Origin of the sequence: Paracoccus laeviglucosivorans, from assembly GCF_900182695.1 — a bacterium.
Classification (GTDB): domain Bacteria; phylum Pseudomonadota; class Alphaproteobacteria; order Rhodobacterales; family Rhodobacteraceae; genus Paracoccus; species Paracoccus laeviglucosivorans.
Genome location: NZ_FXTK01000002.1, coordinates 283,280 through 340,950, shown reverse-complemented (window position 1 = coordinate 340,950; position 57,671 = coordinate 283,280). Strand labels below are relative to the sequence as shown.

The window sequence follows — 57,671 nt, the reverse complement described above, 5'->3', positions numbered from 1 at the left end:
GAGGAACGCAAGAAGGCGCTGGACATGGCGGGCCCCCTTTATCGCATGACCGATTGCGTGATCGCGGGCAAGAAAGCCGAAACCAAGCCCACTTGGCAGGACTACAACACGCCCGACAGCACGTTTGCCATGGTGACCGGCACGGCACAGACGAACTTCCTGAAAACCGACGTGCCCGAAGCCAAGATCATGACCCTGAAGGAAATGAGCGAGTCGGTCATGGCCGTGCAATCGGGCCGCGCCGATTACCTGCTGCAGGAACTGCCGATCTGCCTGCAGACCTTCTCGACTGCGCCGCAGGTCTTCTCGGGCTACACCGTTCCCACGCCGCCCGCAGGCATCCCCGCCGCCGCAGGTCTGCGCAAGGATGGCGACGGTCGTCTGCGCGACTTCATCCAGAAATGGGGCGAGGAAAAGCGGGCCGACCAGTCGATCGCCCCGCTGCTGATCGAAGGCTTCAAGGCCGCCGGAATGGACACCACCAAGATCCCCGAAGGCATCGAATTCTGATCCATCGGAACAAATCAAATGGAAAGGCGCCGGTTTTTCCGGCGCCTTTTTCGTTTCAGCCCGCCTTGCGGTCCAGAAACTTCTGCATCTGGGCCTGCGTCTCGCCTGCCTCAAACGCCTTGCGGTGGATCTGGCGGGCCAGCTCGAACGTCTCGTCAAAGCCTGCCTGCGTCGCGGCGCAGATGCGCTGCTTGTTGAAGGCATAGGCCAGCTTGGGCTTCGCGGCCAGTTCGCGGGCGAATTCCAGCGCGCGCGCCATGACCTGATCCTGCGGCACGATCTGGTTGATCAGGCCCAGACGGTGGCATTCCTCGGCCTCAAGGATGCGGCCGGTTTGCACCAGATCGATGGCGCGGGTCAGGCCCAGCATCTCGCGCAGGATCCAGAAGCCCGTGGCGCTGGCAATGCCCTGATTGATCTCGGGCTGGCCCATGCGCGACCCGGAATGCCCGATGCGGAAATCGGCCAGCAACGAGACCTGGAAGGCCGAGCCCGCCGCAATGCCATTCAGCGCCGCGACAAAGGGTTTTTCGAAACGGCGAATGGCGTTGTAAAGCGTGCGCCATTCCTCGATCCACAATTCGGCGCGGTCGGCGTCGAAGCTTTTGCCTTCGTTCAGGTCTTGCCCGGCGCAGAACGCACGGTCGCCGGCGCCGGTCAGCACCACCGCCTCGACCTGCGGGTTCTTCGAGGCGCGCAGGATCGCCGTCACCAGATCGTCGCGCATGGGCTTGTCCCAGGCGTTCAGCTTGGCGGGCTTGTTCAGCGTGATGACAAGCACGCTGCCTTCCATCTTTTCAAGGATGTGGTCGGTCATTTCAGTCTCCTCTCAGGTGCGGATCCAGTCGCCCGCGGGCGTGGCATCAAGCGTGTGCTTCATGATCCGCTGGCTTGGTGTGCGCTCGAACGCGGGGATAAAGGCGATGTGGCGGGGCAGTTGGTGCGGGGCCAGACGGGTGCGCAGCCAGTCGAAAATCTCGGCGCCATTGGCGTCGATGCCGGGGGCAAGCTGGATGAACAGCTTGATGTCGGCCTCACCGATCTCGGCTTTGACGGGGATCACGGCGCAGGCGGCGACGGCGGAATGCTGTTCGACGACATGCTCGACCTCCCAGGCGGATACATTTTCGCCGCGCACGCGGATGGTGTCCTTCAGCCGGCCATGAAAGCGGACGCGGCCATCGGCGTCCATTTCGCCCTGATCGCCGGTATGTAGGCGACCGTTGCGCAGCGTTTCGCGCGTGGCGGATTCGGAATTCAGATAGCCGGTGAACAGTGCCGCAGCGCCCTTGCCGATCGGAGCCACCACGATCTCGCCGCGTGTGCCGCGCGGAACCTCGTGGCCTTCGGGATCAAGTATCCGCACGTCGAACCAAGGCAGCGCGCGGCCGACATAGCCGGGCAGTCCTTCATCGTTGATCGTCGTCAGGCTCGAGGCCTCGGTCATGCCATAGCCCTCGACCATGCGCACGCCGAAGCGTTCCGAAAACGCGGCCCAGACATCCGCCGTGCAGCCCCCGCCCCATGCGACGGTGACGGGATGGTCGCGGTCGCGCGGGCTGGGCGGCTGCTTCAGCAGCATCTGCAGGATGCCGCCCAGATGATGGATGCGCGTCGCCCCGCAGGCCCGGACCTGATCCCAGAACCCCGAGGCGGTGAAGCGTTGCGTCAAGGCCAGCGTCACGTCACGGATCAGGGGCAGCACGATCAGTTGCGCGCCGCCGATATGGTGGAACGGCTCCCAGACATACAGCACTGCGCCGGGTTCGGACTGGCTGGAACGTGCGGCGGCCTCGGCGGAAAAGCGCATCATCGCATGGGTCACCGGAACCGATTTCGGCCGCCCGGTGGTACCCGAGGTGAAGCTGATCATCAGGATGTCGCTGGGCAGCACATCAACCAGCGGCAGGGGATGATCGGAACCCAGCACTGCGTCCAGCCCGCCTTCCCCGCGCTGGATCACTGCCAGATCGGGATGTCCTGCCTGTGCCACGACCTCGGCCAGCGCCGTTTCGGCCAGCACAAGCTGTACGCCTGCTTCGGCAAAGATATAGTCCAGATTGGCGGGCATCAGCCGCGTGCCGACCGGAACCCAGATCGCACCCAGACGTGCGACGGCCAGAACGGCGCAGATATAGTCGCTATGCGTCTCCATCATGCAAGCGACGCGATCACCCTTGCCGATGCCGCGTTCTGCAAGACCCGCCGCCAACCGGTCCGCACGGCGCAGAATATCGGCCAGCCGATGCGTGATCAGCCCTTCATGCGCGAATTCCGTTGCGAACACACGATCCGGTTTCTCTTTGGCGCATTGCGCCATAAGATGCAGGAAACCGTCACCTTCCCAATCAAACACCCGAAACTCTCCGTGTTTTGAGTTTTTTTATCGCAATGCGATAACAGTTATTGACATTAGAATGAGATGGACTAGAATTGTCAATGAGCAGCCGTGCAACAGGTAGGCGATGACGGAAGAAAAAGATGACCCGCTTATGGTGCGGGCGGTCGAGAAGGCGTTTCGCATTCTTGGCACATTCGATGCGGCCAATCCGCGCCAGACCCTGACGCAGCTTGCGGACCGGACCGGGCTGGACCGATCCGCCACGCAGCGTTTCACGCATACCCTGTCTAAGCTGGGCTATCTGCGCAAAGACCACCGCAGCAAGGCGTATGAGCTGACGCCAAAGGCGCTGAACATGGCCTATCAATACACTCGCTCCAGCCCGCTTGTGCTGCGCGCGCATCCCTATCTGTCGCACCTGAACCGCACGACCGAGGAGACGATCTCTCTGACGGTTCTGGACGATACCGAGATCATCTATCTTTCGCGCTATCTGTCGCCCAACGTGCTGGATACCGACGTCATCATCGGCAGCCGCCTTCCCGCCTTTTGCACGGCAGGCGGTCTTGCCCTGCTGTCGCTGATGGATGACACGAAGGTCCAGGAGGTTCTGGACCGTTCGGACCTGCGCGCATTCACCGGCAAGACGGTCTATCAGCCGGACGCAATCTGGGACCGCATCCGTCAGGTGCGTGATCGTGGCTTTTCGCTGGTCGAGGAGCAGATCTATTCCGGTGACATCTCGATCGCGGCACCCATCATCTCGCCCGACGGGCAGTTGATCGCAGCCGTCAGCCTGGGGGCGTCGCGGTTTCGCTATAACGAAGATACGCTGATCCAGCGTTTCGCGCCCACGCTGATCGCGGCGGCGCGGTCGATGTCGCAGGCGATCCCTGCCTAAGCACAAAAAGGCGCCGCAATCCGGCGCCTTTTTCGATCATGCCAAGGCTTTGGCAATCAGTCCCAAGGGATGCCTTGCCTTGCTTTCAGACAGCCGCTCGATCTGGCAGCGGCAGGAAAAGCCGGTTGCCGCGACAGCGGTTGCGTCGCCGACATGCTTGCGCCAGGACAGGTCGAACAGCTTTTTCGACACCGGCTGATGGCGCTGCTGGTGCCCGAACAACCCGGCCATGCCGCAGCAGCCCGTCGCGGGCGTTTCGACCGGGATCGACAGCGCGGCAAAGACCTGCGCCCATTCCGCCGCCGCCGCCGGGCGGGCGCTGGATTCCGTGCAATGCATCATCAGGCGCACCGGATCGGCGTTGCGTGCGGCGGGCAGCGCCTCGGTCAGCAAAAACTCCTGCGGCAGAAGAACCTTGGGCGGGTTCAGCCCGGCCTTGGGATAATCCTGCCGCAACTGCAGGACAAAGGCCGGGTCCATGCCGATCAGCGGACGACCCGTCGCCGTCGCCGCATCCAGCAGCCGGACCAGTTTTGCAGACATCGCGGCAAAGCCCGCCCGATCGCCCATCGTCTGCGCCGCCTTGCCCGCCGGGCGCATCTGCAGCACGCGGGGGTGATAGCCAAGCGCCTGGAACCCCGCGATCATGTCGCGCTGCAATTCAGCATCAAACAGCGCGGTGAACCAGTCCTGCACCAATATGACCGTGCGATCAGGCAATGCCCGCGCCAGATCGCATGCGCGCAGGCGATAACGGCGCGGCAGGCGCGTGGCCAGCCGGTCGGGCATATCGACCGCATGCATGGCCCGCGCCGCGATCCGTGCCACCAGCGGCCAGACCGGCGCGATTACCGGCGCCAGCGCAACCGTCAACGGGCTAAGACGTTCCGCCATCAGCGTCAGCCGGTCCGCAAATGGCCGCGCGTGACGCCCGAAGTAATCCGCGTAAAACGCACCGCGCATCGTCGGAATATCCACCTGCACCGGACAGGTCGAGGCGCAGGCCTTGCACCCCAGACAGCCGTCCAGCACGCCCAGCAGGTCGGCCTCAAGCGCCGGATCGCGGCTTTTGTGCCATTCGCGCAGCGCATCGGCCCGGCCCTTGGGGCTGTGGCGCAGGTCCGCCGTCGCCTTGAATGACGGGCACATCGGGGTCTTTTCGGAATAGCTTAGGCATTGCGCATTGCCGTTGCAGCGAAAGGCGCGGGTCAGCGCGTCACCCTCGGGCGCGTTGAAGGGCCGGAAGGGGGTGGTGGCAATCCCCATGATGTCGTCGCGTGGGCTGACCAGCTTGCCGGGATTGAAGCGACCCTGCGGGTCGAAGGCCGCCTTGACGCCTTGCAGCGCGGCGTAAGCCTCGGCTCCGATCCATTCGCGCAAATAGGCACCGCGCACGCCCTTGCCATGTTCGCCCCAAAAGATGCCGTCATGCTTCCGCGTCAGCGCGAAAACCGCATCCGAGACCGAGACCAGCTTTTCGCGATCCGCATCCGCGTCGATGTTCAGCGCCGGGCGGATATGCAGGCAGCCCACATCGACATGGCCATAGATGCCGAAGCCAAGCCCATGCGCGGTCAGGACGGCCAGAAATTCATCGACGAAGGCGGGCAGGTTTTCGGGCGGGACGACGCAATCCTCGACAAATGCCACCGGGCGGGCCGGGCCGTCCACCTTGCCCAAAAGCCCGACACCGGCGGAACGAATGGCCCATAATTCACGGATCTCGGCCAGATCGGCTGCGGCGTGGATCGCGCCCGCGCCGGGAAGGGTCGCCACGATGTCGCGGGCCTGTTCGACACGCGCGGCCAGCAGCGCCGGATCGTCGCCGTTGAATTCCACGAAGACATAGGCGATGCGCTGTCCCGGCACCACCTGCAAGGCGGGCGGCAGGCGTGTCAGGATGCCCGCCTGTTCGGCCAGCGCCTGCACACGTTCGTCCATCACCTCGACCGCCGTGGGCTCGGCGGCCAGCAGCGGCGTCGCGGCTGCCAGTGCATTGGCGAAGCTGTCGAAACCCACAACCAGCAGGCGCTTTTCGGCCTCGATCCGGCGCAGCTTGACGCGGATGCGGCTGATCAGGCCCAGCGTGCCCTCGGCCCCCAGAAACAGCCGCCACCATTCGAAGGCGCCCGCGTCCGGGCAGGCCCGCTCCAGATCATAGCCGGTGAACCGGCGGTTCAGGCGCGGGGTGTTGGCGATGAAGGCATCGCGCCCCTGACGGGCTGCGGCTTCTGCCGCCGCAAGCGTGCCCCGCGCCCAATCCGGCACCGGCCCAAGGCTGGACAGCAGCCCGCCCGGCAGCGCGATTTCCAGCCCAAGGATATTGTCGCTGGTCTTGCCATAGATCCGCGACCCCTTGCCCGAGGCATCGGTGCTGACCATGCCCCCGATCGTGCAGCGGGTCGAGGTCGAGGTTTCGGGCGCAAAGAACCAGCCCAAGGGCCGCAGGCGTTCGTTCAGGTCGTCCAGCACCATACCCGGTTCGACCTCGGCCCAGCCCGCCTCTGCATCGACTGCCAGCAGACGGTGCATGTGGCGGCGCGTATCGACGATGATGCCCCGGTTCAGGCTTTGCCCGTTGGTCCCGGTGCCGCCACCCCGCGCGGTCACTTGCAGGGCGGCGAATTCGGGACGGTCCAGCAATGCGGCCAACAGCGCCATATCGGCGGCATCCATCGGTGCCAAGATCAGGTCTGGCGTGATCTGATAGACCGAATTGTCGGTGGACATCGCAGCGCGCAGCGCACGGTCCGTCTCGATCCCGCCACGAAAACCCTCGGCACGAAGCGCGTCCGAGAATCTGTCCCAAGCACCGATCGCCTTCATCGCTGGTTCCAAGATCATTCCGCAGCGCGCAAGGTGGCGCAGGCGGCGGCTATGCGGGACAGGGCCTCGGCCAGTTCCGCCTCGCTGGTCGCATATGAGATGCGGAAATAGGGCGAAAGCCCGAATGCCGAACCCGGCACCATCGCCACATCTGCGCTTTCCAAAAGCCAGGCACAGAAGTCTCGGTCGCTGTCGATCCGCCGCCCTTCGGGGGTGACGCGGCCCAGCAGCCCCTCGCAACTGGCAAAGGTGTAGAACGCGCCTTCGGGGCGGCGGCAGAAGATGCCATCGATCTGGTTCAGCGCGTCCACCACCATGTCGCGGCGCTTCTGAAAGCTGGCGCGGCGCGGGATTAGCACGTCCTGCGGCCCGTCCAGCGCAGCAATCGCCGCCGCCTGCGTGACCGATGACGGGCAGGACGTGGACTGGCTTTGCACCACAGCCATGCCCGCGATCAGCGCAGCCGGTCCCCCGGCATAGCCCAGCCGCCAGCCGGTCATCGCATAGGCTTTACTGACCCCGTTCACCGTCAGGCAACGGTCCTTGAGCGACGGGTCCAGCGCCAGCGGCGTGACGAAACGGAAATCGTCATAGACGATATGTTCATACATGTCATCGACCATCAGCCAGACATGCGGGTGGCGGTGCAGCACCTCGATCAGCGGCAGATAGTCCTGCGCGGAATAGGCGCTGCCCGTCGGGTTCGAGGGCGAATTGATCAGCAGCCAGCGCGTGCGCGGCGTGATCGCGGCTTCCAGCGCAGCGGCGGACAGGCGAAAGCCGTCCTCGCCCGGACAGGGCACGGCGACCGGCACGCCCTCGGCGATGCGCACGATGTCGAAATAGCTGGTCCAGCAGGGCGTCGGGATGATGACCTCGTCGCCTGCGTCCAGCGTAGCCATCATCGCATTGTAAAGGATCTGCTTGGCACCTGCCGCAGCCGTCACCTCGTTGGCGGCAAATTCCAGCCCGTTCTCGCGCCGGAACTTGTCGCGGATCGCCCGCTTCATCTCGGGCGAGCCGTCAAGGTTGGTGTATTTCGTCTGACCCTGCCGGATCGCTTCGATGGCGGCGTCCTTGATGTGATCGGGGGTGTCGAAATCGGGTTCGCCAGTGCCAAGGATGATGACCGGAAAACCTTCGCGTTTCATCGCATTGGCGCGTGCGGTAATCGTCAGGATCTCGGACACGCCGAGATCCCCGATCCGCCCCGCAGGGCAGTAAGTGCTGTCCATTCCCGCCCCTTAGATGTCGAAGACGACGCCCTGCGCCAAAGGCAGCGCGCGGGAATAGTTGATGGTGTTGGTCGCGCGGCGCATGTAGCCCTTCCACGCGTCCGAGCCGCTTTCGCGCCCGCCGCCGGTTTCCTTTTCACCGCCGAAAGCGCCGCCGATCTCGGCGCCCGAAGTGCCGATATTGACGTTGGCGATGCCGCAATCCGAACCTGCGGCGGACAGGAACATTTCCGCCTCGCGCAGGTCCAGCGTGAAGATCGACGACGACAGGCCCGCGCCCACGGCATTGTGCTGTTCGATCACCTCGGCGAAATCGGTGAAGCGCATGACGTAAAGGATCGGGGCGAAGGTTTCCTCGGCCACCGGGCCGGTCTGGCTGGGCATCTCGATCAGGGCGGGCTTGACGTAATAGGCGGCTTCCGGCGCCACATCCGCCACGCGTGCGCCACCATGGACGGTGCCGCCCGCAGCTTTCGCCGCCTCGATCGCCGCCTGCATCGCGTCATAGGCCATGCGGTCGACCAGCGGACCGACCAGCGCCTGCGTCGTCAGCGGGTTGCCGACCGAGACCGAGCCGTAGGCCTTGATCAGGCGCGGCACGAGCTGGTCATAGACGCTGTCATGCACGAACAGACGGCGCATGGTGGTGCAGCGCTGCCCAGCCGTTCCCATCGCACCAAAGGCAATTGCCCGCAGCGCCATGTCCAGATCGGCCGAGGGGCAGACGATGCCCGCATTATTGCCGCCCAGTTCAAGGATCGAACGGCCGAAGCGCGCAGCGACCTTGGGGCCAACCTGCTGCCCCATCCGGGTGGAGCCGGTGGCCGACACCAGCGCAACGCGCGGATCATCGACCAGCGCCTCGCCGGTTTCGCGGCCGCCGATGATGACCTGCGACAGGTTGGCGGGCGCCTCGCCAAAGCGCTTGATCGCGCGATCAAGGATCGCCTGGCTGGCCAGCGCGGTCAGCGGCGTCTTTTCCGAAGGCTTCCAGACCACCGGGTTGCCGCAGACCAGCGCCAGCGCGGTATTCCACGACCAGACCGCGACCGGGAAGTTGAAGGCCGAGATGACGCCGACGACGCCCAGCGGGTGCCATTGTTCCATCATGCGGTGGCCGGGGCGTTCGGTGGCGATGGTCAGGCCGTAAAGCTGGCGCGACAGGCCGACGGCGAAATCGCAGATGTCGATCATCTCCTGCACCTCGCCCGCGCCTTCGGAAGGCGACTTGCCCGCCTCGATCGACACCAGCTTGCCCAGATCGGCCTTGGCCGCGCGCAGTTCCTCACCCAGCAGGCGCACCAGCTCACCGCGACGGGGGGCGGGGACGTCGCGCCATGCGCGGAAGGCATCCGAGGCGCGGGTGATGGCGTCCGTCACCGCAGCCGCGTCCTGCTGCGGCAGTTGTGCCGTGCGCTCGCCCGTCACGGGCGAGAAGCTTTCCAGCGTGCCGCCGGTGTAAAGCGCCGGATCAACGCCCAGACGGGCCAGAACGTCGCTGCAATCCTGTGCGATGGAATAGGTCATGGGTCTTCCTTTCTTATGCGTTGGCGCGGCCAAGCGCGCGCAGGCTGGCCGTCAGCGAGGTCTGTTCGATACCGGCGTAATGGGCGAATTCGTCCAGCACGGCAGCGCCCAGATCGGCCTCGAATTTCAATTGGTTGGGGCTGGCCGCAAAATCCTGCACCGCGCCGTCGCCAAGGTTGGACTGGAAGATGCCCGCGGCGGAAACCGGCAGGAAATCTTCGTAAACGATAGGGTCGCAGCGCAGCACGCCTGCGGCCAGCAGCGCCTCGGGGTCGTCGCTGTCGGCCTGCCCCAAGCTGGTCGGGGTCCATTCGAAATAGCCCAGACCTTCGGCCCGGATTTGCGCCCAGTCATCGGGGAAATCGGCAAAGACCTCCTCAAGCACCGCGACATATTCGGCCGCGTTCGAGCCGTTGGCGGCAGGCGTGATCCGCGCCCGCACCCGGTCCAGAAGCTGGTCATACAGCGCCCGGCCTTTGGGGGTCAGCGCGATGCCGCGTGCCTCGATCTCGCCGAAGCGGGCGGTGTGGGAACCGGCGACCGATGCGTCGCCCGGAAAAGTCACGCTTTCCTGCAACGCCTTGAACGAGGTCTGGCGCAGAAGGATCGGGCATTTGCGGCGCGGCGGGCCTTCGATCACGGCCTTGGGGGCGATGCCATGCGCGGGCATCCGGTCCTGCACGGCGTCGATGTCCAGGACGCGCGGCGTCAGGTGGTTGATATGCGGCCCCTTGAAGGACACCACATCGGCAATCAGCCGGTGCGCGTCATGCAGCCGGTGATACAGATCGGCCGAAACCAGCGCATCGGAATGCCAGCGGAACGTCTCGATGGCTTCTTCAACGAAATGCGCGGCATCCGCTTCGTCCAGCCCACCTTCTGCCTCGGCCTTGGCGATCAGGTCCAGACAAGCAGGGGTATAGATCTGGCGCGCGGCCAGAATGCCCGCCGCCTCGTCGCGCAGCGCCTGATCCGAGATCAGGTCCAGCCGCAAAAGCGAGGTGAAAACCCGGAACGGATTGCGGCGCAGCGCGGCTTCGCCCACCGGGCGGAAGGCGGTGGAATGGACCGGGACGCCCGCTTCCGACAGGTCGTAATAGCCCACCGGGAACATGCCCATCACCGAAAACAGCCGCCGCATGGTCGCCAGTTCTTCCGCAGTGCCAAGCCGGATCGCGCCGTGGCGTTCCTCGGATATGCGGTCAAGCTGGTCGATCTGCGACAGCGACTGCGCCAGTTCGGTATCATCGGCCAGCACTTCGGCATTCACCTGCGCCACCAGCGTCAGCAGCGTGCCATAAGCGGGGACTTCGTTGCGATACATCGCCGACATGGCGGCGGAAAAGCGGGCGCGGATCAGGTCCGGCGCGATTTTTGCGGTGCTGGTCATGGGTCTGCCCTGCTGGTCTTATTGTCCTGTTGATCCTGATAGCGTATCGACACGGCGATGAAACGCGATGTTTCGGACTAAGTTGATACGGATTTGGAATGAAGTTAAGCCGCAGCCTTGTCCCCGACCTGTCCGCCCTGCAAACCTTCGAGGCAGCGGCCCGCCATGGCAGCTTTACCCGCGCCGCGGTCGAGCTGAACCTGACGCAAAGCGCCGTCAGCCGCCAGATCAAGGATCTTGAGGCGCAGCTTGGCGTCGCGCTTTTCGAACGTGTCCGCCAGCGGGTGGTGCTGTCCAGCGCGGGGCTGCGCCTTTTGCCCGATGTCGAACAGCTTATCGCGCAGATCGAGGCGCTGACCCTGCGCGCCGCAGGGTCGCGCGATGTCAGCGGGCACTTGACTATCGCGACGCTGCCGACCTTTGGCAGCCGTTGGCTGATGCCGCGCCTGCCGGATTTTCTGGCCCGGCATCCCGGCGTGCAGGCGACGGTGGTGGCCCGCGCCCGCCCCTTCGATCTGGCCGAGGCGGGGGTGGACATCGCCATCCATTACGGCAAGCCGGTCTGGCCCGGTGCCACCTGCGCCTATCTTTGCAGTGAAACGCTGGTTCCGGTGGCGGCGCCCGCGCTGGCCGATATGCCGCTTGGCCCCGACATGCCGCTGCTGCATATGGAATCGCGCCCGATGCTTTGGGCGGAATGGCTGGCCGCAAATGGGTCCGAGACGCTGCAAGGCTTTCGCGGCCACCGCTTCGATCAATTCACCCTATTGATCGAGGCTGCGCTGGCGGGACTGGGCGCAGGTCTGATCCCAACCTATCTGATCGAGCGGGAGTTGCAGCAAGGTCGCCTGCGTATCCTGCGCGACACGCCCCTGACCACCGATGCGGCATACTATGTCGTCCTGCCCGAAGATCACGTCTCGGACCCGCTGTGCAACGCCTTCAGCGACTGGATCTGTGCGCAGGTGGGCTGAATGCGACCGGACGCCCGGTTTTCAGTATGGCAGGCCCACGTAATTCTCGGCCAGATCGCGACGCGCGGTTTCCGATTGCGCCAGATGGGCCAGCGTCGCGCGGCGCATCTGTTCGGCAAAGGCGTCCTCGCCGTCAAAGCGGTGCAGCATTGTCGTCATCTGCCAGGAAAAACGCATGGCCTTCCAGATGCGCTGCAATGCGCGTCCGGAATAGGCGTCGATGGCGTCCTGCTGCCCGGTGGTCAGCGCCTGTATCAGCGCCTGATGCAGATAGAACACGTCCGACACGGCAAGGTTCAGCCCCTTGGCCCCGGTCGGCGGCACGATATGCGCGGCGTCCCCCACAAGGAACAACCGGCCCCAGCGCAGCGGTTCCGACACAAAGCTGCGCAGTGGCGCGATGGATTTCTCGATCGAGCGGCCAGTCACCAGCCGCGCTGCCGCCTCGGACGGCAGGCGGCGGCTGAATTCTGCCCAAAACCGCGCATCGGACCAATCCTCGGGCCGATCGGTCAGGGGCACCTGCACATAGTAACGCACCAGCGCCTGATTGCGCATGGATGCCAGCGCAAACCCGTGGGGCGAATTGGCATAGATCAGTTCATCATGCACCGGCGGCGTCTGCGACAGGATGCCCAGCCAGCCAAAGGGATAGACCCGCTCGAATTCCCGGCGCTTTGCTTCGGGGATGGTCTTGCGGCTGACGCCGTGAAATCCGTCGCAGCCCGCGACATAGGCACAGGTCAGGCGCTTGCGTTCGCCGCCCAGCGTGTATTCGACGACCGCCAGCGGCTGGTCCAGATCGTTGATCGTCACATCCTGCACGCCATGGATGACGCGCGTGCCCATCGCGTCCTGCGCGGCGTAAAGATCCTGCGTCACCTCGGTCTGGCCATAGACCATGACGCGTTTGCCCGTCAGTTCGCGAAAGTCGATATGCACCATCAGGTCCGCATCGGTCATATAACAGCCATCATGCGGATATCCTTCGGCGTCCATGCGCGCGCCGACGCCCGCCTCGCGCAGCAGTTCGACCGTGCCCCATTCAAGAATGCCCGCGCGGATGCGTGACAGAACATGGTCGCGGCTGGACCTTTCAAGCACGACGGTGGCGATGCCCGCGCGGTTCAGCAGCTGCGACAAAAGCAGCCCAGATGGCCCGCCCCCGATGATGACGACCTGAGTATCCATGGGCTCCTTCCCTTGCTCCTCGGGGTGGAACCTAGCGGTTGCACGGCTTCGGATGAATGGACGGGCGGTGCAAAGACTTGTATCAATCGTGCATGACCGCATATGGCACGATCCCCGTCTTCAACCTGTTCGGAGAGACTTCGGACTTTCCCGATGTGGTGCATTGCGAACGGATCTGGGACCGCGCAAGGCTGCATGACTGGCTGATTGCCCCGCATCGGCATCGCGACATGGCGCAGGTGCTGTTCATGGAGCAGGGTCAGGCCGCCGTCAGCGTGGATGGCGAGACGCTTGCCCTGACCGACAATAGGTTCGTGTTCCTGCCGCCGCTGGTCGTGCATGGCTTCCGCTTTCGGCAAGGGGCCGAGGGACTGGTGCTGTCGTTTCCCCGCAATGTGCTGGCGGGTCTGCGCGCCAGCTCGGACGAGTTGGACCAGCGCCTTTCACGCCCTTTCAGCGGCGCGGGAGATGAGAGGCTGACCGTGCTGACCCGGATGTTTGCCGAAACATTCGCCTTACATAGCGGCTATCGTCTGCAAATGCTGGTGGCACTGTCGCACGCGATCCTGACCACCATATCCGAAATTGACCGCGCGGGGGCCGCAGATCACATCGACGCTGTGCCGCAGCGAATGCGCGACTTTCAGGCGCTGATCCTGCGGAACATGGCGGCCCGCTGGCGACCGGGCGATTATGCCAGCGCCATGTCGATCACCACGGGCCACCTGAACCGCATCTGCCACGCCTATGCGGGGCAATCCGCGTCGCGCCATATCGAAGCGCAAGTGATGACCGAGGCGCGGCGCCTGCTGGCCTTTACCCAGCTTCCGGTGGCCGAGGTCGCCTATCGGCTGGGCTTTGACGATCCGGCACATTTCTCGCGCAGGTTCCGGCTGGCCTGCGCGCGCACGCCATCAGGCTATCGCGCGCAGTTCCACCAGCCCTAGTCCAGATCGGGATGCCGCAGGACCAGATCCTGGCGCCGTTCGGTCAGCCGCTCGATTTCCAGATCGATGGCCAGGATGCGATGCTCGATGCTGCGGAAATTTTCGTGCAGCAGCTGCATGGCCTCATCGTCGCTTGACGCCTTGGGCGCATCGCCGCGCAGGGGGCGGCAGGCGGTTTCGGGGATGTTGAACGCCGTGATCAGCCCCACCACACCCGTCAGCATCAGATAATAGGCGGGCATCATCAGGTTCTGCGTCGTTTCGACCATCCACGCGACGATGGTGGGGGTCAGGCCCGCCACAATGACCGCGAGATTGAACGAACAGGCCAGCGCGCTATAGCGGATACGGGTCGGAAACAACGCAGGCAGGGTCGAGGCCATGGTTCCGATCAGGCAGCTCAGCATCAATGCCAGCAGCAAAAGACCCGTAAAGATGCGATGCGTGTCGCCGCTGCCGACCATGTAATAGGCCGGGATCGACAGCAAAAGCAGCCCGATGCTGCCCGCGAACAGGAACGGCTTGCGTCCGATCCGGTCGCTGCCCCAACCGATCAGGGGCTGCACCGCCAACATGCCGATCATCACAAGGATGATGATCAGAACGCCATGCCCCTCGGAATAGCCAAGGCTGCCAGACAGATAGGTCGGCATGTAAGTCAGCAGCATGTAGTATGAGATGTTGGTGACGATCACCATGCCGATGCAGACCAGCAGGGACGACCGGCATTCCGACAGGATCGCACGAAAGGACGTGCTGTGCGCCTTTGTTCCTTCGGCCGCCTGACGTTCCTGTTCTTGCAGGAAAGACGGCGTTTCATCGACGGAATGACGCAGATAAAAGCCGATCAGGCCAAGGGGGGCCGCGATCAGGAAGGGCAGACGCCAGCCCCATTCCAGAAACGCCGCCTCTCCCATCGCGGTTTGCAGCAGGACGACGAAACCCGCACCCAGCAGAAACCCCGCGATCGACCCGAAATCAAGCCAGCTTCCGTAAAAGCCCCGGCGGCGGTCCGGCGCATATTCCGCGACAAAGATCGACGCGCCGATATATTCGCCGCCGACCGAAAAACCCTGCACCAGTTTGCACAGCAAAAGCAGCGCGGGCGCCCATAACCCAATGGTCGCATAGCCCGGTATCAGCCCGATGCAGAACGTGCTGAGCGACATCAGGATGATGGTAAAGGCCAGCACACGCTGTCGGCCCAGCCGGTCGCCGATATAGCCGAAAAACAAACCGCCCAGCGGACGCATCAGGAACGGCACCGAAAACGTCCCAAGCGCCGCGATGGTCTGCAATGCCGGCGAGGCATGAGGAAAGAACACCTTGCCCAACGCATATGCCACAAAGCCGTACACGCCGAAATCGAACCATTCCACGCCATTGCCGACTGCCGCCGCCGTGATCGCCTTGCGCAGCGATTTGCCCTCGACCACGGTGATGTCCGATAGTTCAAGCGGCGTTCGGGCTGCGGTTCTCGTGGCCATCGTTCAGGTATTCCTTGTCTGGAAGCGACGGATGCAGCAGCCATTGCCGTCCCCAAAGGAACCGCATGGGCAGCAGGTCGCGTAAGATGTGAATGGGGATCAGCGGCTGTTCGAAAACCGCCGCGTCACTGACGCCGTGCAGGGGCGCAAGCACCGGACCTGTTATGTTTCATACGAGATTTCGTCACCTCCCCAACCGATCCGCGTTGCTGCACATGACCGGTGCCATGCACCTGTCAAGTGACGGTCGGCCCTCCTCCCGGACCGGGACCGTGCCACGAAACGCGGGGCCAACGGGGTTAGCGGCGATCCGTGTTGCAACTCTGTCACCGTCTTAAAGCAGGAAATCGGGCTTGCGCACCTCCGGCTGCGTCAGGTCGCGTGGATAGTTGCGACAGGCCCGGCGATCCGCCGATACCTTGCGTATCCGGGCAGTCCGGCGGGGTCATGTCGATCAAGATTGATTGCGGCGCCATCTTGTTGTCATAAACCAGTAACTTGCGACGGAACGGGGAACGGGCATGGCGGCAAAGGGCACGCGCGGCATTCTGGCACGGATCAGCGGCAGGGCGATCACCTTTTTCGCCCGCGCCGTGACGGCGGTGCGCCCGGTCTGGCAGGGCATCGACCCGGATCGCCCGCGCCAGCGCGTCTATTTCGCCAATCATGCCAGCCATGGCGATTTCATCCTGATCTGGGCCGTGCTGCCGCCGCGCCAGCAATTGGCCACCCGCCCAGTCGCGGGCGCGGATTACTGGCGCACGGGGCTGCGCCGCTTCATCGGCTCGGACGTGTTCAACGCGCTGCTGATCGAGCGCAACGGCGGCGGCAATCCGGTCGATCTGATGGCCGAGGCGCTGGACGGCGGCGCATCGCTGATCATCTTCCCCGAAGGCACGCGCAACCAGACCGAGGCCGAGCTTTTGCCCCTGAAAAGCGGCATCTACCACCTTGCCCGCCTGCGTCCAGAAATCGAGCTGGTCCCTGTCTGGATCGAAAACCTGAACCGCGTCCTGCCGAAAGGTGCCTTTATTCCCGTCCCGCTTATGTGCCGCGTCATCTTTGGCGCGCCGCTGCATGTCGGCACGGATGAGGCCAAGGACGATTTCCTGACCCGCGCGCGCGACGCCCTGCTGACGCTGCGCCCCAAACCCGAGGGGAACTGATGGACGACGCCCGTTCCGACCTGCTGACCGTCATCGCCGCCATCGGAGGGGTGCTGATCTTCGCCTCGGCCATCGGTTGGGTGCTGGGGCGGCGCTATTCGCCCAATGGTGAAAATGCCGCGATCGAAAACCTGAACGACCGCATCCGCGCTTGGTGGGTGATGACGCTGGCCCTGTCGCTGGCATTTCTTGGCGGCCGCTTTGGCGTCATCGCGCTGTTTGCGCTGTGCTCATTCGCTGCTTTGCGCGAGTTCATGACGCTGACCAATGCCACGCGCGCCGATCACAACACGCTGGCCGCGGCGTTCTTTATCGTGCTGCCCGTCCAGTTCTGGCTGGTCTGGATCAACTGGTATGGGCTCTATTCGATCTTTATTCCGGTCTATGTGTTCCTGCTGCTGCCCATCGTTTCGGCCTTGGCGGGGGAAACGCGGAACTACCTTGTCCGCATCGCGGAAATGCAATGGGCATTGATGATCTGCGTCTTTTGCGTGTCGCATGTGCCCGCGATGCTGAACCTGAAAATCCCGACCGGGCGCGGCGTCTTGCTGATCGCGTTTCTGGTAATTGTGGTGCAGCTTTCCGATGTCCTGCAATACGTCTGGGGCAAGCTGATCGGCAAACGTAAGATCGCGCCCAAACTCTCGCCCTCGAAAACCATCGAGGGTTTCGTCGGCGGCAGCCTGTCGGCCACGCTGATCGGCACCTGCCTTTGGTGGATGACGCCGTTCACGCCCCTGCAGGCGGCAGGGATGAGCCTGCTGATCACGCTGATGGGCTTTGCCGGCGGGCTGGTCATGTCCGCGATCAAGCGTGACCGTGGGGTCAAGGACTGGGGCCATTCCATCGCGGGGCATGGCGGCTTTATCGACCGGCTGGATTCGGTGCTGTTCGCGGCCCCGATCTTTTTCCACGTCACGCGCTATTACTGGAAACTGGGATAGATCATGGCAGAACCCGCAAACCGCCGACCGCTGGCCAGCCGCGACACCGCATGGGCCGCCCGCATCACGCGCTGGCTGGCGCAGACCAGCATCACACCCAACCAGATTTCGATGATCGGCATCGCCGCCGCGGCCTTGGCAGGCGGCTGTTTCTGGCTGGCAGGTGGGGCATCGGGCCGCCCGCTATGGCTGATCCTTGGCGCGGCCTTCGTGCAGTTGCGGCTGCTGTGCAACCTGTTCGACGGCATGGTCGCGATCGAGGCGGGACGGGCCTCGCCCGATGGCGGGTTCTGGAACGAATTTCCCGACCGCGCCGCCGATATGCTGATCCTGATGGGCGTGGCGCTGGGGCTGCATGATCCGGCGCTTGGCTGGGCGGCGGTCAGTTTCGCGTTCCTGACCGCCTATGTGCGGCAATTGGGGGTCAGTTGCGGCGCGCCTGCGGATTTCGCCGGACCGATGGCGAAACAGCACCGCATGGCGCTGGTGACGGGCGCAGCGATCCTGTCGATATTCGAGCCGCTTTGGGGCTGGCGCGGCGAGTTGCTGCACGCAGCCCTTTGGATCATTGCGATCGGCGCGGCGCTGACGGCACTGCGCCGCGCGGTGCGGCTGGTCGGAACGCTGCGCGCGATGCGCTAGCCGCGTCGGGCCGCCTCGATCGCCGCCACGTCGATCTTTTGCATGGTCATCATCGCGGCGAATGCGCGACGTGCTTCGTCCCCGCCAACCTCCAGCGCCTCGGTCAGGACGCGAGGGGTGATCTGCCACGACACGCCCCAGCGGTCCTTGCACCAGCCGCATTCGCTTTCGCGCCCGCCATTGCCGACAATGGCGTTCCAATAGCGGTCGGTCTCCTCCTGATCCTCGGTCGCGATCTGGAATGAGAACGCCTCGCTTTGCTGAAATGCCGTGCCGCCGTTCAGGCCAATGCAGGGAATGCCCAGCACCGTGAAATCGACCGTCAGCACATCCCCGGCCTTGCCCGAGGGGAAATCGCTTGGCGCGTGAAAAACGGCATCGACCCGGCTGTCGGGAAAAGTTTCCGCATAAAAACGCGCCGCCGCTTCAGCGTCCTTGTCATACCACAGGCAGACCCGGTTCCTTGGAATCGCCATGTCATGTCCTTTCGTCTCTGGAATGATCCGGCAAGTATGTGCCGGACGGATGCGATGGAACGTGCGCGCCCGGCCCGTGTTCCCCTTGGTCATGGCAGAACTGTCCCTGTTTGCGCATATTGCCAAATCCCCTGCGCATCTGCGCAAGCGGACGGGCACGGGGCGGGTATCCTGTCATCAGGGCTGACCTGCGCAAAAAGATCAGCCGACCCAACATCGGAGGAATGAAAATGAAGCGCCAGATCGCCATTGCAGTTTTCGCCTCGTTTGCGGTCCTGCCCCGTGCAGAGGCCGCCGAGCCCGCCGCCTGCCAGGCCCCCAGCTTTTCGGACGTGGGCTGGACCGACATTTCGGCCACCACCGCCACCTCGGCCATGATCCTTGAAGCCTTGGGCTATCAGCCCGACGTGCAGATCCTGTCGGTCGCCGTCACATATGAATCGCTGAAAAAGGGCGATACCGACATTTTCCTTGGCAACTGGATGCCCCTGCAGGAGCCGATCCAGAAACCGCTGGTCGATGCAGGCGAGATCGAGGTGGTGCGCGCCAATCTGGACGGTGCGCTGATCGGCTTTGCCGTGCCCAAGGCCAGCTACGACGCCGGGCTGAAGACCTATGCCGACATCGCCAAATTCAAGGACAAGCTGGGCAGCAAGATCTACGGGATCGAGGCGGGCAGCAGCGCCAATGCCACGATCCTGAAAACCATTGAGGAAAACGGCTTCGAGCTGGGCGATTTCGAACTGGTCGAGTCGAGCGAACAGGGGATGCTGGCACAGGTCCAGCGCGCCATCGGCGCGGGCGAGGATATTGTCTTCTTCGGCTGGCGGCCCCATCCGATGAACGTCCGCTACGAGCTGGAATATCTGACCGACGGCAAGGACATGTTCGGCCCCAAGGACGGCGCATCGACCGTGATGACCAATACGCGCAAAGGGCTGTCGACCGAATGCCCGAACCTTGGCAAGTTCCTGTCGAACCTTGCCTTTACCGTCGAGGCCGAGGATCTGATGATGTCCTATATCCTTGACGAAGGGATGGAGCCGCGCGCGGCCGCCGAACGCTGGCTGAAAGACAATCCGACTGCGCTGGACGCATGGCTGGACGGCGTGACCACTTTCGCGGGCGAACCGGGCCTTGCTGCTGCCAAATCTTCGCTAGGGCTTTGACCCGCGCCGGGCGGCGGATGGGGGTTGCCCGAACCGCCGCCTGAAGGCCCGCGACAGCGATGCGATCGACGCAAAGCCTGTCCGCACCGCAATATCGGCCATGCCCAGATCGGTATCCATCACCAACCGTCGCGCCGCCTGCAGGCGCAGCGACTGGTAATAGGCGGCGGGCGAGGTTTCCACATTGTCGCGAAACAGCCCCTCCAGCGTGCGGGTCGAACATTTGATCCGCTCGGCGATGGCTGCGATGGGCAGGGGGCTGTCCAGATGCTCCTCCATGATGCGGATGGCTTGGGCCAGCCGCTGTTCCAGCCGTCCCGCCCGCCCCAGGGACACAAGGGGCTGGGCGTCGGATGGCAGGCGGACTTCTTCGTAGACATACAGGCTTGCGACGTTCAGCGCCGCGCCGAAACCTTGCCGCGCGCGGATCAGCGCCAGCATGAAGTCCAGCGCGGGCGCAGCGCCGCCGGTGGTGAATACAGGACCATCGACCACCCAGCGGTCGGGGATGACGCGCACCTGCGGAAAACGCGCGGCGAAATCCTCCAGATCCTCCCAATGGGTGGTGGCCTTGCGCTGATCCAGCAGCCCCGCCATGGCCAAGACCCAGCTTCCCGCCTCGACCCCGCCGACCATGTGCGCGCGCCTTGCGCCCTGCCTGACCGCAGACAGCGTGCGCGATGTGGTGTGACGCACCACGTTGAATGCCGCGACGACGATCAGCAGGTCGCATTCCTCAAGCGGACGGAACGGTCCATCGACCTGCAGTGGCAGTCCGCAACTGGTCGCAACCGCTTGACCGTCCAGCGACACCACGCGCCACAGATAGGGCTTACCGCCCGAAATACGGTTTGCCGCGCGCAGGGGGTCCAGCGTCGCGGCAAGGCTCATGAGCGAGGCGTCCGGCAGCACCAGAATCGTCACGCGCAGTTGCAGGTCGGATTGCTGGAACAGCATTCTTGCGTATCCGGTCAAATCACCTGCGGATCAGGCTAAGCCGAAACCCGCCCTGCACGTCAAGCATCGCCCGCCATCAGGCAGGCGCGGTGTCGCGCTGCCCCACGAAGCGCCCCGCGCCTTCGGCAGGCAGGTCCGCGTGGCGCGCAGCCCATTCGGCCAGCGCGTCGGCGACAGTCGTCTGGGGCAGGCTGCTGCGGCGGGTGGCAAGGTCTGTATGCAGCAACAGCGTTTCGACCGTGGCAGCCAACGTGCCGTCGCCGTGCCACAGACGATGGAACAGGTGCAGCTTTTTGCCCTGCCCCGCCAAGACCTGCGAGGTCACCGTCAGGCGTTCGCCCGCGTGGATCTCGTCCAGATAGCGGATATGGTTTTCCACGGTGAAATAACTGCGGCCAGCGGCGACGTAATCCGGCCCGGCGCCGATCATTTCCATAAAGCGGTCGGTCGCCAGCGACGCCGCCTCAAGGTAATGCGTCTCATTCATGTGGCCGTTATAGTCGGTCCAGGTCACCGGAACCTGCCGCGAGACGGTGATGGGCAGGCCACCCTGTTCGCCAAGATCGGGCAAGGCTTCCTCATGCGCCCGAACCACACCACCCGCACCGCTGCCGGAACGGCGCAGGGCGCGGATCATGCCCACCACGTTGTCATCGCGCAGGCGCTCAAGCTCGCGGATCGAGCGGTGGCCGGATTGCGCGTCTGACTGGCTGGCGATCAGGTCCACCAATTCATCGTTGAATTCCGGCACGTCCATCAGCTTGGTCCAGGGCCATGCCAGCGCGGGGCCGAACTGGGCCATGAAATGCTTCATCCCCGCCTCGCCGCCGGCGATGCGATAGGTTTCGAACAAGCCCATCTGCGCCCAGCGGATGCCAAAGGCCATGCGGATGGATTCGTCGATTTCCTCGGTGGTGGCGATGCCGTCCTTGACCAGCCACAAAGCCTCGCGCCAGACGGCCTCCAACAGGCGGTCGGCGATATGGGCGTCGATCTCTTTGCGGACGATCAGGGGGAACATGCCGATGCCGCGCAGGATGTCGGCGGCGCGCGCGCAGGTGGCGGCGTCCCCCACTAGCTCGACCAGCGGCAGCAGGTAGACCGGGTTGAAAGGGTGCGCGACGACGGCATTGGTGCCCGCCGCGTTCAACTCGGACGGTTTGAAGCCCGAGGTGGACGAGCCGATGATCGTATCTGGCCCCGCAGCCGCCGCGATGGCGGGCAGAACCTTATGCTTCAGCGCCAGCGTTTCGGGGACACTTTCCTGCACCCATGCCGAACCGCGCACCGCCTCGGCCATGTCGGTGTGGAATGTCAGCGCGCCTTCGGGCGGCAGGGCGCGGTCGTAAAGCGCGGGCAGCGCGCGGCGGGCATTGGCGATGACCTCACCGATCTTGCGTTCCGCCTGGGGGTCGGGGTCGAAGATCGCCACGTCCCAGCCATTCAGCAGAAACCGCGCGGCCCAGCCGCCGCCGATGACGCCGCCGCCGATGATCGCCGCCTTCATGCCGACACCCCGACCGGAGCGCGTTTGACCAGACCCAACCGCTCACGCACGGCATCCGGGCCGACGACGCGGGCACCCATGTTTTCGATGATGGTGACCGCGCGTTCGACAAGCTGCGCATTGGTCGCAAGCTGGCCCTTGCCCAGCCACAGGTTGTCCTCAAGGCCCACGCGGACATTGCCGCCCGCCAGCACGGCGGCGGCGACATAGGCCATCTGGTCGCGGCCAAGACTGAAGGCCGACCAGTTCCAATCGGCAGGCACCGCATTCACCATCGCCATGAAGGTGTTCAGGTCATTGGGCGCACCCCATGGCACGCCCATGCACAGCTGCACCAGCGCCGGACCGTCCAGCGTGCCTTCCTGCACCAGTTGCTTGGCGAACCACAGATGGCCGGTGTCGAAAGCCTCGATTTCCGGCTTCACGCCCAGCTTGGTCATCATCCCGCCCATGGCGCGCAACATGCCGGGCGTGTTGGTCATGACGTAATCGGCCTCGGCAAAATTCATCGTGCCGCAATCCAGCGTACAGATTTCCGGCAGGCATTCCGCGATATGGGCCATGCGTTCCGTCGCGCCCACCATGTCGGTGGCAGCGGCGTTCAGCGGGAACGGCGCTTCGGTATTGCCGAACACGATGTCGCCGCCCATGCCTGCGGTCAGGTTCAGGACCACGTCCACCTCGGCGTCGCGGATCCGGTCGGTCACTTCGCGGTAATATTCCAGCTTGCGGGACGGCGCGCCGGTTTCAGGGTCGCGCACATGGCAATGCACCACTGCCGCCCCGGCCTTGGCCGCCGCAATCGCGCTGTCGGCGATCTGCTTGGGGCTGCGCGGCACATGGGGGGATCGGTCCTGCGTGCCGCCCGATCCGGTGACGGCGCAGGTGATAAAGACTTCCCGGTTCATGCTCAGCGGCATTGCAACACTCCTGTTGGCGGGCCTTGAACCGGCCCCCTTGCCCGTGATGCTAGGGGTTTGCAGTAGGTCTGAATTGTCCTATTCTATCGTCTGATTGTCATATCAGCGCAGCTTTCATGGTCCGGGTCGGGTTTCTGCTTTTCGACGGCTTTTCCAATATGGTGCTGTCCTGCCTGCTTGAGCCCTTGCGGGCGGTTCGCGATCAGGCGGGCATCGACATCCGCTGGCAGGTGCTGACGCCCGAAGGTGGGCCGGTCCGGTCCTCCAGCGGGTTGGCGGTGGCGCCAGATGGGGCGGCGGCGGGGGCTTATGATCTGCTGATCGTGGTTGCGGGATATGGCTATCGCGACCATGCGGCAGGGGCGGGGTTGCGCCGCGTGTCAAGCCTGTCACGGCAAAGCCGGATCGTCGTCGGCGCAGATAGTGGCGCATGGCTGATCGCGGCGGCGGGGTTGCTGGATGGCCAGCGCGCCACGCTGCACTGGTCGCTGCTGACCGAGTTTGCGGAAGGCTTTCCCGATATTCAGGTCGATGGCACGCCCTATGTGATGCAAGGCCGCGTCTGGTCCTGCGGCGGTGCGGCCAGTGCGCTGGACCTGATGCTGGCCTTTATCGCCGAGCGGTTCGGGCAGGCCAATGCCTTCATCGCCTCGTCCATGTTCCTGCATGATGCCGACCGCCAGCAGGGCGGCGCAAGCGGGCTGGGCCTGCCGCGCAAAGGCACGGCGCGGCTGCGGCAGGCGATGAACCTGATGATCGAGACGATCGAAGATCCGCTGCCCCTGCCCCGGATCGCCGCCAGAACCGGCGTATCGCTTAGCAAGCTGGACCGCCTGTTCCGGGCCGAGGTCGGCATGGCACCGGGGCGGTATTTCCAGATGCTGCGGCTGTCGCAGGCCCGCGAACTTGCCGCCAGCACCGAATTGGACCTGCGCGAGATTGCCCTGCGCTGCGGCTATGCCGACGCGCCCGCGCTTAGCAAGGCGTTCCGGCGCGCGTATGGCCACCCGATCCGACAGGACCGCAGACCCCGCCCCTAGCGGTATTCGGAAAGCGACTGCCCGGTCTGCTGCAACAGCGTGCCGAACTTGGCCGAGAAATCCTCGGCACTGTGTTCATCCAGCGAACCGGCCAGATGAATCGCGCCGACGGGGCGGTTGTCTTCGCCCAGAACTGCGACACCCATTGCGATTTCATGGCGCAAAAGCTGACGCACGGCGATGGCATGGCCACGATTGCGGGTTTCCCGCACCGCCTGCATGACCTGATCCAGCGTTGTGAACGTGTCGGGCGTGAAAGGTGTCAGGTCCGAGCGGGCAAAGATGTCCGCGATCTCATCATCGCCCAGACGTGCCAAGACAGAAATCCCCCCGGCTGTGCAATAAACGGGCACAGTGTTGCCGGTCAGCGTGGCGGTGAAAATCTCGTGCTTCGAGGGCATCCGCATCGCATAGATCAGGCGCGTGTCGTCCCAAAGCGACATATCCACACGTTCGCGCGTGCGGCGGCGCAGTTCCAGCAGCGCTGGCGTTGCCTTTTGGCAGATGGGCGTCAGCCGCAGGCAGGAATAGGCCATGGTCAGGATGCGCTTGCCCGGCAGATAGCCGCGATCTTCCTCATCGCGCACGATCATTCCCAGCTGCATCAGCGTATGGACCACGCGCTGCGCCGCGCTGCGGTCCACGCCGGAAAGCTGCGAAATCTCACTGAGCGACAGGGGTTTATGCGCCAGTTCAAACGCGGAAAGCACAGCAACCCCCCGCGCCAAAGCGCGAATGAACAGTGGATCATCGCCAAATTGCTGGGCTTCTTCGGGGTCGAATGTCGAAACACCGATCAGTTTGCGAAACATGCTGGTGCGGTTCTTTCTGACCAAGAAAAATCGTTGACAGGGCCGGATCACCCCGCCCATGATTTCAATATTACAGTATCGTCAGACGATACACAATAATCGAATAAACGGACGGGGTGAATCTTGACGTTTCGCGTGGCCTTCGCGGGTTTCCTGCATGAAAGCAACAGCTTCGCCTCGGCCCCGGCCGATATGGCGGCATTTCTGCAAGGTGGCGGATACGTGCCGCTGACACGCGGCGCGGACCTGCGCGATGCCATCCGCGGCGTCAATCTGGGCATGGCGGGCGCATTCGATCTGGCCGAAGCCGCAGGCTGGGACGTGGCGCCCGTGCTGTGGACCGGGGCCATCCCCTCGGCCCCCGTCACCCGCGCCGCGTATGAGCAGATCGTCGCAGAAATCCTGACCGGCCTGCAGGCCGCCGCGCCCTTTGACGCGATCTATCTGGACCTGCATGGCGCGATGGTCGCAGAACACGCGCCGGACGGAGAGGGAGAGCTTCTGTCCCGCATCAGCGCGCTGTTTCCCGATACACCCATCGCCATTTCGCTGGACCTGCACGGCAATATTACGCGGCGGATGTTCCAGCTTTCCGATATCATGGTGGGCTTTCGCACCTATCCCCATATCGACATGGCGGAAACGGGTTTGCGCGCGGCACGGGCGCTGGACCAGATGCTGCGCACGGGCGCGCGCTGGCCCAAGGCCATGCGGCAGGGCGATTTCCTGATCCCCATCGCATGGCAATATACAGGGGCCGAACCCGCGCGCAGCCTTTATGCGATGACGCATGAGGTGCCTGCGGGTGTCGCCACGGCGTCGATCTTCATGGGCTTTCCCGCGTCGGATTTCGACGAATGCGGGCCTGCGGTCTTTGCCTATGGCCCCGACGCGCAGGCGGTCGAGGAATGGGCCGATGCCATGCTGGCCGCGCTGAACGCGCGCGAAGCGGATTTCGCGGGCGAGGCTTTCACGCCCGAGGCTGCGGTGCGCCACGCCATGGCGGCACGTGGCCCCGTGGTCATCGCCGATACGCAGGACAATCCCGGCGCAGGCGGGTCATCGGATACCACCGGAATGCTGCGGGCGCTGATTGCCTGCGACGCGCAGGACGCGGCTTTGGGCAATCTGCACGACCCCGATACCGCCCGCGCCGCCCATGCCGCAGGCACGGGCGCGGTGATCGAGGTGGCATTGGGCGGTCGCTCGGGGCTGGCGGATGATGCGCCCTTGGCGGTGCGCGCGACGGTCGAATGCCTGTCTGATGGCCGCGTCCATGCCACCGGCCCTATTACGGTGGCACACTTATCGACATGGGGCCGTCAGCCTGCCTGCGGATCGGCGGCGTGCGGGTCGTGGTAACCAGCCATATCGCGCAGATGGCCGATCGCAATTTCTATCGCATGGTCGGGATCGAACCCGAGGCGCAACAGATACTTGTCAACAAAAGCTCGGTCCATTTCCGCGCCGATTTCGAACCCATCGCCACCGAAATCATCGTGGCCGTCGCACCCGGCGCAATGCCGCTTTGCCCCTCGGCCCTGCCATGGACGGCGCTGCGTCCGGGCATCCGGCTGAAGCCCCTGGGGCCCAGCTTTCAATAATCCAAAAAAACCCAACAGAGAGAGACGTAACAGATGAACCAATCCCTGAAACTTTCGCTCAAGCGCGGGTTTTTCGCCTCGGTGCTGGCTATGGCGGCGGGCGGTGCGCTGGCCGAAACGACCGTGACGGCGGTGATGCATTCCGACCTGCGCGTGCTGGACCCGATCATCACCACCGCCCATATCACCCGCGACCACGGATACATGATCTATGATGTGCTGATCGCCGAGGACGAGAATGCCAAGATCAAGCCGCAGATGGCCGAGTTCACCGCGTCTGATGACGGCCTGACCTATACCTTTACGCTGCGCGACGGGCTGATGTTCCATGACGGCACGCCCGTCACCGCCGAAGACGTGGTGGCGTCGCTGAAACGCTGGGGCGCACGCGATTCCGGCGGCCAGATGATCATGGACGTGACGGCGGGGATCGAGGCCAAGGACGACAAGACGGTCGTCTGGACGCTGTGCGCGCCCTTTGGCCCCTTCCTTGAAACGGTCGGCAAACAATCCGCCGTGCCGCCCTTTATCATGCCCAAGCGCATCGCGGACACGCCCGCCGACACCGCGATTTCCGAGCATATCGGCTCGGGTCCGTTCAAGTTCGTGCCTGCCGAATTCCAGCCGGGCGTTGGCGTCACTTACGAGAAATTCGCGGAATATGTGCCACGGTCCGAACCTTCCTCGGCCTATGCGGGGGGCAAGGTCGTGAATGTGGACAAGGTGCGCTGGGTCACCATGTCCGACAGCCAGACGGCGGTGAACGCGCTGCAATCGGGTGATATCGACATCATCGAATCGATGCCGGTGGACCTGATCCCGCTGCTGGAGGGTGACGATACCGTCACCGTCGAACAGCGCGCCTCGACCGGGTTCCAGACGATGGGCCGGATGAATTTCAAGCACCCGCCCTTTGACAATCCCAAGATCCGGCAGGCGGCAATCATGGCGATGTCGCAAGAACCTGTGCTGGCCGCACTGACCGGCAGCCCGGAATATTACAAGACCTGCGGCGCGATATTCGGCTGCGGCACACGTCTGGAAAGCGCCGCCGGGACCGAGACGCTGACCGCCGCCGGCAATCCCGAGGGGGCCAAGGCTCTGCTTCAGGAAGCAGGCTATGACAATACGCCGGTCGTGCTGATGCAGCCCACCGACGGGCCCACGCTCAAGGCGCAGCCAGTGGTGGCGGCGCAGCAATTGCGGGCGGCGGGCTTCAACGTCGATATGCAGCCGATGGACTGGCAGACGCTTGTGACCCGCCGCGCCTCGATGGATGCACCGCAGGCCGGAGGGTGGAACATCTTTTTCACCAACTGGCAGATTTCGGAGATCGCGAACCCCATCGGCAACGTCATGGTGAACGGTCGCGGCGATCAGGCATGGTTCGGCTGGCCCGACGATCCCACCATCGAAGACCTGCGCAAGGAGTTCATCGACGCCTCGACCCCCGAGGCACAAAAGGCCGCAGCCGACAAGATCCAGGCCCATGCGCTGGAATTCGGCACCTATATCCCCTTGGGCGAATACAACTTTCCGCAGGCACGTCGCGTCGTGGTGACAGATATGCCGCCCACGCCGATCCCGGTTTTCTGGGGCATCAAGAAGGCCGAGGAATAAGCATCCCGCATCGCCCGGCGCCCATCTGCGCGCCGGGCCAGCCCTTGGCCGCGAACCAGCGGAGGAACCATGCTGAGCTATACCATCAAGCGGGTGCTGTCGGTCGTGCCGATTCTGCTGCTCGTGTCCGTCTTCGTCTTTCTGCTGCTGCGCCTGACGCCGGGCGATCCCGCCGCGATCATCGCGGGCGATCAGGCCACGCCCGAACAGTTGGAACGCATCCGCGAAGCGATGGGCCTGAACCAGCCCATCCTGACACAATACCTGTCCTGGGTCGGCGGCATCATGCGCGGCGATTTTGGCACATCCTTGATCTCGAACGTGCCGGTGCTGGATCTGGTGTCGCAGCGCGTCATGCCTTCGGTGTCGCTGGCGGTGCTGACCATGCTGATCACGGTGCTGCTGGCGATCCCGATGGGGGTCATTGCCGCATGGAAGCACCGCACCTGGGCGGATTATCTGGTCATGTCCTTTTCAGTGCTGGGCTTTTCGGTTCCGGTGTTTCTGGTCGGCTATGTGCTGCTGCTGATCTTTTCGGTCAAACTGGGCTGGTTCCCGCCGCAGGGCTATCGCCCGCTATCGGGTGGGCTGATGCCGTTTCTTGACCGCGCCATTCTGCCTGCGCTGACGCTGGCCTCGATCTATATCGCGCTGATCGCCCGGATGACGCGCGCCGCCATGCTGGACGTGCTGAACGAAGATTACATCCGCACCGCCCGCGCCAAGGGGGTCGGTGAACGTCGCCTGCTGTTCGTCCACGCGCTGAAGAACGCCGCCGTGCCCATCGCCACGATCATCGGCGCGGGCTTTGCCCTGCTGATTTCCGGCGTGGTGGTGACTGAAACGATCTTCAACATTCCCGGCATCGGGCGGCTGACCGTCGATGCCGTGCTGGCACGCGACTATCCGGTCATTCAGGCGCTGATCCTGCTGACCGCCGGGCTTTACGTCTTTGTGAACCTGCTGATCGACCTGTCCTATCCGCTGTTCGACCCAAGGATCCGCTACTGATGGCCATGGAACCCAACCTGACTCAGAAGCCGCTGTCCTTGCGCCTTCTGTCGCTTGTCTCGCCCACCCAGACCGGCATCGCGCCGTTCATCGCAGCCTTCATGCTGCTGGCCGTGATCGGCCTGACCGTCTTTTCGCCCTGGATCGCCACGCATGATCCGCTGGCGATGGACCCGCTGATGCGGCTGAAGCCGCCATCCGACGAATACCTGCTGGGGACCGACGGCTTTGGCCGCGACCTGTTTTCACGCATGATCCTTGGCGGGCGCATCTCGTTGCTGATCGGCTGCGCAGCGGCGGTGACGGCGTTGGGGCTGGGCGTGCTGATCGGGCTGGTCGCGGGCTATTTCCGCATCGCGGATGCCATCATCATGCGGATGATGGATGCACTGATGGCCATGCCTTCGATCCTGATCGCGATTGCGCTGGTGGCGCTGAACGGCCCGTCCATCGGATCGGTCATCGCGGCGATCACCATTCCCGAGGTGCCGCGCGTCGTGCGCCTTGTCCGCTCGGTCGTGCTGACCGCCCGAGAAGAACCCTATGTCGAGGCGGCGGTCGCGCTGGGTTCCTCGACCCCGAAAATCCTGTTCCAGCATCTGCTGCCCAATACCATGGCACCGATGATCGTTCAGGGCACCTATATCGTCGCATCCGCAATCCTGACCGAGGCGCTGCTGTCGTTTCTTGGAGCGGGCATCAGCACGGAAATCCCCACATGGGGCAATATCATGGCCGAGGGGCGGCAGTATTTCCGCATCAATCCCGGCATCATCCTGTGGCCCGGCCTGCTGCTGACGATCTGCGTGCTGTCCATCAACCTGATCGGGGACGCCGCCCGCGACGCGCTGGACCCCCGCATGAAGAAACGCGAGGGCTGACCCATGCTGCGCAACCGTGACCTGACCGACGCGCCAGAAGTGCTGCGCATCCGCGACCTTGTGGTCGAACTGACCGGCAACACGACCGCGCCGCCGGTGCTGAAAGGCATCAGCTTTGACATCCGCCGGGGCGAGACCGTGTGCCTTGTCGGTGAAAGCGGCTCGGGCAAATCCGTGACATCGCTGGCGACGATGGGGCTTTTGCCCAAGGGCGCGCTCAGTGTCCGCTCGGGTCAGATTTTGCTGGACGGGCAAGACCTGCTGGCCTGTTCGGCCCGGCAGATGAAGCAGAAACGCGCCAAGAACCTTGCGATGATCTTTCAGGAGCCGATGACCGCCCTGAACCCGGTGATGAAGGTCGGCGCCCAGATCGTCGAGGTTCTGGACCTGCACACCGATCTTTCGGCGTCCGAAAAGCGGGCCAAGGTCATCGACATCATGGAACAGGTGCATCTGCCCGATGTGGCGCGAATCTTTGACAGCTATCCCCACCAGCTTTCGGGCGGGCAGCGCCAGCGTATCATGATCGCCATGGCGCTGATCCTTGAACCCGCGCTGCTGATCGCGGACGAACCCACGACGGCGCTGGATGTGACGACGCAAAAGCAGATCCTCGCGCTTATCGCGGAACTGCAGGCACGGCACGGCACGGCGGTCCTGTTCATCACGCATGACATGGGCGTCGTGGCCGAGATCGCGGACCGGGTCTGCGTCATGCGCCACGGCGAGATTCTGGAGACCGGCCCGATCCGGCAGGTGCTGGAGGCCCCGCATCATGGCTATACGCAGGCGCTTTTGGGCGCGGTCCCCAGCCTTGTGCCGCGTGCCGCGCGGGTGCTGGCGGAAAAGCCGCCAATCCTGATCGCGAAAGCCTTGGGCAAGACCTATCGCAGCGGGTCGGTCTTTGGGAAAAAGACGGAAATCCGCGCCTCGCATGACGTGAATTTCGACCTCTCGCCCGGTCGGACGCTGGGGATCGTGGGCGAAAGCGGATCGGGCAAGACCACGGTTGCCCGGTCGATCATGCGGCTGATCGAACCCACGGCGGGGCAGATCCTGCTGGACGGCGATGACATCGCGCATCTTTCCACCGCCGCCATGAAGCCACAGCGGCGCAAGTTGCAGGTGGTGTTCCAGGATCCGTTCCGGTCACTGAACCCCCGCTGGACGATTGCGCGGTCGCTGACCGAAGGGCCGCTGAACTATGGCGTCCCCTATGACAAGGCGATTGCCGAAGCCAAGCGCCTGCTGCGCATCGTGTCGCTGCCGGAAGACGCGCTGAAACGCTATCCGCACCAGTTTTCCGGCGGCCAGCGCCAGCGCATCGCCATCGCCCGCGCCGTCATGCTGGAACCCGAGGTGCTGGTCGCCGATGAGGCGGTCTCGGCGCTTGATGTCTCGGTTCAGGCGCAGGTGCTGGACCTGCTGGCCGAATTGCAGCGTCAGACGGGCATCGCCATCATCTTCATCACCCATGACCTGCGTGTCGCGGCCCAGATCTGCGACGAGGTGCTGGTGATGAAGCGCGGCGAAGTCGTCGAACAAGGTCCGGCAGCGCAGGTTCTGCACGACCCGCAACATGACTACACCCGTGCGCTGATCCACGCAGCGCCCGGACGTTTCTGGGATTTCGCGGCCCGCACGCCGCTGAGCGCATAGGAGGAAAGACATGCCCGTCATTCAATATATTCAGGACAATGCGCCGAAGATGCGCGAAATTTTCGAGGATCTGCACGCCAATCCCGAGATCGGCTTTCAGGAAAACCGCACCTCGGGCATAGTCGAAAGATGCCTGCGCGACTGGGGCTTCGACGAGGTGCATCCGGGCATCGCCGCAACCGGCGTCGTGGGCATCCTGCGCGGCAAGGGTCAGGGCAACCGCCGCATCGGGTTGCGCGCGGATATGGATGCGCTGCCGATCCAGGAAATCACCGGCCTGCCCTATGCCTCGACAAACGCTGACACGATGCACGCCTGCGGACATGACGGCCACACCACGATGCTGCTGGGCGCGGCGCAATATCTGGCGGCGACGCGGGATTTCGACGGCACGGCGGTCTTTATCTTCCAACCCGCCGAAGAAGGTCTGGGCGGCGCGCGCCGCATGATCGCCGAAGGGCTGTTCGAGAAATTTCCCGTGGACGAGGTTTACGGGATGCACAACCAGCCGCTGTCGGAAACCGGCCTTGCCCGCATCCGCAAGGGTCCGATGATGGCCGGGGCATCGTTTTTCGACATCACCATCCGCGGCCGGGGCAGCCATGCCGCCGCACCGCATCAGTCGCGCGATGCGCTGGTGATCGGGGCTGAACTGGTCGGGCTGCTTCAGACGGTCGTGTCGCGCAATGTCGATCCGGTCAAACCATGCGTGCTGTCCTGCACGCAGTTCCATACCGGATCGGCCTATAACATCGTGCCGGAAACGGCGACAATCACCGGCACCGTGCGCTATTTCGATCAGGCGGTGATGGATCTTGTCGCCACGCGGATGCGCGAAGTTTGCGACGGTCTGGCGCTGGCGCATGGCATCGCGATTGATCTGGACCTGCGCAATGTCTTCGACGTGCTGGTCAATGAACCGGAACTGTCCGACGCCTATGTCGCGGCGGCGGCGGATGTGCTGGGGGCCGACAACGTCTCGGATCAGGGCCCGCTGGTGATGGGGTCCGAAGATTTCGCCGACATGTCCGCGAAAATCCCCGGCGCCTATATCAACGTCATGCATGGCGGACAGGCAGCGCTGCACAACCCCGCCTTTGTCTTGGACCCGGCGACCCTGCCCATCGGGTCATCCATCTATGCCCGGATTATCGAACGCCGCATGCCGATGAAGGACGCCGCCTGATGTCGTTTCTGGAACTGCCCTTTGATCTTGAAGACATGATCCAGCGCCTGCAGCCATGGATCGAAACCGAAAGCCCCACCTTCGACCCCGCGGCCGTCGCGCGCATGGTCGATGTCGTGGCCTATGACGCCGCCGCAGCGGGCGCCAGCCTTGAGGTGATCCCCGGACGTCTGGGCTGCGGCCCATCGTTGCGGGTGCGGTTCCCGCATCCCGATCAGGGCAAGCCGGGCATCCTCGTTTCGGGGCATCTGGACACCGTGCATCCGGTCGGCACGCTGGGCCAGAACCCGTGGCGGCGCGACGGCGGCAAACTTTACGGCCCCGGCATTCAGGACATGAAGGGCGGCAATTTCGTCGCGCTGGAAGCGATGCGCCAGATCATGCGGGCGGGGCTGAATACGCCCTTGCCCGTGACCTTCCTGCTGACCCCGGACGAAGAAATCGGCACCCCCGCAACCCGCGACCTGATTGAACAGGAAGCGCGGCTGAACAAATATGTCGTCGTGCCCGAACCCGCCCGCCCAGATGGCGGCTGCGTCATCGGGCGCTATGCCATCGCTCGCTTCAATCTGGAAACGCGGGGCGTGCCGTCCCATGCCGGGTGGGCGCTGAAAGACGGTCGTTCGGCCATTGCGATGATGGCGCGCAAGATCCCGCAGATCGAGGCGATGACGACCGAAGACTGCACATTCTCGGTCGGGGTGATCCATGCGGGGCAATGGGTCAACTGCGTCTCCTCGTCCTGCTTTGCCGAAGTGTTGTCGATGGCAAAGACGGATGCGGATCTTGAACGCGGCGTTCTTGCCATGCTGGAGCTGTCCGAGACGGTGGATCAGGTCGAACTGATCGTGACGCGCGGCGTGACCCGCCCGGTCTGGAACCCCGGCCAGCCGCAGGACATGGCGCTTTACGACCGGGCGGCGGATATTGCCAGGCGCATCGGCTTCGATATGGGGCAACAACCCTCGGGCGGGGGGTCGGACGGGAATTTCACGGGCGCAATGGGGATACCGACCATCGATTCCACCGGCGTACGCGGCGCGGGTCTGCATACGCTGAACGAACATATCCACGAAGACAGCCTTGTGGAACGCGCCCGGCTTCATGCGGGCATGTTCATGGAGTTTGCCTGAATGGTGACGCATCGGCTGCCGGGGCTTCACGCTCCGGTCAGCATCCGCATCGATCCGTGGGGCATCGCGCATATCCGGGCGGAAAATCGCGACGATCTGTTCTTTGCCCAAGGCTGGAATGCCGCGCGCGACAGGCTTTGGCAGATCGATCTTGCCCGCAAGCGCGGGCTTGGCCTGCTGGCAGGCGATTTCGGCCCCGGCTATCTGGAACAGGACCGCGCCGCACGTCTGCTGCTTTACCGCGGTGACATGGCGGCGGAATGGGCGGCCTATGCCCCCGACGCACGCGAAATCTGCACCGCCTTCGCGCAGGGCATTAACGCCTATGTCAGCGGCGTTCTGGCGGGCGAACTGCCGCTGCCCCCGGAATTCGCGCTGCTGGACACCCAACCCGCGCATTGGCACCCCGAAGACGTGGTGCGCATCCGCAGCCATTCGCTGACCCGCAACGCGACATCAGAACTGTTGCGCGCGCGGGTGATTGCGCTGATGGGGGAACGCGGCGCCAGCCTTGATCTGCTGCGCCGCAATCTGGAGCCGGCCACGGCCCCGACCCGGACCGATCTGGACCTGTCCGCCCTGCCCCAGGATGTGCTGCGCGATTTCCTGCTGGGGGTCAGTCCGGTCAGCTTTTCGCCGGAACGGCTGGCGGCCACGCTGGATTGCGCTGGCGAATGGGTGCGCCCCACCCCCTTGGGCGAAATCGACCGCATTGCGCAGACCGAAGGGTCGAACAACTGGGTCGTGTCGGGGGCGCGGACCGCATCGGGGCGACCGATCCTGTGTCTGGACCCGCATCGCACGCATGTCCTGCCCTCGATCCGCTACATGGTGCATCTGGCCATGCCCGGTCTGGACGTGATCGGCGCGGGCGAACCGACCATGCCCGGCATCGCCATGGGTCATAACGGCACGGCGGCATTCGGATTGACGATCTATGCCGACGATCAGGAAGACATCTTCTGCTACGACACCCATCCCGACGACCCGGACCTGTATCGCTATGGCGACGGCTGGCAGCGGATGGAGGTCTGTCGCGAAACCATTCCCCTGCGCGGTCATCCCGATCAGGTGGTGACGCTGCGCTTTACCCGCCACGGCCCGGTCATGCATCGCGACGGAAACCGGGCCTTTGCGCTTTCCACGGTCTGGAGCCGTCCGGGGACCGCACCCTATATGGCCAGCCTGTCTGTCATGCGCGCCACCGATCCCGACAGCTATCTGGCGGCGCTGCGGGGCTGGGGGTGTCCCTCGGTCAACCATGTCTATGGCGATGTGCGGGGCAATATCGTCTGGAAACCATCCGGCGCTGCCCCGGTCCGGCAGGGCTGGGACGGGCTGCTGCCCGTGCCGGGCGATGGGCGGTTCGAATGGCACGGCCTGCGCGACCCGGCGCAAACCCCGGTCGAGATCAACCCAAAGCGCGGCTTTATCGCCACCGCCAATGCGATGAATCTGCCCCAAGGCTGGGACGGACCGCTGCCCGGCCATGAATGGCTGGATGCCAGCCGCCATGATGTCCTGAATGCGGCTCTGGCTGAAAACGACCGTGTGACGCTGGCCGATTGCGCCGCGATGCAGCTTTCGACCCATTCGGACATCGCGCGCCGTCTGGCAGACTGGCTGCGTCCGCTGGCCCTGCCGCAGGTGCGGGCGCTGTTGGCCGGGTTCAATGGCGATCTGGCACCCGGCAGCGCCGCTGCCGCCTTTGTAGAAATCCTGCTGTCGCGCCACCTTGGCCCGGCGATCCTCGCGACCGAGGGGGCCGAAAACCTCGCCGTGTTGCTGGCCCCTTGGGACCATGCCAGCCTGATTGCGTGGGTCGAGGCGCGGGATACCATGCCCCCAGCCATCGCCACCGCCGTGGACGCCGCATGGCGGGACTGCACCGCCATGATGGGCGATCCGCAGGACTGGGCTTGGGGCAAAATCCACCAGCTTCAGCTGACCCATCCGCTGCATCGGCTGACCAGCGATTGGAACATGCCGCCGCTGGCGCGCGGAGGCTCGTCCTCATCGCCGAACTTTGCGGGCTATCGGTCGGCGGATCTGCAGGTGAATATGGGTCCGTCGGTGCGGATGCTGATCGACATCGGTGCTTGGGATGACAGCGTGTTCATCAACACCCCCGGCCAGTCCGGCATTCCCGGCGCGGCCCATTACGCCGACCTGCAAGCCGATTGGGCGGCGGGGCATTATCATCCGCTGCTGTATTCTCAGGATCGCATCCGGGCCACGGCATTGCGGCACATCACTCTGTCCCCCGTGGCATAAGACCGCACTGCCCAATATCGCGGCAGTTATCGCCAGGACGACACGGACAGCGGCGCTTGGATATTGCGCCCTGACCCTTGGCATGAGAACGGAAAGGTCAGCACAGGTTGGCCATGATCAAGAAACTTCTCATCGTTGTCGTCGAACCCGACCCCGATCGGGCGCAGCCCATTGCAGACGGGCTGCGCGAGGCGGGGGATCACGATATCCGCATCATCGCCGAACAATCCGGCCTTGCGCGGCAGGTGGCCGAATTGCGGCCCGACATCGTGCTGATCGACATCGCCAACCCCTCGCGCGATGTGCTTGAGGAACTGGCGCTGGCCGCCGGTCCCAGCGAACGGCCGGTGGCGATGTTCGTGGACCGCTCGGACGAACAGATGACGCGGGCGGCGATCGAGGCCGGGATTTCGGCCTATGTCGTGGACGGGTTGCGCCCCGAACGCATCAAGCCGATCCTTGATGCCGCCATCGCGCGGTTCCACATCTTCCAGCAGATGCGCGCCGAACTGGCCGCCACCCGTGCCGCACTGGAGGAGCGCAAGATCATCGACCGCGCCAAAGCCGTGCTGATGAAAGCGCGCGGCATTGATGAGGAAGCGGCCTATGCGATCCTGCGCAAGGCAGCGATGGATCAGGGCAAGCGCATGGCCGAAATCGCGCAGCAACTGGTCATGGCAGCGGGGCTGTTGGGCAGATGACGCGGCTGCGGCTTGGTTACGTTCCCCTGATCGACGCGGCCCCGCTGATCATCGCGCATGAACTGGGCTTTGCGGCCGAAGAAGGTCTGCAGCTTGACCTGATCCGGCTGGGCGCTTGGGCGCAAAGCCGCGACATGCTGGGCGCGGGCCTGATCGACGCGGCGCATATGCTGGTGCCGATGCCAGTGGCGCAGGCGATGGGGCTTGGCCCCGCCTTGCCCCCGGTCGATCTGGTCATGTTCCTGTCCCATGGCGGTCAGGCCGTGGCGATCGACCGCCGGATCGAGGCGCGGCTGCGCGATCAAGGCTATCCTTTCGATTTCGCCGATGCCCGCGCGGCGGGTCAGGCGCTGCGCCGCGCCGTGGAGGGTCCGCTGCGCATCGGCGTGCCATTCATCTTTTCCACCCAATCCGACCTGATGAGCCATTGGCTTTTGCTCAGCGGTTTTGCCCCGGACGACATCCGGTTGGTCACCGTGCCACCGCCGATGATGGCCGACAGCATGGCCTCGGGCGAGGTGGATATGTTCTGCGTGGGCGAGCCATGGGCATCGTTCGCGGTCGAACGCGGGATTGCCGCGTTGCTGTTGCCCGGCGTCTCGATCTGGGCCGCGCCGCCGGAAAAGGGGCTGGTGCTGCGCCGCGACCTGATTCAGTCGCGCCCCGAACAGACCGGCGCGCTGATGCGGGCGGTGTGGCGCGCCGGGCGCTGGCTGGACGATCCCGACCATCGCGGCACGGCTGCCGAAATCCTGTCGCGCGGCGATTATCTGAACCTGCCGCCGGAGCTTGCCTCGCGCGGGTTGGGCGGGCGGCTGATCGTGCTGCCCAGCGGCGAGCTGCGCGAATGCCCGCGCTTCATCGCCTTCAACGCGGGTGCGGCCAGCTTTCCGTGGCGCAGCATCGCGGCTCTGATGGCCAGCCGGATCGCCGCAAGGCATGGCCTTGCGCCCGAGCCTGCGATGACGCGGGCCATGGCGCATTTCCGCACCGATCTTTACCGCGAACATCTGCGTCCGGCGGGCGCGGCCCTGCCCGGCGCATCGTCGCGGATCGAGGGCGCGCTGCGCGAGGACCGTATGGTCGCGGCCGAAAAGGGCCAGATGATTCTGCGTGCGGATGGTTTCTTCGACGGCTTCACGTTCGAGCCGCCAATCGGCACTTCGTCACAAAACTGACCAATCCGTAAGCAGTGCGCCGCACCACCGCATGATTTTCGCGCTTGGCGGGCAATGGCACGGCAATCCCCGGTGCAAACGCTTGCGGTGCCGTCCCCTGTGCGGTGATGGTGGGTCATGGCCCGACGCAATGGCGCGTCACCGGCCCGCTCGCAATGATGCGGCATCTCCCTGAAAGCGCAGCGCTTGCTGTTGTCCCGCATGGGGACGGATGCCTGCTGCCCGCGCTTTCCGAAAGCCACTGCACCCCAGTTTCGCCATCGGAGCATCCATGTCCGCCGCATCACCCGCCGCCAGCCGTGCGCTTGGCCTGTCAACCTTTTCGTTCACCATCTGCTTTGCCGTCTGGACGATCTTTTCGATCATCGGCATCCAGATCAAACAACAGCTTTCCCTGACCGAAACCCAGTTCGGGCTGCTGGTCGGGATGCCCGTCCTGACCGGATCGCTGGTCCGGCTGGCGCTTGGCGTAATGACCGACCGGCTGGGCGGGCGCATCGTCTATACGCTGACGATGCTTGCCGCAGCCCTTGCGACCTTCCTGCTAAGCTGGGCCACGACCTATCCGCAGATGCTGCTGGCGGCGCTTGGCGTCGGACTTGCGGGCGGGTCGTTCGCGGTGGGCGTCGCCTATGTCTCGCGCTTTTTCGACGGGTCGCGTCAGGGAACGGCACTTGGCATCTTTGGCGTCGGCAATGTCGGCGCGGCGGTGACCAAGTTCGTCGCGCCCTTCGTCATGCTGGCTTACGGCTGGCAGATGACGGCGCAGGTCTGGGCGGGCGCGCTTGCACTGACGGCGGTGCTGTTCTGGATCTTCAGCAAGGATGACCCGGTGACCGTCCAGCGTCGCGGGACCAAGGCGCCGCTGCGCAGCTTGCGTGCCGAATTCACGCCCCTGCGCGAGGTGCGGGTCTGGCGCTTCTCGGCCTATTACTTCTTCAGCTTCGGGGCGTTCGTCGCGCTGGCGCTGTGGCTGCCGCATTATTTGATCGGGGTCTATGGCTTTGACGTCAAGGTCGCGGGTATGGTCGGTGCGGCCTACTCTATCCCCGCATCGGTCTTTCGCGCTTATGGCGGCGTGCTGTCGGACCGGATCGGTGCGCGGCGGGTGATGTATGCGACATTCGCCGTGTCGCTGCTGGCCACGGCGATCCTGTCGGTTCCGGCCCATGTGCCTGTCGCGGTGTTTCTGGCCGTCATCTTCACGCTGGGCTTTTTCATGAGCCTGGGCAAAGCCGCCGTCTACAAGCACATCCCCAGCTATTATCCCGGCAATGTGGGCGCAGTGGGCGGTCTGGTCGGCATGATCGGCGGGCTTGGCGGTTTCATTCTGCCATTGCTGTTCGGCTGGCTGAAGGATGAGACCGGGCTGTGGTCCAGCTGCTTTGCCGTCCTGTTCGTGCTGGTCGCCGCATGCCTTGTCTGGATGCACCTGTCGATCCGGCGCGCGCCTCCTTCCTCCAGCCTGATTGCTGCGGAGTGATTTCCATGAAAAAGAAACTTGTCGTCATCGGTGCTGGCATGGCCTCGGGCCGGATGCTGGAACAGATATTCGAGACAGCGCCAGACGCCTATGACGTGACGCTGTTCAATGCCGAGCCGCGCGGGAACTATAACCGCCTGATGCTGTCTCCGGTTCTGTCGGGCGAAAAGACCTATGATCAGATCGTGACGCATGACGCGGACTGGTATGCGGCGCATGGCGTGGATTGCCGTTTCGGCCAGTCGGTCGTCAGGATCGACCGCGACCGCCGCGTCGTGCATTCGAACCAGTCCAGCGCGGAATATGACGCGCTGGTCATCGCGACCGGATCGGCCCCGTTCATCATCCCGGTTCCGGGCAAGGATCTGCCCGGCGTCGTCGCTTATCGCGATCTGGAAGATACGCAGGCCATGATGGACACGGCGGGCAAGGATGCCGTGGTGATCGGCGGCGGGCTGCTGGGCCTTGAGGCGGCGGCGGGCATGGCCGCAAGGGGTGCCCGCGTCACCGTCATCCATCTGATGGGCCATCTGATGGAACGTCAGCTTGACCCCGCTGCGGGCTATCTGCTGCAAAAGGATCTGGAAAAGCGCGGCATCAAGGTCCATTGCAAGGGCGCGACCAAGGCCATCCTTGGCAGCGACCGGGCCGAGGCCGTGCTGCTTGAGGACGGCACCGTCTATCCCGCCGATCTGGTCTGCATGGCCGTGGGCATCCGCCCCGAAACCCGCCTTGCCAATGACGCCCATCTGGAGGTCGAGCGCGGCATCGTCGTCGATGACGCCATGCGCACCAGCGACCCGCATGTCTTCGCGCTTGGCGAATGCGTCGAACATCGCGGCCAGCTTTTCGGCCTTGTTGCGCCGCTTTACGATCAGGCCAAGGTGCTGGCGAAAACGCTGCTGGATCAGGTCGCCGAATTCAGCCCCGTGCAGACCGCGACCAAGCTGAAGGTGACCGGTTGCGACCTGTTCAGCGCGGGCGATTTCGCCGATGGCGATGGCCGCGAGGACATCGTGTTCCGCGATCCCGGTCGCGGCATCTACAAGCGTCTGGTGCTGCAGGATAACCGTATCATCGGCGTCGTCATGTATGGTGATACTGCGGATGGCAGTTGGTTCTATGGCCTGCTGAAGGACGGCACCGACATCGAGGCCATGCGCGAGACGCTGATCTTTGGCCCTGCCTTCCAAGGGGGTGCCAGCCTGGACCCTATGGCGGCCGTTGCAGCATTGCCGCCTGAGGCAGAGATTTGCGGCTGCAACGGCGTCTCCAAGGGCTCGATCATGGATGCCGTCGCGGGCGGGGCCTGCACGCTGGACCAGATGCGTGCCTGCACCAAGGCAAGCGCGTCCTGCGGCACCTGCACGGGTCTGGTTCAGCAAGTGATGGCCTTTGCCCTTGGGGGCGAGGTCGTGGACGCTCCTGCGGGCATGTGCAAATGCACCGATCACACGCATGAGGATGTGCGGCGGCTGATCCGCGCGATGGGCCTGAAGTCTATCCCGGCGGTCATGCAGGAACTGGGCTGGAAATCGGTCGGCGGCTGCCATTCCTGCCGTCCGGCGCTGAATTATTACCTGCTGGCCGAATACCCGCTGGAATACAGCGACGATCGCCAGTCGCGTTTCGTGAACGAACGCAATCACGCCAATATCCAGAAGGACGGCACCTATTCCGTTGTGCCGCGCATGTGGGGCGGGGTCACCACCCCGGCAGAACTGCGCGCGATTGCCGACGCCGCCGAGAAATACGACGTGCCGATGGTCAAGGTCACCGGCGGTCAGCGCATCGACCTGCTGGGCGTGCGCAAGGAAGACCTGCCGCATATGTGGTCGGATCTGAACGCGGCGGGTCTGGTCTCTGGACATGCGTATTCAAAGGGTCTGCGCACGGTGAAAACCTGCGTGGGCAAGGAATTCTGCCGCGTCGGCACGCAGGACAGCACAGGGCTTGGCATCAAGCTGGAAAAGCTGATGTGGGGGTCATGGACGCCGCACAAGCTGAAACTGGGCGTTTCAGGCTGCCCCCGGAACTGCGCCGAGGCGACCTGCAAGGATATCGGCATCGTCTGCGTGGACAGCGGCTACAACATCTCGATCGGCGGCGCGGCGGGGATGGAGGTCAAGGAGACCGAACATCTGGCCGCTACCCCGTCCGAGGATGAGGCGATCCAGATCGTTCTGGCCGTGACCCAGCTTTACCGCGAACATGGCAAATATCTGGATCGCATCTGGAAATGGATGGCCAAGGTCGGTCTTGACTGGATCAAGTCGCAGGTCGTCGATGACCTTGACAACCGCGCGGCGCTGGTCGCCCGGTTCGAAATCAGCCAGTCCGTCTATCGCCGTGATCCTTGGGCCGATCTTTCGACCCCCGCCGAGACGCCCAAATGGGCACCCCTTGCCGATCTGACGCTGGAGGCTGCGGAATGACCGTCTTTGTCGATATCGGCGCATTGGCCGACATCCCTGCGCAAGGCGCGCGGCTGGTAAAGACCGCGCAGGGCTGCATCGCGGTGTTCCGCACCGCAGATGACCGGGTATTCGCGCTGGACGACCGCTGCCCCCACAAAGGCGGGCCGCTGTCCGAAGGGATCGTGCACGGCACCTCGGTCACCTGCCCGCTGCACAACTGGGTGTTCGACATGAACACTGGCGCAGCGCAGGGCGCGGATGACGGCGCGGTCCGCACCTATGACATCCGCGTCCAGCAGGGCCGCATTCTGATCGATGCCAGCCTGATCCGCGCCAATCGCGCCGCCTGAATAACGGAGAGTCCAATGAACAAGATGACGACAGCGGAATTCGACCGTGACGACCTGACCGCCATGATCCTGCGCGCCAAGAAACGCGCAGGGCTTGGCTGGGCCGCGATTGCGGAACTGATCGGCATGTCGCCCGTCTGGCTGCATTCCGCAGCCACCGGCATGAACGCCTTTCCCGATGACAAGGCCCGCGCTTTCGCCCAGATCCTTGGCCTGCCCGACAGTGCCGTGGACATGCTGACCGCCAGCCCCACCAAGGTCTGGGAACAGGCCGTCCCAACCGATCCCTGCCTTTACCGCCTGTATGAGATCATGGGCGTCTATGGCCCCACCATCAAGGCGCTGATCAACGAGGAATTCGGCAATGGCATCATGTCGGCCATTGATTTCTCGATGCATCTGGAGCGTCAGCCGGACCCAAAGGGCGACCGCGTAAAGCTGACCATGTCCGGCAAATATCTGGCCTATTCCAACTGGTGATCCACCACCTGCCGTCCCGGCCACAAGGGGCGCGGCCCAACAGGAAAGGAATTTGAAATGTCTTACGTCAATCCGGCGGATTTCGCCAAGAAGATGATCGACGCAGGCGAGGCGAAAGTCTTCATGTCCACCAAGGACACTCTGATCCGCGCCTATATGGCGGGCGCGATCCTTGCGTTGGCTGCCGCATTCGCCGTCACGATCACGGTCAATACCGGCAACCCGCTGATCGGTGCGCTGCTGTTCCCCGTGGGCTTTTGTATGCTTTACCTGCTGGGCTTCGACCTGCTGACCGGGGTGTTCACGCTGGTGCCGCTGGCGCTGATCGACAAACGGCGCGGCGTCACCATGCGCGGGCTTTGGCGCAACTGGAGCCTTGTTTTCGTCGGAAATTTCGCGGGCGCGTTCACCGTCGCGATCTTCATGGCGATCATCGTCACCTTCGGCTTTTCGACCGAACCCAATGCCGTGGGCCAGCAGATCGGCCATATCGGCGAAGGCCGCACGGTGGGCTATGCCGCCCATGGTGCCGGGGGGATGCTGACGCTGTTCGTGCGGGCCGTCATGTGCAACTGGATGGTCTCGACCGGCGTCGTTGCGGCGATGATGTCCACCAGCGTTTCAGGCAAGATCATGGCGATGTGGATGCCGATCCTCGTGTTCTTCTACATGGGTTTCGAACATTCCATCGTGAACATGTTCCTGTTCCCCTCGGGCCTGCTGCTGGGCGGCAATTTCACGATCATGGACTACCTGATCTGGAACGAGATCCCGACCGTGATCGGCAATCTGGTCGGCGGCCTGACCTTCGTCGGTGCGATGATCTATGCCACGCATCACCGCACCTCGCCCGAACTATCGCGCGAGGAAGACCCGAAACCCGTCGCCGTCCCGGCCGAGTGATCCGCCATGAACATGCACGCCGCCCCCGCCATACGCACTACCTGCCCTTATTGCGGCGTCGGCTGCGGCGTGCTTGCCACGCCAGACGGTATGGGCGGGCTGGCCATCGCAGGCGACCCCGACCATCCGGCGAACAGGGGGCGGCTTTGCGTCAAAGGCTCGGCCCTTGGTGAAACCCTTGGGCTAAAGGGGCGGCTGCTGACCCCGCGCATCCACGGGCAGGATGCAGGCTGGGATCAGGCGCTGGATCTGGTCGCGCGGCGGTTTTCGCAAACCATCGCCCAGCACGGGCCGGATTCGGTGGCGATGTATGTCTCGGGTCAATTGCTGACCGAAGATTACTACGTCGCGAACAAGCTGATGAAGGGCTTTGTCGGCAGCGCCAATATCGACACGAATTCGCGGCTGTGCATGGCGTCTTCGGTCGCGGGACATCGGCGCGCCTTCGGGACCGATACCGTGCCGGGGCTGTATGAGGATTTCGAACTGGCCGATACGGTGGTTCTGGTCGGCTCGAACCTCGCTTGGTGCCATCCGGTGCTGTATCAACGGCTGGTCGCCGCGCGCGAGACGCGGGGCACCAAGGTGATCGTGATCGACCCGCGTCGCACCGCGACCTGCGACATTGCCGATCTGCATCTGGCCTTGGCCCCCGGCGCGGATGCGGCGCTGTTCAACCTGCTGCTGGCCCATCTGGACCGGCGCGGCCTGATCCGCGATTTCCCTGTGTCGGGCCTGCCTGAAGCGCTTCTCGCTGCCCGCGCCACGTCCCCTGCCGCCACCGGCCTGAGCCATAGCGACCTGCAACGCTTTCTTGAAATGTGGAGCGCATCGGAACGGGTCGTCACGGTCTATTCCCAAGGCATCAACCAATCCGACAGCGGCGCGGACAAGGTGAACGCCATCCTGAACTGCCACCTTGCCACGGGCCGGATCGGACGCCCCGGCATGGGACCGTTCAGCGTCACCGGCCAGCCCAACGCGATGGGCGGGCGCGAGGTGGGCGGGCTGGCCAATATGCTGGCCTGTCATCTGGATATAGAAAACGCCGCACATCGCGCCGCCGTGGCCGATTTCTGGGCCGCACCTCGCATGGCCGACAAGCCCGGCCTGAAAGCCGTCGATATGTTCCGCGCGGTCGAGGCGGGCCGGATCAAGGCGCTGTGGATCGTCTGCACCAACCCCGCCGTTTCCATGCCCGAGGCGGACCGCGTGGCGCGTGCGATCAGGGACTGCGAATTTGTCGTCGTCTCGGACATGATGGCGCAGACCGACACGACGCGGTTGGCGCATGTCTTGCTGCCCGCGACCGGCTGGGGCGAAAAAGACGGGACGGTCACGAATTCCGAACGCCGCATCAGCCGCCAGCGCCGCACAATCCCGCCGGCAGGTCAGGCCCGCGACGACTGGCGCATCATCGCGGATGTGGCGCGGCGCATGGGCTGGGCGGATGCATTTGCATGGCAGACCCCGGCACAGGTCTTTGCGGAACATGCTGCGCTGTCAGGCGTGGCGGGGGAGCTTGGCAGCGATTTCGACATCTCGGACCACGCGGCGGTTTCGACAGATGAATATGATGCCCTGCAGCCATTCCTATGGCCGCAATCCGCGCGTCAGCGGGGCGGGCGTTTCTTTGGCAACGGGCGTTTTCACACACCAGACGGCAAGGCGCGGATGCTGGCGGTGACGCCGCGCACCCCCGCCAAGGTCACGCCTGCGCATCCGTTCCGCCTGAATACGGGCCGCGTCCGCGACCATTGGCACACGATGACCCGCAGCGGCATGTCCCCCCGTCTGTCGCGCCATATCGCCGAGCCGTTCCTGGAAATCCACCCCTCGGACGCGGCGCATCTGGGACTTGCCCCCGCGACGCTGGCGCAGGTGGAAAGCCCGCATGGCCGCGCCGTTCTGCGGGTGTTGGTGACAGACCGCGTGGCCCCCGGACACCCCTTCGCACCAATCCACTGGACGGGGGAAACCGCGCCCTCGGGGCGGGTCGATGCGTTGGTGCCTGCGGCGGTCGATCCGGTGTCGGGCCAGCCCGCGCTGAAATCGGCGGCGGTCGCGATCCGGCCCTATGCAGCGGCGTGGTATGGCTTTGCGGTATCCGCACGTGCGTTCCGGCCCGCTTGCGATTACTGGGCCGTGGCAGCCCTGCCCGGCGGCTATCAGGCAGAGCTTGCGGGAACAGAGTTGCCATCCGATTGGTTGCAGGCCGCAGGTCTCGATCCCTCGGCGGAACCTTTGACGTTACGCGACGACCGGCGCGGATTGCTGCGCATGGCGGTTCTGCGCGAAGGGCGGCTGCGCGCGGCGCTGTTCGTGTCGGACCAGCCGGTCGGGCTGTCGCGCAGCCATGTCGCGGCGGCGCTGGGGGGTGAATGCGGCCCGGACATCCTTGCAGGCCGCGCGGGCGACGACCGCCCCGACGAAGGCGCGCTGGTCTGCGCCTGTCTGGGGATCGGGGTCAACACCATCATGCGCGCCATCGCCACCGGCCGCCTCGTGTCCGTCGAGGAAATCGGCAGGGCGCTTGGCGCCGGTACGAATTGCGGATCGTGCCGCCCCGAGCTTGGGACGCTGCTGGCCCGCGCCACGGCGGGCTAGCGCTGGGGTTCAGAAGTCCAGACCCAGGTCCAGCACACCCGCCGAATGGGTCAGCGCGCCCACCGAGATGTAATCGACCCCCGTCGCCGCCACCTCGGCCACCCGTGCCAGCCGCATGTTCCCCGAGGCTTCGGTGACCAGCCGCCCGGCGACCATTCCCACCGCCTCGCGCAGCGTGGGCGTGTCCATATTGTCCAGCAGCACGACATCCGCGCCGCCTTCCTCCAGCACCTCGGCCAGTTGATCCAGCCGGTCCACCTCGATCTCGACCCGGATCATATGGGATGCCCGCGCCTTGATCGCTTGCAGCACGGGTCGGATGCCGCCCGCTGCTGCGATGTGGTTGTCCTTGACCAGGATCGCGTCGGACAGGCTGAAGCGGTGATTGAAACCGCCGCCATGCAGCACCGCCTGCTTTTCCACCATGCGCAGGCCGGGCGTCGTCTTGCGGGTGCAGGTGATGCGCGTCTGCGTGCCCGCCGCCTCGGCCACGAAAGCTGCGGTCAGCGTGGCGATGCCGCATAGCCGACCGGCAAAGTTCAGCGCCACACGCTCGGCAGACAGGATCGAGGCCGCATCGCCTTCGACTTCGGCCAGCACGTCGCCCTTGACGAAAGGCGCGCCATCCGCGACCTGCACGCGCAAGGCCAGCGCCGGATCGACCAGCCGGAACGCAATCGCGGCAAGTTGCATTCCCGAGGCCACGCCGCCCTCACGTGCCACGATGCGGGCGGTATAACGCGTGCCTGCAGGGATCACCGTTCGCGTGGTCAGATCGCCGTAAGTGCCCAGATCCTCCAGCAGCGCGGCGCGGACCAGCGGCTCAAGGATCATGTCGGGGAATTGGCTCATGCGGTTTCCTTTAGGCTGGCTGACGCCTGCGTCAATGTCATGCGGCTGCGCTGTCCGGTGGGTTCGGTTTGTGGATAGTCGCTGCGGAAATGCGCGCCACGGCTTTCGCGCCGCGCCAATGCGGCGGCGCAGATCAGCGTGGCGGTGGCGGTCATGTTCAGCAGCGCCGGGCAATCGGGCTGCGCCGCCTCGATCGCCGCGATCTCGTGCAGGCAGGCGTTCAGCCCTGCCGCATCGCGCACGACGCCCGCGCCCGCCGTCATGGCGCTGCGCAAACGGGCGACCAGTGCCGGATCGGGTGGCGATGCCTCGGCCAAATGGGGCAGTTGCACCGCCGCCCCGTCGCCCGCAGGAACCGCATCCGCAATCGAGGCAGCGCAGCGCGCGGAATACACCAGCGCCTCCAGCAACCCGTTCGAGGCCAGCCGGTTCGCGCCGTGCAACCCGGTCGAGGCCGCCTCGCCGCAGACCCAAAGCCCCGGCAGGCTGCTGCGCCCGTCCCGGTCGGATGCGACCCCGCCCATGTGATAATGCGCCGCGGCAGCAACCGGGATCTGCGCGCGGGTGGGGTCGATCCCCGCCCTTGCGCAGGCTCCCGCCACAGACGGAAAATCGGACGTGATGCGCGTGCCCAGACAATGGCGCGTGTCCAGTGCGGGACGCAAACCGGCCTGCGATTGCAGATAGACCGCCCGCGCCACCACGTCGCGCGGTGCAAGTTCGGCATCAGGGTGCTGGCCCAGCATGAAGCGCGCGCCCTGGGCATTTACCAGATGCGCGCCTTCACCCCGCAGCGCCTCGGTCGCCAGCGGCGCGGGGTCCAGTCCGACATCCATCGCCGTGGGGTGAAACTGCACGAATTCCGCATCCGCAATCACCGCGCCCGCCCGTGCAGCCATGCCCACCGCCTGACCCGCGACGCGGGCCGGGTTCGTCGTCAGTGCATAAAGCCCACCCGATCCACCCGCCGCAAGCAGAACCGCAGGCGCTTGCAGCAACACCTCGACTGATGCCGGCGCGCGCATCAGCCGCACCCCGACCACACGGCCCGCCCGGATCTCCAGCCCCGAGGCAAGCACCCCTTCCAGCACCTGCACCGAGGGCGTCATCCGCACGGCGGCGATCAGCGCCCGCATGATCTCGGCCCCGGCGCGGTCGCCGCCGACCCGCACAACGCGGGACGCCGAATGCGCCGCCTCACGCGACAGGACATAGCCACCCGCATCGTCGCGGTCGAAGGGCGCCCCCCGCGCGGTCAGGTCAAGAATTTGACCCCGCGCTGCCTGCGTGACCAGCCGCGCCACCTCGGCATCGACCAGCCCCGCGCCCGCGCGCAGCGTGTCGTCTGCATGGGCTTCGGGCGTGTCGGCCGGGTCCATCGCCGCAGCCACGCCGCCCTGCGCCCAAGCCGAGCTTGCGCCCTGCCCCAAGGGATCGGGCGACACGACCAGCACCGGGCGCGGCGCCAGCCGCAGCGCCGCAGACAGTGCCGCAAGCCCCGCGCCCAGAATAACGATCCGTCCCGTCGAAAGGGGCATCATCCCGCCAGTTTCCGCGACAGGTCGATCATGCGCTGCACCGCCCGGCGGGCGGGTTCGGCGACCGCCGGGTCAACCTCGACCGCGCCGGTCATCGAATGCAGCGACCACAGCACCTTTTCCAGCGTGATCTTCTGCATATAGGGGCACATGTTGCACGGGCCCAGAAACTCGACATCCGGGTTCGCGTCCGAAATATTCGACGCCATCGAACATTCCGTGACCAGCATCACCTGTTTGGGCCGCTGCGTTTCTACCCAACCCTGAATATTCGCGGTCGAGCCCGCGTAATCCGCCTCGGCCACGACCTCGGGTGGGCATTCGGGATGGGCGATGATCTTCAGCCCCGGATTCCAGTCGCGGAAATCGCGCAGATCCTGCGCCGTAAACTGTTCATGCACGATGCAGGCCCCGTCCCACCAAACGACGCGCTTTTGCGGCACCTGCTTGGCGACGTTCTGCGCCAACCATTTGTCGGGCGTCATGATGACGGTATCGCTGTCCATCGCCGCCACGATCTGCGCCGCATTGGCCGATGTGCAGCAGATGTCGGATGCGGCCTTCACCTCGGCGGTGGTGTTGACGTAGCTGACTACCGGCGCGCCGGGATACATGGCGCGCATCTGGGCGATGCCCTCGGCGGTGATGCTTTCGGCCAGCGAACAGCCCGCCTCCATATCCGGCATCAGCACGATCTTTTCGGGGCTCAGGATCTTGGACGTTTCCGCCATGAAATGCACGCCGCATTGCACGATCACATCTGCCTGCACCTCGGCGGCCTTGATGGCCAGATGCAGGCTGTCGCCCACCACGTCGGAAATGCCGTGATAGATTTGCGGCGTCATGTAGTTATGCGCCAGAATGACCGCATTACGCTGTTTTTTCAGCGCGATGATTGCGCGGACATAAGGTGCGTGGATCGCCCAATCGACCATCGGCATGACGCGCCCCATCCGGGCATGAATATCCGACATCTCGGCTGCCAGCGTCAGCGAGGGTTCCAGATCGTAATGCGCACGCAACTCGCTGCGAATATCGGTCAGGTCCAGCATGGCTCACTCCTCCGCTACGCCAGAACGAAACCGCCCTGCATTGCAGCAAGGCGGTTTTCATGGATTCGGTGTCATAAAGATGACGCAAGGGCGCAGCAACAAGATTGCGACGAGTGACGCTTTTTAAGGCATATCCTTGCCGAAACGCGCCAGCCCGCGACAGATTGCATTGCACGCAAAAGTCGTTTCGGGGCGCAGAAATGCAAAGGGCGCGGTCATGCCGCGCCCTTGTCGTATCAGGTCTTGCGAGACGAGGTGCTGGGCATCTCGATATTTATCTCAAGGCTGGACAGATCGTCGCTGCGCTCAAGCTTTATATCGACCGCGTCACCGTCGATCTGCATGTGTTTGCGCACCACTTCCAGAATGTCGCGCTGCAGCATCGGCAGGAAATCGGGCGTGTCGCCATTGGCGCGTTCATGCGCCAACAGGATCTGCAACCGCTCCTTGGCGGTCTGGGCCGTCGATGGCTTTTTGGGGCGGAAACTGAAACCGAACATGCTCAGGCCGTCCGTCCCAGCAGCCTCTGGAAGAAGCCGCGTTTCTGTTCCCCTGCATTGACGCGCATTTCGATCTGCTCGCCGATCAGACGACCGACGGCATCGACATAGGCTTTGCCCGCGCCTGAGGTGTCGTCAAGGATCACCGGCTGGCCCTCGTTCGACGCTTTCAGGACCGAGGTGCTTTCCGGGATGATGCCCAAAAGCGGGATCGCCAGAATTTCCAGCACGTCCTGCACGCTCATCATCTCGCCGGCGGCGGAACGCTGGGCGTCAAAGCGGGTCAGCAGAAGCTGCGCCTTGACCGCGCTGCCATCGCCCTTTTCCGCAAGGAAGGTCTTGGAGTTCAACAGCCCCAACACCCGGTCGCTGTCACGGACCGAGGACACTTCGGGGTTCGTAACGACCACGGCCTCATCGGCGTAATACATCGCCAGATGCGCGCCGCGCTCGATCCCGGCCGGGCTGTCGCAGACGATATAGTCGAATTCCTCGCGCAGTTCGTCCAGAACAGCCTTGACGCCTTCCTTGGTCAGCGCATCTTTGTCGCGCGTCTGCGAGGTGGGCAGCACATACAGGTTCTCAAGGCGGCGGTCCTTAATCAGCGCCTGCTTCAGCTTGGCGTCGCCCTGGATGACGTTGATGAAGTCAAAGACCACGCGGCGTTCGCAGCCCATGATCATGTCCAGATTGCGCAGGCCCACATCAAAGTCGATGACGACCGTCTTGTGACCCCGCATGGCGAGACCGGCGCTGATCGCGGCAGAGGAGGTTGTCTTGCCGACGCCGCCCTTGCCAGAGGTGACTACGATAACCTTGCTCACGAAACGCTTCCTTTCGACCGTGGGTTACTTCAGGGATTCAACGCGCAGTTTTTCGCCTTCAAGAAAGGCCTGCACGTTGTCGCGGGGCGTATCTGCCCCCAGATTTTCGCTGGTCAGGTAAAGCCCTGCGATGGCCAGCAATTCGGCATCCAGCGCATGGCAGAAGATGCGCGCCGAGGTATCGCCGTTCACGCCCGCCAAGGCCCGCCCGCGCAGCCGCCCATAGATATGGATATTGCCCGTCGCGATGACTTCGGCCCCCGAGGAGACCGAGCCGACAATGACCAGATCGCCGCGATCGGCAAAGACCGTCTGGCCGGATCGAACCGGCTGCGTGATCAGCTTGGAGGCGGGCGCAGGCGTTTCCTTTTCGGGAATTGCGGCCTGTGCGGCGGCGCCGGGGCGTTCGGTGCGCGTCACGCGGTCTGCCGACACGGCTTTGCCGCTGGGCAGGGCGATCAGCCCGGCAGCCGCGGCGGCGGCGGCCTGATTGCGGTTGCCGCTTTGAATACCAAAGACGGACAGATTACGACCGCGCAGTTCCGCCACCAACCGCTGCATTTCCTGCGTGGTTTCCAGCCCGTGGGCTTGCTCAAGGTCGATGACCAGCGGTGCGTTTTCAAAGAACAGCGGGGTCTGACGCAGCTTGTCGTCCAGCGCATCGAAAAAGCCGTGATCGGCACGACCGGCAAGGTGCAGCGCCACGGCAGTCAGGAAGCGCCCGCGAATCTGTAACGGCTTGACGGTCGCGACTTGCGATGTCGCGGTAGGGTTGAAATCTTGCACGCTTGTTCTGCCCGGCTCCCGCGCGCGCAAGAATCCGTCCCGCACGCCTGTGTTTTTCCGACTCCTTATTATGTCGCGGCGGCTGCGTCCATACGCAATCCCGGCACCGGGCTGTTTCGGCGGAAGCACGCCAGTTGCAAACCAGCAAAAACGCACGGCGCGGCGCGGATCAATCCATGCAAATTGCGCAATTCAAAGGATTGGCAGCTTTGCGAAACAACGGCCTGACGCTGCCGGATCACGTCGCATAAAAACAAAGACGGCCCCGGATCTGCGCCGGGGCCGGTATTTCAGTTCAAGCCAGGATCAATCCATCTGGCTGTCAAGGTTCGGGCCGTCGCCATCGTAATCATGGTGCTCGACATCATCGAAACCGGGGCTGGGAAGGTGCCCCTCCTTCAGCCAGAAATCATATTCGTCGCGGCGGTAATCAAAGATGCTTTTGTCATCGGGCGCGTCGCGCTGGCCGTAGTTATAGATGTATTCGTCCAGATATTCGAACTTCTTGGCACCGTCGCCCATCAGCACGCCCTGCCCGTCCAGATCGGCGAACAGGTTGCGCAGATCCTCTCGGTGGGCGTCCATCCGCTTTGAGTTCTTCTCGTCCTCGATGATCATGAAGGGCAGGAATGCGACCGTGCCCAGCACCGCGCCCACGCCCAGCAGCGGACCTGCCAGCGCCCGGCCGATGGTGCTGCCGACCAGCGCCGCGCCCTGTGCAGCGCCGCCCGCAAGCGTGAAGGTGCCGGCCGCGACCTGCAACGCCCCCGAGGCGATGCCGCCCGGATCGTTGCCGTCTACGCCTTTCTTGATCGCAAGGCCGCCCAGCACGGTATCGGCCACGCCGCCAAAGACGTTCGCACCTGCGTCAAGCACTCGCAGCGTCGCGCCGACACCGCGCGTCAGCGCGTTCGAACCGGCCAGCTTCGGATCTTTGACGTAACCCTCTTTCATGCCCTTTTCGATCTGGTTCGCCTGCTCTTCGGAAATATCCAGACGGTCGCGCAGGGTGGTGTTGCCGTCGATTTCGGCCTTGTCCAGAACCTCGTTGAAGTTCTTGATGAAGGCATCGCCCACCGCATCGGTATATTTCGGGTTCGGCGTCGCCTGATCCGAGCTGAAGATCTGCGGCAGGGTCTTGTCCAGACCGAACATCTTGTTCGCGCCCGAGGTGATGGTCTTGTCGGTGATGTTCGTGCCAAGGTTCACGAAATGCTGACCCGCACCCAGGAAACTGACGAATTCCTTGGCGATCGCCAACCGCTCCTCGGGGGTGTCGGCCAGCGTGCCGCCCTTGCCGGTCAGCTGATAGACGCCCGATGCCAGCGAGATCGCGCCCCCCATCGAACCCAGCATGCCATTGTTGTTCATCTCGGCGATGACGCTCAGCGCGCCGCCGTTGCTTTTTTCGTTCAGCGCCTTGAAGATCGGCTTGTCGTTTGAATTGGCGACCTTTTCCAGATCGGCCTCCGACAATTGGCCGTTCTTGATGAACTTGTCGCCCAGTTCCTGCAACACCTCGTTGAAGGCTTTGGCCTGCTGCTTGTCGCCCAGGAATTCGTTGACGAACTTGTCCATCGTCTCAACGGTGCGGCGTGGGATGTCGATGCCACCCTTTTTCAGCGTGGACATCATCACGGTCATGGCGTCCTTGGTCGCCTGCGCCTGATTTTCGTCGCTGACCTTGGCCGGGTCGCCCATGATGTCGTTCAAATCGACGGTCATGCCGTTCAGCATCGTCGATTGCGCGAACTTCGCGGCCTCGTCCTCATCAAAGGCGGCCAGGTTTTCATAGACGCGACCAATGTCGGCCTCGGCAATGTCTTCCTTTCCGTTCTTCTTGAGGTCGGCGATGTGCTTGACGTAATCCTCGCTGAAGGCCATTTCGCTCAGCTTATCATGCACCTTGTCGGCGTCGGGCAGTTTCTTCAGCGCCTCGTCCTGCGCGGCGCGATAGTCCTTCTGCACCGCTTCCGAGCCCAGCATGTCGGCGATCTTGGTGTCCAGCTTCGCTTCGTCGATGATGGCCGCGACATCCAGATTGTTGACCGGCGTGGTGGACTTGCCGGTCTGGATGTCCAGCCGCATCATGTTCATGCCGTCGTCGACCGCCGTTTTGCCGCGCAAGGCATTGTAAAGCTTGGCACGGTCGTCATCGCCCTTGATCGAGCCGTCGGCGATACCGTCCTTCCACTTGGTCATGGTGTCACGCCATGCCAGCCCAGAAACAGTCAGCTTTTCCTCGCTGCCCTCGACCTTTTCGGTCGTTTCCATGTCCAGCGGGCTGGTTTCGCCCAGTTCTGGCAGTTCCGAGTCCTTGCGGGCGTCGTTGATCTTGCCGTCCTGATCGGTGAAATCGGCATATGAGCCCGACAGGCGATTATACAGGTTCGGGTTCAGATCCTTGGCGACCACCACCTTGCGCACGTCATCGCCGCCGACCGGGATTTCGGCGCGGATCAGGCCGGGGCCGACCTCGTTTTCGGGGCCGATCTTGGCATTCGCGATCTGGTCGTTGCTGTAGACATCATCGACGGTGTTCTTGTAGCCGTCCTTTTCGCTGTCACGGATGCCTTGGCTGGTCTGCGCCAGTTCGCTGGCTTTTTCAAAGCTGTCGGGCGCCAGCTGCTTGTTGACGACGGTATGCTTGCCGTCATTGGTGCGGATCAGCACCGAATCCTTGTATTGCTCGGCGAACTTCACGTCGCGCAGGCCGGGAATGTCGCCGTCGCGCTTCATGATGTCGGCATCATGAATGTCGGCCTGAAGTTCGGCATATTCCTTGTTTTCGCTGGAGCCCTGGAATTCCTTGACGCGGTTCAGATAGTCGTAAAGCTGCGGGTTGGTATCACGCTCAAGCTGGACATATTTCCCGCCTTCGGTGTCGATATATTCCAGCTTCGGATTGCCGGCTTCGTCCTTTTCGCCTTCGATCTCGGAAACCTTGGTCTGCAGCGCATCGGGCCAGACTTCGTTATCGGTGGCCTCGCGGGTGTTTTCTTCCTTGATCTTGTCCAGCCCCGCTTGCTGTTGCATCGGGATGCCGTCGCGCACATCGCGATGGGGCGGGATATTCTGGGGGGCGTTCGGATCGACGGCGGGATTTGCCATTTGGGCCTCTCGGTGGTCTGAATATCGGAGCATCTGCCAAACTGATGGGCAAATATTTCGACTGTGTGACCTTGGGTAAAGTTGCCGATCCGATGCGCAAGTTCTTGCCAATAAAGCGAAATCTTGCCTACGCCGTCCGAAATAGCAATGCACGACACCCCCGCGCCAAGACGACGCAGGGGGCATGGCAATCAGGTTGGGCGGGACTTATTCCGCCTTCAGGAATTTCTCTTGCGGCTGGGAGGGAGAGAAACGCAGCGGTGTCTTGTTCCACAGATCATCCGGGAACGCCTCGGGGCGGATGCGCCCCGTCACGACCCCCAAAAGGAACGGACCGAACGTCAGCCCGTCAAACACCTGCATATTTCCGTATTCGTCATCCACGACCGCGACGGGCCAGTCGTTCGGATCGCCCGGCCCGACCAGCCAGCCCACGTAATCGCCATTGTCGGTGACGGCAAAGCTCATCAGGCTGCCATGCGCGGGATAGACGGGCCAGACCAGCGATGCCGGGTGGTTTTCTTTCAGCGAGGCATAGGCACGCGCCTCTCCGGTCACGCCGCTGGGCAGGGTGATGACCGGATGAAAACCGGCAGCCGGGGTGTAGGGATGCATGAACGGCCCGATCGAGCCCGCACCCCAGCGGTCCAGAAAGGCGCGGTAGTCGGCGGGCAGCTTCACGCCCAGTTCGACCTCGGCGCGTTCCCAGTCGGCGGTCTGGGCGATGGCACCCCGCGCCTCGATTGCGGGCGGCGGCATCAGCTCGGCAAGTTCGTCAATCCACATCTTAGCGTCCATCCCGGTTGATGATCGTCACGGAAATATCCAGACCCTGATCGCCGCGGGCCTGAAGTGCAACCGCAGTCGGCATCGCCTGTCCTTCCTCATAGATCGGGGTGACGCGATAATTCACCGTCTCACCGGCATCGACTGCCTCATAGACCAGCCGCTCGAAATCGCTCATCACCGGGGAGTTGGTGTTTTGCTGGAACAGCGTCACAAGGTTCGCCTCTTCGCTGCCCGATCCGCCCAGCATCCGTGCCAGCAAGTGGCCGCGCGAATGGTTGGCCGCACCGCCACCCCAGCCCGGAGGCTCGATCGACGATTGCGCCTTGCTGCCGGTGTCAAGGATGTCGCGGGTGATGGTGGCCTCGATCCCCTGCGCCTGACCTGCGGCGTTCAGGCTGCCGTAATCAATCCGCGCCTCGGCCCCCGCGGCGGGTGCGGCCAGGGGCGCAAGATGCGCGGGCACGCCGCGCGTCACGTCGCCATTGGCCACGCGCTGCGCCAGAATCTCATCCAGCGAACGGGGGGCTGCGATAAAGCCCTGCCCATCCACCACCGCCGCATCAAGACGGCGGGTCTCGCGGATCAGCGCCTGATCCAGCTCGCGCTGACGGGTCGCGATGCGTTGCTGATCGGCCAGCGTCGTCGCATTGGCCGCGTCCTGCGCCAATGCTTGCGACTCGCGCTGGATCTTGTCGATCTCGGCCCGCGCTTCCCATGCGCTGGACCCGACCGGAGGATCGGCGCGCCCCGTCATCAGCGCGCCCAGCCGGTCGCTCAGGCCGCCAGCGGTCTGCATCTGGTTGGCGCTGCGGATATGCAGGGCCAGCTGCACCGGATCGGGATTGGCATCACCCGACTGGATGCGGATATTCGTCGCGCGGCCGTTCTGCATATCATAGGCCACACGCATTTCACCCGGAGCCAGCCCATCCACGCCGGTTTCCAGCGGGAAGCGGGTGTCGGGCTGTGCGCCTGCGCCCATGCGGATGCGCTGGTCGATCCCGGCAAAGCTGCCATCCGGCGTGCCCGTGCGACCCGCCATATGCGACGCACCCGCCATACCGCCCCAGAACGCGATGTTCAGCAGCGCGCCCGCGCGTTCGCCGCCCGACAGGTGATCCCAGTTCTGGCCCAGCTGCATGGCCTGATCGGCCATGGTCAGCGCATCCACGCCTTCGGCAGCCAGCCCCACGCCCGCCACCGTCCGCGCCAAGGCAGGCGAAACCTGTGCCCCGGCGCTTCCCAGCCGCAAGGCCCCGCCGATCGCACCCACGGACAAGGCGCCCGCCGCGACTTCCAGCCACGCGCCGCGAACGGACGGATCGGACAGATCGCCTATGTCCTGACCGTGCTGTTGCATGTCATAAAGATCTTGCCCGGCGCGGCCCGTCATCCACAGCGCCGCACCGCCCGCGACCAGCGGCGCAGCGGTGCCGCCCGACCCGGCGATGATCGCGACCCCCGCGACCACGCCCGCCGCAATCGCCACGCCGTCCATGACCTTGCCGAAGCCTTCGGCAAAGGTATCGACGACACCGGGCGTATTGCGGTGCGAAAGCTGGGTCGAGTTCAGGTCCAGACCTTCGGCATAGGTCATCTTGCCTTCGGGAAGGGTGTTGTTCTCCTCCCAATCGTTCAGGTCGGAATAGCGGCGACCGTTGTGATCGACGAATTGCGGCCCCTGATCGGTTTCGACCCGGAACACCGGCACGACCGCCGCACCTTCGTCATTCGAGGTGACGGTGACCGGAACGACGGAAACCTGCGCAT

The 57,671-nt window shown here is 64.2% G+C and carries 46 protein-coding genes and 1 pseudogene (2 of these 47 running past the window's edge); 25 read left to right on the top strand and 22 right to left on the bottom strand.

Features of this window, described 5'->3' with window-relative positions:
- Positions 1-510, top strand: the 3' portion of a protein-coding gene (locus FN835_RS03685) for a transporter substrate-binding domain-containing protein (RefSeq protein WP_142661849.1). The gene continues 324 nt to the left of window position 1, outside the view; only the last 510 of its 834 coding nucleotides appear in the window; the start codon falls outside the window, past its left edge; the stop codon is at positions 508-510.
- 55 nt (positions 511-565) lie between these two features.
- Here the strand turns inward: FN835_RS03685 and FN835_RS03680 are convergent, their stop codons facing one another.
- On the bottom strand, positions 566-1,327 hold the full coding sequence (locus tag FN835_RS03680) for an enoyl-CoA hydratase/isomerase family protein (protein ID WP_142661848.1): 762 nt from the start codon (positions 1,325-1,327) through the stop codon (positions 566-568).
- 12 nt (positions 1,328-1,339) lie between these two features.
- A complete protein-coding gene (locus FN835_RS03675) occupies positions 1,340-2,866 on the bottom strand; it encodes an AMP-binding protein (protein ID WP_221930391.1) in 1,527 nt (508 codons plus the stop codon).
- A gap of 109 nt (positions 2,867-2,975) precedes the next feature.
- Here FN835_RS03675 and FN835_RS03670 point away from each other — a divergent pair, with 109 nt between their 5' ends.
- On the top strand, positions 2,976-3,752 hold the full coding sequence (locus tag FN835_RS03670) for an IclR family transcriptional regulator (protein WP_142661847.1): 777 nt from the start codon (positions 2,976-2,978) through the stop codon (positions 3,750-3,752).
- 36 nt (positions 3,753-3,788) lie between these two features.
- On the opposite strand, the gene FN835_RS03665 is transcribed toward FN835_RS03670, so the two are convergent.
- From FN835_RS03665 to hglS, 4 genes are read right to left on the bottom strand one after another with little or no spacing between them, the layout of a single operon-like run.
- Positions 3,789-6,578: an FAD-binding and (Fe-S)-binding domain-containing protein gene (locus tag FN835_RS03665; protein WP_142661846.1), complete on the bottom strand. Its 2,790-nt coding sequence runs from the start codon at positions 6,576-6,578 to the stop codon at positions 3,789-3,791.
- Positions 6,579-6,592: 14 nt separating this feature from the next.
- On the bottom strand, positions 6,593-7,813 hold the full coding sequence (locus FN835_RS03660; protein WP_142661845.1) for a pyridoxal phosphate-dependent aminotransferase: 1,221 nt from the start codon (positions 7,811-7,813) through the stop codon (positions 6,593-6,595).
- A gap of 9 nt (positions 7,814-7,822) precedes the next feature.
- Positions 7,823-9,340 (bottom strand): L-piperidine-6-carboxylate dehydrogenase, encoded by a 1,518-nt coding sequence (gene amaB, locus FN835_RS03655; protein WP_142661844.1) that lies wholly within the window; start codon positions 9,338-9,340, stop codon positions 7,823-7,825.
- A gap of 13 nt (positions 9,341-9,353) precedes the next feature.
- Positions 9,354-10,730, bottom strand: a complete 1,377-nt coding sequence (gene hglS, locus FN835_RS03650) for a 2-oxoadipate dioxygenase/decarboxylase HglS (protein ID WP_142661843.1) — start codon at positions 10,728-10,730, stop codon at positions 9,354-9,356.
- A gap of 98 nt (positions 10,731-10,828) precedes the next feature.
- On the opposite strand from hglS, the gene FN835_RS03645 reads away from it, so the two are divergent.
- Complete coding sequence (locus tag FN835_RS03645) at positions 10,829-11,704, top strand: LysR substrate-binding domain-containing protein (protein ID WP_142661842.1); 876 nt, start codon at positions 10,829-10,831, stop codon at positions 11,702-11,704.
- Positions 11,705-11,725: 21 nt separating this feature from the next.
- On the opposite strand, the gene pobA is transcribed toward FN835_RS03645, so the two are convergent.
- Positions 11,726-12,895: a 4-hydroxybenzoate 3-monooxygenase gene (gene pobA, locus FN835_RS03640; protein WP_142661841.1), complete on the bottom strand. Its 1,170-nt coding sequence runs from the start codon at positions 12,893-12,895 to the stop codon at positions 11,726-11,728.
- A 92-nt stretch (positions 12,896-12,987) separates the two neighbouring features.
- Between pobA and FN835_RS03635 the strand changes: the two genes are divergently transcribed.
- Entirely contained in the window at positions 12,988-13,842 is an 855-nt protein-coding gene (locus FN835_RS03635; RefSeq protein ID WP_185958573.1) for a helix-turn-helix domain-containing protein, read from the top strand.
- Here the strand turns inward: FN835_RS03635 and proP are convergent.
- Positions 13,839-15,329, bottom strand: a complete 1,491-nt coding sequence (gene proP, locus FN835_RS03630; protein WP_142661839.1) for a glycine betaine/L-proline transporter ProP — start codon at positions 15,327-15,329, stop codon at positions 13,839-13,841. The genes FN835_RS03635 and proP overlap by 4 nt on opposite strands.
- 521 nt (positions 15,330-15,850) lie before the next feature.
- On the opposite strand from proP, the gene FN835_RS03625 reads away from it, so the two are divergent.
- The 3 genes from FN835_RS03625 to FN835_RS03615 are packed head-to-tail and all read left to right on the top strand — an operon-like array spanning position 15,851 to position 18,081.
- Positions 15,851-16,495 (top strand): lysophospholipid acyltransferase family protein, encoded by a 645-nt coding sequence (locus FN835_RS03625; RefSeq protein WP_142661838.1) that lies wholly within the window; start codon positions 15,851-15,853, stop codon positions 16,493-16,495.
- Positions 16,495-17,439, top strand: coding sequence for a phosphatidate cytidylyltransferase (locus FN835_RS03620; protein WP_142661837.1), 945 nt, complete (start codon positions 16,495-16,497; stop codon positions 17,437-17,439). Before FN835_RS03625 ends, FN835_RS03620 begins: the two co-directional genes overlap by 1 nt.
- 3 nt (positions 17,440-17,442) lie before the next feature.
- Complete coding sequence (locus FN835_RS03615) at positions 17,443-18,081, top strand: CDP-alcohol phosphatidyltransferase family protein (protein ID WP_142661836.1); 639 nt, start codon at positions 17,443-17,445, stop codon at positions 18,079-18,081.
- Here FN835_RS03615 and FN835_RS03610 read toward each other — a convergent pair.
- Entirely contained in the window at positions 18,078-18,557 is a 480-nt protein-coding gene (locus tag FN835_RS03610) for a VOC family protein (protein ID WP_142661835.1), read from the bottom strand. The genes FN835_RS03615 and FN835_RS03610 overlap by 4 nt on opposite strands.
- 230 nt (positions 18,558-18,787) lie before the next feature.
- On the opposite strand from FN835_RS03610, the gene choX reads away from it, so the two are divergent.
- Positions 18,788-19,726, top strand: a complete 939-nt coding sequence (gene choX / locus FN835_RS03605) for a choline ABC transporter substrate-binding protein (protein ID WP_142661834.1) — start codon at positions 18,788-18,790, stop codon at positions 19,724-19,726.
- Here choX and FN835_RS03600 read toward each other — a convergent pair.
- The 3 genes from FN835_RS03600 to bcoG form a co-directional block, all read right to left on the bottom strand.
- Positions 19,715-20,683, bottom strand: coding sequence for a GlxA family transcriptional regulator (locus FN835_RS03600; RefSeq protein ID WP_142661833.1), 969 nt, complete (start codon positions 20,681-20,683; stop codon positions 19,715-19,717). The two genes, choX and FN835_RS03600, sit on opposite strands and share 12 nt — an antisense overlap.
- Before the next feature lie 76 nt (positions 20,684-20,759).
- A complete protein-coding gene (locus FN835_RS03595) occupies positions 20,760-22,190 on the bottom strand; it encodes a carnitine 3-dehydrogenase (RefSeq protein ID WP_142661832.1) in 1,431 nt (476 codons plus the stop codon).
- On the bottom strand, positions 22,187-23,110 hold the full coding sequence (gene bcoG / locus FN835_RS03590; protein ID WP_142661831.1) for a 3-dehydrocarnitine:acetyl-CoA trimethylamine transferase BcoG: 924 nt from the start codon (positions 23,108-23,110) through the stop codon (positions 22,187-22,189). The genes FN835_RS03595 and bcoG overlap by 4 nt, the downstream gene beginning before the upstream one ends.
- Positions 23,111-23,226: 116 nt before the next feature.
- Between bcoG and FN835_RS03585 the strand changes: the two genes are divergently transcribed.
- Positions 23,227-24,150 carry a GlxA family transcriptional regulator gene (locus tag FN835_RS03585; RefSeq protein ID WP_142661830.1) on the top strand — a complete coding sequence of 308 codons (924 nt, stop codon included), beginning with the start codon at positions 23,227-23,229 and terminating at the stop codon, positions 24,148-24,150.
- On the opposite strand, the gene FN835_RS03580 is transcribed toward FN835_RS03585, so the two are convergent.
- On the bottom strand, positions 24,147-24,962 hold the full coding sequence (locus FN835_RS03580; RefSeq protein ID WP_142661829.1) for an IclR family transcriptional regulator: 816 nt from the start codon (positions 24,960-24,962) through the stop codon (positions 24,147-24,149). The two genes, FN835_RS03585 and FN835_RS03580, sit on opposite strands and share 4 nt — an antisense overlap.
- A gap of 192 nt (positions 24,963-25,154) precedes the next feature.
- Here FN835_RS03580 and FN835_RS03575 point away from each other — a divergent pair.
- The 16 genes and pseudogenes from FN835_RS03575 (at position 25,155) to FN835_RS03500 (ending at position 46,449) form a co-directional block, all read left to right on the top strand.
- A pseudogene (locus FN835_RS03575) lies at positions 25,155-26,566 on the top strand (M81 family metallopeptidase).
- A 33-nt stretch (positions 26,567-26,599) separates the two neighbouring features.
- Positions 26,600-28,186 (top strand): ABC transporter substrate-binding protein, encoded by a 1,587-nt coding sequence (locus FN835_RS03570; RefSeq protein ID WP_142661828.1) that lies wholly within the window; start codon positions 26,600-26,602, stop codon positions 28,184-28,186.
- A gap of 69 nt (positions 28,187-28,255) precedes the next feature.
- Positions 28,256-29,197, top strand: a complete 942-nt coding sequence (locus FN835_RS03565; RefSeq protein ID WP_142661827.1) for an ABC transporter permease — start codon at positions 28,256-28,258, stop codon at positions 29,195-29,197.
- Positions 29,197-30,078: an ABC transporter permease gene (locus FN835_RS03560; RefSeq protein WP_142661826.1), complete on the top strand. Its 882-nt coding sequence runs from the start codon at positions 29,197-29,199 to the stop codon at positions 30,076-30,078. The genes FN835_RS03565 and FN835_RS03560 overlap by 1 nt, the downstream gene beginning before the upstream one ends.
- A 3-nt stretch (positions 30,079-30,081) precedes the next feature.
- Positions 30,082-31,737, top strand: a complete 1,656-nt coding sequence (locus FN835_RS03555) for an ABC transporter ATP-binding protein (RefSeq protein ID WP_142661825.1) — start codon at positions 30,082-30,084, stop codon at positions 31,735-31,737.
- Positions 31,738-31,747: 10 nt separating this feature from the next.
- Positions 31,748-32,923 carry a M20 aminoacylase family protein gene (locus FN835_RS03550; RefSeq protein WP_142661824.1) on the top strand — a complete coding sequence of 392 codons (1,176 nt, stop codon included), beginning with the start codon at positions 31,748-31,750 and terminating at the stop codon, positions 32,921-32,923.
- Positions 32,923-34,056 carry a M20/M25/M40 family metallo-hydrolase gene (locus FN835_RS03545; RefSeq protein WP_142661823.1) on the top strand — a complete coding sequence of 378 codons (1,134 nt, stop codon included), beginning with the start codon at positions 32,923-32,925 and terminating at the stop codon, positions 34,054-34,056. The genes FN835_RS03550 and FN835_RS03545 overlap by 1 nt, the downstream gene beginning before the upstream one ends.
- Complete coding sequence (locus tag FN835_RS03540) at positions 34,057-36,330, top strand: penicillin acylase family protein (protein ID WP_142661822.1); 2,274 nt, start codon at positions 34,057-34,059, stop codon at positions 36,328-36,330.
- A gap of 113 nt (positions 36,331-36,443) precedes the next feature.
- A complete protein-coding gene (locus tag FN835_RS03535; protein ID WP_142661821.1) occupies positions 36,444-37,031 on the top strand; it encodes an ANTAR domain-containing response regulator in 588 nt (195 codons plus the stop codon).
- Complete coding sequence (locus tag FN835_RS03530; protein WP_142661820.1) at positions 37,028-38,209, top strand: CmpA/NrtA family ABC transporter substrate-binding protein; 1,182 nt, start codon at positions 37,028-37,030, stop codon at positions 38,207-38,209. The genes FN835_RS03535 and FN835_RS03530 overlap by 4 nt, the downstream gene beginning before the upstream one ends.
- A 271-nt stretch (positions 38,210-38,480) precedes the next feature.
- Entirely contained in the window at positions 38,481-39,692 is a 1,212-nt protein-coding gene (locus FN835_RS03525) for an MFS transporter (RefSeq protein WP_142661819.1), read from the top strand.
- A 5-nt stretch (positions 39,693-39,697) separates the two neighbouring features.
- Positions 39,698-42,127 carry a nitrite reductase large subunit NirB gene (nirB, locus tag FN835_RS03520; protein ID WP_142661818.1) on the top strand — a complete coding sequence of 810 codons (2,430 nt, stop codon included), beginning with the start codon at positions 39,698-39,700 and terminating at the stop codon, positions 42,125-42,127.
- On the top strand, positions 42,124-42,459 hold the full coding sequence (gene nirD, locus FN835_RS03515; RefSeq protein WP_142661817.1) for a nitrite reductase small subunit NirD: 336 nt from the start codon (positions 42,124-42,126) through the stop codon (positions 42,457-42,459). The genes nirB and nirD overlap by 4 nt, the downstream gene beginning before the upstream one ends.
- A 15-nt stretch (positions 42,460-42,474) precedes the next feature.
- Positions 42,475-42,939 (top strand): cyanase, encoded by a 465-nt coding sequence (gene cynS / locus FN835_RS03510; RefSeq protein ID WP_142661816.1) that lies wholly within the window; start codon positions 42,475-42,477, stop codon positions 42,937-42,939.
- Positions 42,940-42,996: 57 nt separating this feature from the next.
- Positions 42,997-43,842 carry a formate/nitrite transporter family protein gene (locus FN835_RS03505; RefSeq protein ID WP_142661815.1) on the top strand — a complete coding sequence of 282 codons (846 nt, stop codon included), beginning with the start codon at positions 42,997-42,999 and terminating at the stop codon, positions 43,840-43,842.
- Positions 43,843-43,848: 6 nt separating this feature from the next.
- Entirely contained in the window at positions 43,849-46,449 is a 2,601-nt protein-coding gene (locus FN835_RS03500; RefSeq protein ID WP_142661814.1) for a nitrate reductase, read from the top strand.
- A gap of 9 nt (positions 46,450-46,458) precedes the next feature.
- Here the strand turns inward: FN835_RS03500 and nadC are convergent, their stop codons facing one another.
- The 9 genes from nadC to FN835_RS03455 form a co-directional block, all read right to left on the bottom strand.
- Complete coding sequence (gene nadC, locus FN835_RS03495; protein WP_142661813.1) at positions 46,459-47,301, bottom strand: carboxylating nicotinate-nucleotide diphosphorylase; 843 nt, start codon at positions 47,299-47,301, stop codon at positions 46,459-46,461.
- On the bottom strand, positions 47,298-48,842 hold the full coding sequence (locus FN835_RS03490) for an L-aspartate oxidase (RefSeq protein ID WP_142661812.1): 1,545 nt from the start codon (positions 48,840-48,842) through the stop codon (positions 47,298-47,300). Before FN835_RS03490 ends, nadC begins: the two co-directional genes overlap by 4 nt.
- A complete protein-coding gene (gene nadA / locus FN835_RS03485) occupies positions 48,839-49,891 on the bottom strand; it encodes a quinolinate synthase NadA (protein WP_142661811.1) in 1,053 nt (350 codons plus the stop codon). The genes FN835_RS03490 and nadA overlap by 4 nt, the downstream gene beginning before the upstream one ends.
- A gap of 236 nt (positions 49,892-50,127) precedes the next feature.
- Positions 50,128-50,391: a cell division topological specificity factor MinE gene (gene minE, locus FN835_RS03480; protein WP_142661810.1), complete on the bottom strand. Its 264-nt coding sequence runs from the start codon at positions 50,389-50,391 to the stop codon at positions 50,128-50,130.
- Positions 50,392-50,393: 2 nt separating this feature from the next.
- Positions 50,394-51,215 carry a septum site-determining protein MinD gene (gene minD / locus FN835_RS03475; RefSeq protein ID WP_142661809.1) on the bottom strand — a complete coding sequence of 274 codons (822 nt, stop codon included), beginning with the start codon at positions 51,213-51,215 and terminating at the stop codon, positions 50,394-50,396.
- A gap of 24 nt (positions 51,216-51,239) precedes the next feature.
- Positions 51,240-52,001 (bottom strand): septum site-determining protein MinC, encoded by a 762-nt coding sequence (gene minC, locus FN835_RS03470; protein ID WP_142661808.1) that lies wholly within the window; start codon positions 51,999-52,001, stop codon positions 51,240-51,242.
- Positions 52,002-52,307: 306 nt separating this feature from the next.
- Positions 52,308-55,112, bottom strand: coding sequence for a hypothetical protein (locus FN835_RS03465; protein ID WP_142661807.1), 2,805 nt, complete (start codon positions 55,110-55,112; stop codon positions 52,308-52,310).
- Positions 55,113-55,319: 207 nt separating this feature from the next.
- Entirely contained in the window at positions 55,320-55,898 is a 579-nt protein-coding gene (locus tag FN835_RS03460; protein ID WP_185958572.1) for an SMI1/KNR4 family protein, read from the bottom strand.
- Between the two features lies 1 nt (position 55,899).
- Positions 55,900-57,671, bottom strand: the 3' portion of a protein-coding gene (locus tag FN835_RS03455; protein WP_142661805.1) for a DUF4781 domain-containing protein. 1,255 nt of this gene lie beyond the right edge of the window; the window shows 1,772 of its 3,027 coding nt (coding positions 1,256-3,027); its start codon lies off the right edge, out of view; it ends in the stop codon at positions 55,900-55,902.

Bases quoted from the DNA above. Each gene is read 5' to 3' on its own strand.
- FN835_RS03680 (WP_142661848.1), bottom strand. From the start codon at position 1,327: ATGACCGACCACATCCTTGAAAAGATGGAAGGCAGCGTGCTTGTCATC.
- FN835_RS03670 (WP_142661847.1), top strand. From the start codon at position 2,976: ATGACGGAAGAAAAAGATGACCCGCTTATGGTGCGGGCGGTCGAGAAG.
- FN835_RS03665 (WP_142661846.1), bottom strand. From the start codon at position 6,578: ATGAAGGCGATCGGTGCTTGGGACAGATTCTCGGACGCGCTTCGTGCC.
- FN835_RS03660 (WP_142661845.1), bottom strand. From the start codon at position 7,813: ATGGACAGCACTTACTGCCCTGCGGGGCGGATCGGGGATCTCGGCGTG.
- amaB (WP_142661844.1), bottom strand. From the start codon at position 9,340: ATGACCTATTCCATCGCACAGGATTGCAGCGACGTTCTGGCCCGTCTG.
- hglS (WP_142661843.1), bottom strand. From the start codon at position 10,730: ATGACCAGCACCGCAAAAATCGCGCCGGACCTGATCCGCGCCCGCTTT.
- FN835_RS03645 (WP_142661842.1), top strand. From the start codon at position 10,829: ATGAAGTTAAGCCGCAGCCTTGTCCCCGACCTGTCCGCCCTGCAAACC.
- pobA (WP_142661841.1), bottom strand. From the start codon at position 12,895: ATGGATACTCAGGTCGTCATCATCGGGGGCGGGCCATCTGGGCTGCTT.
- FN835_RS03635 (WP_185958573.1), top strand. From the start codon at position 12,988: ATGACCGCATATGGCACGATCCCCGTCTTCAACCTGTTCGGAGAGACT.
- proP (WP_142661839.1), bottom strand. From the start codon at position 15,329: ATGGCCACGAGAACCGCAGCCCGAACGCCGCTTGAACTATCGGACATC.
- FN835_RS03625 (WP_142661838.1), top strand. From the start codon at position 15,851: ATGGCGGCAAAGGGCACGCGCGGCATTCTGGCACGGATCAGCGGCAGG.
- FN835_RS03620 (WP_142661837.1), top strand. From the start codon at position 16,495: ATGGACGACGCCCGTTCCGACCTGCTGACCGTCATCGCCGCCATCGGA.
- FN835_RS03615 (WP_142661836.1), top strand. From the start codon at position 17,443: ATGGCAGAACCCGCAAACCGCCGACCGCTGGCCAGCCGCGACACCGCA.
- FN835_RS03610 (WP_142661835.1), bottom strand. From the start codon at position 18,557: ATGGCGATTCCAAGGAACCGGGTCTGCCTGTGGTATGACAAGGACGCT.
- choX (WP_142661834.1), top strand. From the start codon at position 18,788: ATGAAGCGCCAGATCGCCATTGCAGTTTTCGCCTCGTTTGCGGTCCTG.
- FN835_RS03600 (WP_142661833.1), bottom strand. From the start codon at position 20,683: ATGCTGTTCCAGCAATCCGACCTGCAACTGCGCGTGACGATTCTGGTG.
- FN835_RS03595 (WP_142661832.1), bottom strand. From the start codon at position 22,190: ATGAAGGCGGCGATCATCGGCGGCGGCGTCATCGGCGGCGGCTGGGCC.
- bcoG (WP_142661831.1), bottom strand. From the start codon at position 23,110: ATGCCGCTGAGCATGAACCGGGAAGTCTTTATCACCTGCGCCGTCACC.
- FN835_RS03585 (WP_142661830.1), top strand. From the start codon at position 23,227: ATGGTCCGGGTCGGGTTTCTGCTTTTCGACGGCTTTTCCAATATGGTG.
- FN835_RS03580 (WP_142661829.1), bottom strand. From the start codon at position 24,962: ATGTTTCGCAAACTGATCGGTGTTTCGACATTCGACCCCGAAGAAGCC.
- FN835_RS03570 (WP_142661828.1), top strand. From the start codon at position 26,600: ATGAACCAATCCCTGAAACTTTCGCTCAAGCGCGGGTTTTTCGCCTCG.
- FN835_RS03565 (WP_142661827.1), top strand. From the start codon at position 28,256: ATGCTGAGCTATACCATCAAGCGGGTGCTGTCGGTCGTGCCGATTCTG.
- FN835_RS03560 (WP_142661826.1), top strand. From the start codon at position 29,197: ATGGCCATGGAACCCAACCTGACTCAGAAGCCGCTGTCCTTGCGCCTT.
- FN835_RS03555 (WP_142661825.1), top strand. From the start codon at position 30,082: ATGCTGCGCAACCGTGACCTGACCGACGCGCCAGAAGTGCTGCGCATC.
- FN835_RS03550 (WP_142661824.1), top strand. From the start codon at position 31,748: ATGCCCGTCATTCAATATATTCAGGACAATGCGCCGAAGATGCGCGAA.
- FN835_RS03545 (WP_142661823.1), top strand. From the start codon at position 32,923: ATGTCGTTTCTGGAACTGCCCTTTGATCTTGAAGACATGATCCAGCGC.
- FN835_RS03540 (WP_142661822.1), top strand. From the start codon at position 34,057: ATGGTGACGCATCGGCTGCCGGGGCTTCACGCTCCGGTCAGCATCCGC.
- FN835_RS03535 (WP_142661821.1), top strand. From the start codon at position 36,444: ATGATCAAGAAACTTCTCATCGTTGTCGTCGAACCCGACCCCGATCGG.
- FN835_RS03530 (WP_142661820.1), top strand. From the start codon at position 37,028: ATGACGCGGCTGCGGCTTGGTTACGTTCCCCTGATCGACGCGGCCCCG.
- FN835_RS03525 (WP_142661819.1), top strand. From the start codon at position 38,481: ATGTCCGCCGCATCACCCGCCGCCAGCCGTGCGCTTGGCCTGTCAACC.
- nirB (WP_142661818.1), top strand. From the start codon at position 39,698: ATGAAAAAGAAACTTGTCGTCATCGGTGCTGGCATGGCCTCGGGCCGG.
- nirD (WP_142661817.1), top strand. From the start codon at position 42,124: ATGACCGTCTTTGTCGATATCGGCGCATTGGCCGACATCCCTGCGCAA.
- cynS (WP_142661816.1), top strand. From the start codon at position 42,475: ATGAACAAGATGACGACAGCGGAATTCGACCGTGACGACCTGACCGCC.
- FN835_RS03505 (WP_142661815.1), top strand. From the start codon at position 42,997: ATGTCTTACGTCAATCCGGCGGATTTCGCCAAGAAGATGATCGACGCA.
- FN835_RS03500 (WP_142661814.1), top strand. From the start codon at position 43,849: ATGAACATGCACGCCGCCCCCGCCATACGCACTACCTGCCCTTATTGC.
- nadC (WP_142661813.1), bottom strand. From the start codon at position 47,301: ATGAGCCAATTCCCCGACATGATCCTTGAGCCGCTGGTCCGCGCCGCG.
- FN835_RS03490 (WP_142661812.1), bottom strand. From the start codon at position 48,842: ATGATGCCCCTTTCGACGGGACGGATCGTTATTCTGGGCGCGGGGCTT.
- nadA (WP_142661811.1), bottom strand. From the start codon at position 49,891: ATGCTGGACCTGACCGATATTCGCAGCGAGTTGCGTGCGCATTACGAT.
- minE (WP_142661810.1), bottom strand. From the start codon at position 50,391: ATGTTCGGTTTCAGTTTCCGCCCCAAAAAGCCATCGACGGCCCAGACC.
- FN835_RS03465 (WP_142661807.1), bottom strand. From the start codon at position 55,112: ATGGCAAATCCCGCCGTCGATCCGAACGCCCCCCAGAATATCCCGCCC.
- FN835_RS03460 (WP_185958572.1), bottom strand. From the start codon at position 55,898: ATGTGGATTGACGAACTTGCCGAGCTGATGCCGCCGCCCGCAATCGAG.